Annotated in this window: 57 protein-coding genes and 1 riboswitch (2 of these 58 cut by a window edge); of the genes, 15 read left to right on the top strand and 42 right to left on the bottom strand. The window is 53.9% G+C overall.

All coding sequences use genetic code 11. The annotated features are described in order from the left end of the window. Positions 1 to 372, bottom strand: partial view of a MarR family winged helix-turn-helix transcriptional regulator gene (locus R70723_RS02380; RefSeq protein WP_039869463.1) — the 5' portion only. Its footprint begins 57 nt before the window's first position; only the first 372 of its 429 coding nucleotides appear in the window; it begins with the start codon at positions 370 to 372; its stop codon lies beyond the left edge, outside the window. 187 nt (positions 373 to 559) lie between these two features. Between R70723_RS02380 and R70723_RS02375 the strand changes: the two genes are divergently transcribed. Further along, the gene (locus tag R70723_RS02375) at positions 560 to 1339 is read left to right on the top strand and encodes a carbon-nitrogen family hydrolase (protein WP_039869461.1); all 780 of its coding nucleotides are present in this window, start codon (positions 560 to 562) and stop codon (positions 1337 to 1339) included. Positions 1340 to 1850: 511 nt separating this feature from the next. Here R70723_RS02375 and R70723_RS02370 read toward each other — a convergent pair. Further along, positions 1851 to 2768, bottom strand: a complete 918-nt coding sequence (locus tag R70723_RS02370) for a lipoate--protein ligase family protein (RefSeq protein ID WP_052421159.1) — start codon at positions 2766 to 2768, stop codon at positions 1851 to 1853. A gap of 226 nt (positions 2769 to 2994) precedes the next feature. On the opposite strand from R70723_RS02370, the gene R70723_RS02365 reads away from it, so the two are divergent. After that, the gene (locus R70723_RS02365) at positions 2995 to 3906 is read left to right on the top strand and encodes a CHAD domain-containing protein (protein WP_039869459.1); all 912 of its coding nucleotides are present in this window, start codon (positions 2995 to 2997) and stop codon (positions 3904 to 3906) included. 120 nt (positions 3907 to 4026) lie between these two features. Here the strand turns inward: R70723_RS02365 and R70723_RS02360 are convergent, their stop codons facing one another. After that, complete coding sequence (locus R70723_RS02360) at positions 4027 to 4668, bottom strand: ThuA domain-containing protein (RefSeq protein ID WP_039869457.1); 642 nt, start codon at positions 4666 to 4668, stop codon at positions 4027 to 4029. A 164-nt stretch (positions 4669 to 4832) separates the two neighbouring features. On the opposite strand from R70723_RS02360, the gene ytxJ reads away from it, so the two are divergent. Then, the gene (ytxJ, locus tag R70723_RS02355) at positions 4833 to 5159 is read left to right on the top strand and encodes a bacillithiol system redox-active protein YtxJ (protein ID WP_039869455.1); all 327 of its coding nucleotides are present in this window, start codon (positions 4833 to 4835) and stop codon (positions 5157 to 5159) included. Further along, the gene (locus R70723_RS02350; protein WP_039869454.1) at positions 5156 to 5395 is read left to right on the top strand and encodes a glutaredoxin family protein; all 240 of its coding nucleotides are present in this window, start codon (positions 5156 to 5158) and stop codon (positions 5393 to 5395) included. The genes ytxJ and R70723_RS02350 overlap by 4 nt, the downstream gene beginning before the upstream one ends. Positions 5396 to 5520: 125 nt before the next feature. Here the strand turns inward: R70723_RS02350 and R70723_RS02345 are convergent, their stop codons facing one another. From R70723_RS02345 to R70723_RS02305, 9 genes are all read right to left on the bottom strand, one after another. Further along, positions 5521 to 5940, bottom strand: a complete 420-nt coding sequence (locus R70723_RS02345; protein WP_231574813.1) for a hypothetical protein — start codon at positions 5938 to 5940, stop codon at positions 5521 to 5523. A gap of 107 nt (positions 5941 to 6047) precedes the next feature. Further along, positions 6048 to 6246: riboswitch (cyclic di-AMP (ydaO/yuaA leader) on the bottom strand. Between the two features lie 11 nt (positions 6247 to 6257). Next, complete coding sequence (locus R70723_RS02340) at positions 6258 to 6464, bottom strand: hypothetical protein (protein ID WP_039869451.1); 207 nt, start codon at positions 6462 to 6464, stop codon at positions 6258 to 6260. A gap of 132 nt (positions 6465 to 6596) precedes the next feature. After that, positions 6597 to 7832, bottom strand: a complete 1236-nt coding sequence (locus R70723_RS02335; protein ID WP_039869450.1) for a TraB/GumN family protein — start codon at positions 7830 to 7832, stop codon at positions 6597 to 6599. Positions 7833 to 7939: 107 nt separating this feature from the next. Next, entirely contained in the window at positions 7940 to 8134 is a 195-nt protein-coding gene (locus tag R70723_RS02330; protein WP_039869449.1) for a hypothetical protein, read from the bottom strand. Between the two features lie 31 nt (positions 8135 to 8165). Then, complete coding sequence (locus R70723_RS02325; protein WP_039869446.1) at positions 8166 to 9473, bottom strand: ABC transporter permease; 1308 nt, start codon at positions 9471 to 9473, stop codon at positions 8166 to 8168. Beyond that, complete coding sequence (locus R70723_RS02320) at positions 9466 to 10368, bottom strand: ABC transporter ATP-binding protein (protein ID WP_039869444.1); 903 nt, start codon at positions 10366 to 10368, stop codon at positions 9466 to 9468. Before R70723_RS02320 ends, R70723_RS02325 begins: the two co-directional genes overlap by 8 nt. A gap of 3 nt (positions 10369 to 10371) precedes the next feature. Further along, positions 10372 to 11301, bottom strand: a complete 930-nt coding sequence (locus R70723_RS02315; protein WP_039869442.1) for an ABC transporter ATP-binding protein — start codon at positions 11299 to 11301, stop codon at positions 10372 to 10374. Between the two features lie 16 nt (positions 11302 to 11317). Next, the gene (locus tag R70723_RS02310; protein ID WP_039869441.1) at positions 11318 to 11713 is read right to left on the bottom strand and encodes a GntR family transcriptional regulator; all 396 of its coding nucleotides are present in this window, start codon (positions 11711 to 11713) and stop codon (positions 11318 to 11320) included. A 16-nt stretch (positions 11714 to 11729) separates the two neighbouring features. Further along, positions 11730 to 12458: a hypothetical protein gene (locus R70723_RS02305; RefSeq protein ID WP_039869439.1), complete on the bottom strand. Its 729-nt coding sequence runs from the start codon at positions 12456 to 12458 to the stop codon at positions 11730 to 11732. Between the two features lie 214 nt (positions 12459 to 12672). Here R70723_RS02305 and R70723_RS02300 point away from each other — a divergent pair, with 214 nt between their 5' ends. Both R70723_RS02300 and R70723_RS33185 read left to right on the top strand, forming a co-directional pair. Next, positions 12673 to 13455 (top strand): MBL fold metallo-hydrolase, encoded by a 783-nt coding sequence (locus tag R70723_RS02300; protein WP_039869438.1) that lies wholly within the window; start codon positions 12673 to 12675, stop codon positions 13453 to 13455. Positions 13456 to 14040: 585 nt separating this feature from the next. After that, a complete protein-coding gene (locus tag R70723_RS33185) occupies positions 14041 to 14601 on the top strand; it encodes a hypothetical protein (RefSeq protein ID WP_144027056.1) in 561 nt (186 codons plus the stop codon). Between the two features lie 44 nt (positions 14602 to 14645). Here R70723_RS33185 and R70723_RS02295 read toward each other — a convergent pair whose 3' ends face one another. From R70723_RS02295 to R70723_RS02265, 7 genes are all read right to left on the bottom strand, one after another. Further along, complete coding sequence (locus R70723_RS02295; RefSeq protein ID WP_039869436.1) at positions 14646 to 15110, bottom strand: DUF420 domain-containing protein; 465 nt, start codon at positions 15108 to 15110, stop codon at positions 14646 to 14648. A 25-nt stretch (positions 15111 to 15135) separates the two neighbouring features. Further along, positions 15136 to 16056 (bottom strand): cytochrome c oxidase assembly factor CtaG, encoded by a 921-nt coding sequence (ctaG, locus tag R70723_RS02290; RefSeq protein WP_039869433.1) that lies wholly within the window; start codon positions 16054 to 16056, stop codon positions 15136 to 15138. Between the two features lie 157 nt (positions 16057 to 16213). Next, positions 16214 to 16540: a cytochrome C oxidase subunit IV family protein gene (locus tag R70723_RS02285; RefSeq protein ID WP_039869431.1), complete on the bottom strand. Its 327-nt coding sequence runs from the start codon at positions 16538 to 16540 to the stop codon at positions 16214 to 16216. A gap of 3 nt (positions 16541 to 16543) precedes the next feature. After that, positions 16544 to 17170, bottom strand: coding sequence for a cytochrome (ubi)quinol oxidase subunit III (locus R70723_RS02280; RefSeq protein ID WP_039869429.1), 627 nt, complete (start codon positions 17168 to 17170; stop codon positions 16544 to 16546). Between the two features lie 6 nt (positions 17171 to 17176). Continuing rightward, positions 17177 to 19015 carry a cytochrome c oxidase subunit I gene (ctaD, locus tag R70723_RS02275; RefSeq protein ID WP_047171307.1) on the bottom strand — a complete coding sequence of 613 codons (1839 nt, stop codon included), beginning with the start codon at positions 19013 to 19015 and terminating at the stop codon, positions 17177 to 17179. Positions 19016 to 19143: 128 nt separating this feature from the next. Continuing rightward, on the bottom strand, positions 19144 to 20190 hold the full coding sequence (gene coxB / locus R70723_RS02270; RefSeq protein ID WP_039869427.1) for a cytochrome c oxidase subunit II: 1047 nt from the start codon (positions 20188 to 20190) through the stop codon (positions 19144 to 19146). Positions 20191 to 20587: 397 nt separating this feature from the next. Beyond that, positions 20588 to 20776 (bottom strand): hypothetical protein, encoded by a 189-nt coding sequence (locus tag R70723_RS02265; protein WP_039869425.1) that lies wholly within the window; start codon positions 20774 to 20776, stop codon positions 20588 to 20590. Positions 20777 to 21256: 480 nt separating this feature from the next. Between R70723_RS02265 and R70723_RS02260 the strand changes: the two genes are divergently transcribed. The 3 genes from R70723_RS02260 to R70723_RS02250 all read left to right on the top strand — a co-directional run bounded on the left by R70723_RS02260 (position 21257) and on the right by R70723_RS02250 (position 23806). Next, positions 21257 to 22276 (top strand): serine hydrolase domain-containing protein, encoded by a 1020-nt coding sequence (locus R70723_RS02260; RefSeq protein ID WP_039869424.1) that lies wholly within the window; start codon positions 21257 to 21259, stop codon positions 22274 to 22276. A 131-nt stretch (positions 22277 to 22407) separates the two neighbouring features. Beyond that, positions 22408 to 22746, top strand: coding sequence for a DUF4870 domain-containing protein (locus tag R70723_RS02255; RefSeq protein WP_039869423.1), 339 nt, complete (start codon positions 22408 to 22410; stop codon positions 22744 to 22746). 106 nt (positions 22747 to 22852) lie between these two features. Beyond that, a complete protein-coding gene (locus R70723_RS02250) occupies positions 22853 to 23806 on the top strand; it encodes a diacylglycerol/lipid kinase family protein (RefSeq protein ID WP_039869420.1) in 954 nt (317 codons plus the stop codon). A 649-nt stretch (positions 23807 to 24455) separates the two neighbouring features. On the opposite strand, the gene R70723_RS02245 is transcribed toward R70723_RS02250, so the two are convergent. The 4 genes from R70723_RS02245 to R70723_RS02230 form a co-directional block, all read right to left on the bottom strand. Further along, entirely contained in the window at positions 24456 to 25058 is a 603-nt protein-coding gene (locus R70723_RS02245) for a xanthine phosphoribosyltransferase (RefSeq protein WP_039869419.1), read from the bottom strand. A gap of 57 nt (positions 25059 to 25115) precedes the next feature. After that, the gene (locus R70723_RS02240; protein WP_039869417.1) at positions 25116 to 25421 is read right to left on the bottom strand and encodes a hypothetical protein; all 306 of its coding nucleotides are present in this window, start codon (positions 25419 to 25421) and stop codon (positions 25116 to 25118) included. 18 nt (positions 25422 to 25439) lie between these two features. Further along, a complete protein-coding gene (locus tag R70723_RS02235) occupies positions 25440 to 26303 on the bottom strand; it encodes a TrmB family transcriptional regulator (RefSeq protein WP_039869416.1) in 864 nt (287 codons plus the stop codon). 84 nt (positions 26304 to 26387) lie between these two features. Further along, positions 26388 to 27176, bottom strand: a complete 789-nt coding sequence (locus R70723_RS02230) for a zinc ribbon domain-containing protein (protein ID WP_039869414.1) — start codon at positions 27174 to 27176, stop codon at positions 26388 to 26390. A gap of 424 nt (positions 27177 to 27600) precedes the next feature. On the opposite strand from R70723_RS02230, the gene R70723_RS02225 reads away from it, so the two are divergent. After that, positions 27601 to 28335, top strand: coding sequence for a GTP pyrophosphokinase (locus tag R70723_RS02225; RefSeq protein WP_372238234.1), 735 nt, complete (start codon positions 27601 to 27603; stop codon positions 28333 to 28335). A gap of 63 nt (positions 28336 to 28398) precedes the next feature. Here the strand turns inward: R70723_RS02225 and R70723_RS33180 are convergent, their stop codons facing one another. The 3 genes from R70723_RS33180 to R70723_RS02205 all read right to left on the bottom strand — a co-directional run bounded on the left by R70723_RS33180 (position 28399) and on the right by R70723_RS02205 (position 35351). Then, entirely contained in the window at positions 28399 to 29148 is a 750-nt protein-coding gene (locus tag R70723_RS33180) for a hypothetical protein (protein WP_052421158.1), read from the bottom strand. Positions 29149 to 29175: 27 nt separating this feature from the next. Then, the gene (locus R70723_RS02215) at positions 29176 to 32265 is read right to left on the bottom strand and encodes a DEAD/DEAH box helicase (RefSeq protein ID WP_039869413.1); all 3090 of its coding nucleotides are present in this window, start codon (positions 32263 to 32265) and stop codon (positions 29176 to 29178) included. A gap of 638 nt (positions 32266 to 32903) precedes the next feature. Then, complete coding sequence (locus R70723_RS02205; RefSeq protein WP_039869410.1) at positions 32904 to 35351, bottom strand: glycoside hydrolase family 31 protein; 2448 nt, start codon at positions 35349 to 35351, stop codon at positions 32904 to 32906. A gap of 198 nt (positions 35352 to 35549) precedes the next feature. On the opposite strand from R70723_RS02205, the gene R70723_RS02200 reads away from it, so the two are divergent. Continuing rightward, the gene (locus R70723_RS02200; RefSeq protein WP_039869408.1) at positions 35550 to 36308 is read left to right on the top strand and encodes a TspO-related membrane protein; all 759 of its coding nucleotides are present in this window, start codon (positions 35550 to 35552) and stop codon (positions 36306 to 36308) included. Between the two features lie 81 nt (positions 36309 to 36389). Here the strand turns inward: R70723_RS02200 and R70723_RS02195 are convergent, their stop codons facing one another. From R70723_RS02195 to R70723_RS02170, 6 genes are all read right to left on the bottom strand, one after another. Then, positions 36390 to 36770, bottom strand: coding sequence for a RidA family protein (locus R70723_RS02195; protein WP_039869407.1), 381 nt, complete (start codon positions 36768 to 36770; stop codon positions 36390 to 36392). Positions 36771 to 36854: 84 nt separating this feature from the next. Continuing rightward, entirely contained in the window at positions 36855 to 37517 is a 663-nt protein-coding gene (locus R70723_RS02190) for an oxidoreductase (protein WP_039869406.1), read from the bottom strand. Positions 37518 to 37538: 21 nt separating this feature from the next. Beyond that, complete coding sequence (locus tag R70723_RS02185) at positions 37539 to 38813, bottom strand: MFS transporter (RefSeq protein WP_039869405.1); 1275 nt, start codon at positions 38811 to 38813, stop codon at positions 37539 to 37541. Positions 38814 to 38925: 112 nt separating this feature from the next. Continuing rightward, positions 38926 to 40323 carry an ATP-binding protein gene (locus tag R70723_RS02180; protein WP_039869404.1) on the bottom strand — a complete coding sequence of 466 codons (1398 nt, stop codon included), beginning with the start codon at positions 40321 to 40323 and terminating at the stop codon, positions 38926 to 38928. A 141-nt stretch (positions 40324 to 40464) separates the two neighbouring features. Beyond that, on the bottom strand, positions 40465 to 40731 hold the full coding sequence (locus R70723_RS02175; RefSeq protein WP_039869403.1) for a hypothetical protein: 267 nt from the start codon (positions 40729 to 40731) through the stop codon (positions 40465 to 40467). Positions 40732 to 40787: 56 nt separating this feature from the next. Then, positions 40788 to 40991, bottom strand: a complete 204-nt coding sequence (locus R70723_RS02170; protein WP_039869402.1) for a CsbD family protein — start codon at positions 40989 to 40991, stop codon at positions 40788 to 40790. Positions 40992 to 41457: 466 nt separating this feature from the next. Between R70723_RS02170 and R70723_RS02165 the strand changes: the two genes are divergently transcribed. The 4 genes from R70723_RS02165 (at position 41458) to R70723_RS02150 (ending at position 45934) form a co-directional block, all read left to right on the top strand. Beyond that, a complete protein-coding gene (locus R70723_RS02165; protein WP_039869400.1) occupies positions 41458 to 42366 on the top strand; it encodes a hypothetical protein in 909 nt (302 codons plus the stop codon). Between the two features lie 50 nt (positions 42367 to 42416). Continuing rightward, positions 42417 to 44297 carry an FAD-dependent oxidoreductase gene (locus R70723_RS02160; RefSeq protein WP_039869399.1) on the top strand — a complete coding sequence of 627 codons (1881 nt, stop codon included), beginning with the start codon at positions 42417 to 42419 and terminating at the stop codon, positions 44295 to 44297. A 188-nt stretch (positions 44298 to 44485) separates the two neighbouring features. Next, positions 44486 to 44935, top strand: coding sequence for a hypothetical protein (locus tag R70723_RS02155; RefSeq protein ID WP_039869396.1), 450 nt, complete (start codon positions 44486 to 44488; stop codon positions 44933 to 44935). An 18-nt stretch (positions 44936 to 44953) separates the two neighbouring features. Beyond that, positions 44954 to 45934 carry a polyprenyl synthetase family protein gene (locus R70723_RS02150; RefSeq protein WP_039869394.1) on the top strand — a complete coding sequence of 327 codons (981 nt, stop codon included), beginning with the start codon at positions 44954 to 44956 and terminating at the stop codon, positions 45932 to 45934. Between the two features lie 647 nt (positions 45935 to 46581). Here the strand turns inward: R70723_RS02150 and R70723_RS02145 are convergent. The 10 genes from R70723_RS02145 to R70723_RS02100 all read right to left on the bottom strand — a co-directional run. After that, positions 46582 to 47466, bottom strand: coding sequence for a UbiA-like polyprenyltransferase (locus tag R70723_RS02145; RefSeq protein ID WP_144027058.1), 885 nt, complete (start codon positions 47464 to 47466; stop codon positions 46582 to 46584). Positions 47467 to 47508: 42 nt separating this feature from the next. After that, positions 47509 to 48819 carry an aspartate aminotransferase family protein gene (locus R70723_RS02140; RefSeq protein WP_039878149.1) on the bottom strand — a complete coding sequence of 437 codons (1311 nt, stop codon included), beginning with the start codon at positions 48817 to 48819 and terminating at the stop codon, positions 47509 to 47511. A 243-nt stretch (positions 48820 to 49062) separates the two neighbouring features. Then, on the bottom strand, positions 49063 to 50988 hold the full coding sequence (locus tag R70723_RS02135) for a peptidase U32 family protein (RefSeq protein ID WP_039869392.1): 1926 nt from the start codon (positions 50986 to 50988) through the stop codon (positions 49063 to 49065). Positions 50989 to 51007: 19 nt separating this feature from the next. Then, positions 51008 to 51799: an energy-coupling factor transporter transmembrane component T family protein gene (locus R70723_RS02130; RefSeq protein ID WP_039869389.1), complete on the bottom strand. Its 792-nt coding sequence runs from the start codon at positions 51797 to 51799 to the stop codon at positions 51008 to 51010. Next, positions 51792 to 52670, bottom strand: coding sequence for an energy-coupling factor transporter ATPase (locus tag R70723_RS02125; RefSeq protein ID WP_039869387.1), 879 nt, complete (start codon positions 52668 to 52670; stop codon positions 51792 to 51794). Before R70723_RS02125 ends, R70723_RS02130 begins: the two co-directional genes overlap by 8 nt. Further along, entirely contained in the window at positions 52646 to 53509 is an 864-nt protein-coding gene (locus R70723_RS02120; protein ID WP_039869384.1) for an ATP-binding cassette domain-containing protein, read from the bottom strand. The genes R70723_RS02125 and R70723_RS02120 overlap by 25 nt, the downstream gene beginning before the upstream one ends. Before the next feature lie 18 nt (positions 53510 to 53527). Further along, the gene (locus R70723_RS02115; RefSeq protein WP_039869381.1) at positions 53528 to 54091 is read right to left on the bottom strand and encodes a Gx transporter family protein; all 564 of its coding nucleotides are present in this window, start codon (positions 54089 to 54091) and stop codon (positions 53528 to 53530) included. Further along, positions 54075 to 54458 (bottom strand): NusG domain II-containing protein, encoded by a 384-nt coding sequence (locus R70723_RS02110; RefSeq protein WP_039869379.1) that lies wholly within the window; start codon positions 54456 to 54458, stop codon positions 54075 to 54077. Before R70723_RS02110 ends, R70723_RS02115 begins: the two co-directional genes overlap by 17 nt. Before the next feature lie 209 nt (positions 54459 to 54667). Then, complete coding sequence (locus R70723_RS02105) at positions 54668 to 56200, bottom strand: HD-GYP domain-containing protein (RefSeq protein WP_039869377.1); 1533 nt, start codon at positions 56198 to 56200, stop codon at positions 54668 to 54670. Between the two features lie 505 nt (positions 56201 to 56705). Continuing rightward, positions 56706 to 56946, bottom strand: partial view of an alpha/beta hydrolase gene (locus tag R70723_RS02100; protein WP_039869375.1) — the 3' portion only. It continues 701 nt past the right edge of the window; only the last 241 of its 942 coding nucleotides appear in the window; the start codon falls outside the window, past its right edge — the gene reads right to left on this strand; it ends in the stop codon at positions 56706 to 56708.

Below are 56946 nucleotides of genomic sequence, written 5' to 3'. Positions count from 1 at the left end.
TTCGGCTTCAGTGAAGCCGGCCAGCAGACTGCTGATAAAACGGTTCTTCTCTTCCTTGTAGCAGTGCATCCGCTCGCGCCCATACGGGGTCAGCGAGACAAGGGTAACCCTGTTGTCGGCAGGATTGTTGCGGCGGGTAATCGTACCGCTCTCCTCCATCCCCTTCAGATGCCGGGTAATGGCAGCCGGGTCTATATCAATATGCCGCTGCAGCGAAGTCTGGCTGATCTCTTCCACCTGATACAGCTCCAGAAGCAGGCGGAGCCGCGTGGGGCTGATACCTGCGCAACGTTCGAATTTCGGGCTGATGCCCTTGTTCAGTGCCTGCAGCAGTTCAAGAATCTGATCTTCCTCTGACTGATGTTCTGTCAATGGCAGCCTCCCCTAAAATAGATTGCGCAAAATCTTCTTGATGAAAATTAGTTTACACCTATTTAGTTGACCCGTCAACCATTAAGCTATAATTTGCTTTGAACTCCAGAAGGCTGGTTGATTTATTCGCCGGCCGGCTTTAATCTCTAACTATTATGCTCAACTTTTATAATCAGGAGGCTGACACATGAAAATTTCCCTCATCCAGCTTGATATAGCATTCGGCAATCCCCCAGCTAATTATGCAGCAGCAGAACGCCGCATCCGTGAAGCGGCAGCAGCCGGAACCGGCTGTGTGCTTCTGCCGGAGCTCTGGACCACCGGCTATGATCTTACCCGGCTTGAAGGTATCGCAGATCCTGAGGGGCAGGGGGTCAAAGCAATGATGTCAGGCCTGGCGCGGGAGCTCGGCATCCATATTGTCGCCGGCTCTGTTGCCAGCAGACAGCCGGCCGGGATTACCAACAGCATGTACATTTTTGACCGCAGCGGCGGGCTGGCCGGAGAATACAGCAAGCTCCATCTGTTCCGGCTGATGGATGAGCATCTCTATCTGCAGCCCGGGGAAGCAAAGGGTCTGTTCACCCTGGACAATACCCTGTGCGCCGGGCTGATCTGCTACGATATCCGCTTCCCGGAATGGGTACGCGCCCACACGGCCAGCGGAGCCGAAATCCTGTTCATCAGCGCCGAATGGCCCAAGCCGCGCCTTGCCCACTGGCGCGCCCTGCTGATCAGCCGGGCTATTGAGAACCAGTGCTATGTTGCCGCCTGCAACCGGGCCGGGGCTGATCCGGCGAACAGCTTTGCCGGACATTCAATGATTATTGATCCTTGGGGTGATGTAATAGGAGAAGCCGGAGAGGGAGAGGAGATTTTGACGGGGGAAATCGATTTGTTTAAGGTCCGCGAGGTACGTCAGCAGATTCCGATCTTCGCCGACCGCCGGCCGGAGCTGTATTCTTAGCACCAAGTATCTGCGGAGGCTGCATGATGCCGCGATATTGAATACCGGCTTTGCTGCATAATGCCGGGATATTAAACAGCGGCTTTGCTGCATCAAGCCGGGATATTAAATCCGGACCGCCGCCCGGCCGGCATTTAGTTGAATTTTCGCCACCTAATTTCAGTATTTCTCGAAGAATATGACTATTAGTTGTAAAAACGCCACCTATTTCGGCCCATTCCCGCTTTGGAGGCCATTTTGGCGAAATTAGGTGGCTTTTTTACAATTAACTTACCGGTTACCGGGCTCAGCAGTGAATTAGGTGTCGTTTTTTTAATTAACTCAATTAGCCGTGCAATCCCAGAGTCATCGCCGGACTATCTAGACCTTCCACTCCCCGGATTTCCCGGACTGTCCGGGCTTTCTGGGCCTCCCCGGCTTTTGAAGGTGCTTGCTTCAAATGGCGAAGCTTCCTCCGGAGCCGGACCGGCCGGCAACCGGCGAACGGTCAAGTACTGCAGAGCCCGCCTGCTCAGCGGGCATAGCGCTGCCGCAGCATCGCTGCTGTCTCCAGCACACGCGGATCGCTGTACTGGAGATCATAGCCGGTCTCCTGCCGCAGCCTGCCGGCAGGAGTCAGCTGCACACCCCTGCGGGCTGCAGCCTGCCGGATGCCTGCGGCGTACACCGCCGCCGCAGCCGGGCCGCCCAGCTCGCCGAGCGCGGCGATCGTCTCCGGGCGGACCCGCGGATAGTCCAGTGACTCGTCCCCTCCGGACGCAGTCTCGTAGAATCCGCGGATCAGCTCTCCGCGCTCCCGCCCGGAGCCGGAGACCACCACGAACGCGTGCACGAAGTACGCGCCGCTCTGCCTGCGCTGGGCGATGCCGCAGAACTTGCGGCCGCCGATGGCCAGGTCGAAATCACCGGGGCAGTACGACCCGGTGATTTCGCCTGCCCTGATCCGTGCAGCCGCCTGTGGATGGCTGGCAGCTGCGGCTTCGGCTATGAGCGAAGCCAGCAGCCGGAAATCATCGTGAAAGTCCAGCTTGCCCGGGGCTTTCGGAAGAATAAGCGACACATTGACTACGCCTGTGTCGAGCGGCACGGCCGCCCCGCCGGAATGGCGGACAGCCGCGCGGTAGCCGGCCCGCTCCAGCCCGGCCATCCCCTCGGCGGCATGGGGCAGCCTGCTGTCCCGCAGTCCCAGCGCCACGCCTCCGGGATGGCTCCAGAGGTGGAGGCACGGCGGGACCAGCCCGGCGCCGATGTCACGGCACAGCGCTTCCTCGAACGCGAACGGAAGCAGCATATCTTCCACCTCCGCAGCCGTCAGGTCTTCAGCCAAGTGCTCAAACAGCACCATTTTCGCAGGAAGCACACTTACCGATTTCTGCTCCTGCCCTTCAAACAGGTTGTCCAGCAACCCCGAATCTTTATAGTCAACCACTTATAATCCCCTTCTTCCCCGGATGTTATGTAATAAACGGCACGTACCGCGGCCTGCTGCCCTTTTTCGGTTATAACGGATTTCGTTCTATTGTAACCCATCCCCTCCTCCATGCCTAAAAAAGACAGGCAAAGTCATTTGAAATCAGCTCCGGCAACCGTTATCCTTAGATTAGGGAAGAATCGTTCATGCAACAGCAGTACACAACGTATAGGAGTGATGCCGCATGACCACAGAACAGCTGACAAAGGACAGGCAAATCAGCAAAACAAGGCAATGGGAACAGGCCATGATTAAGCTCTATGTCAATTTCCGCGATTACAGCAAGGATGCGCTGAAAGGCTTCGGTGAGGAGAATATTCATCAGTCGAGAGTGAACAGCCGTAAGCTGCTTACCCTGCTGTCCATACTGGATCCGGATCATTCTGCCGCCGGAGAGCTGTACACCCGGTTCAAAAAAGCCCAAAAGCGCCTCGGGAAGGTCCGGGATGCCGATGTACTGATTGAATCCTTCAAGGAACGGCGGCAAATAGCCAAAAAAGACGGCGACGACAAGACAGCCGCACTGCTGAAAGCCGTCATTAAGCATCAGAAGGACCAGCGCAAAAAATACCGCAAAAAGCTGGAGGCCGAGCTTCCGCAGCTTGCCGGGAAGGAGCTGGACCAGCTCTGGGAGGCTTTTCTTGCCGGACCGCTTGAGTCCCTTACCCTGAAAAAGGATGCTAATGTGGTGATGCGCGAGCTGGAGGTTGCCTTCGATCAGCAGAAAAAAACCTGCAAGGCGCTGTTTAAGGGGCCAGAGGCGGAATCTGCCGAGGCTTTTGAAGCGCTGCACGACCTGAGAATTGCCGCCAAGGAGCTGCGTTATACGGCAAATGCCGCTGGTTTTGCACTTAATCAGAAATTTCATACCCATGAGGAATATTACAAGAGCATCCAGGAGCAGCTTGGCATCATTAACGATAAGCGGGTCTGGCTGGACACTTTACAGTCTATAGGGCGTGATGAGCTGGGCGTCGGCAAAAAGACCTGGAGCGCCTTCACAGACAGTCTTAAGAATGAGGTGCTGGAAGCGCTATATCATAACGAGGTTGTACCGGTAGCCGGGAAGCCCCGTGCCGTGCCGGGTGAACAGTAAGCTTGCTCTATCAAAATATAACGAAGGCGGGAAGCGCATGCCGGCATGCGACTTCCCGCCTTTTTGTTCTGCCCCCCTAAGAAGCGCTCTGCTTCAGCAGCGCCTCCTCCGGTCTTAGGGTCAGATCAGCCTGCCCGCCCACATCGCGCTTCTTGAGATCAGCTTGCGGAACGGCTGAACCGAGAAGGACGGCAGATGATGACCCGGCATCAGATAGACCGCCCGGCCAAGTCCGAACTCATGGCACCAGGCCGCCTGCCGCATCGCTCCGCCGTGCAGATATTCTGCGAGCACCGTTGTCTCAAAATAAGGGTGCATATCGAAATAATAAGGCTCGTCCTCAATCACAAAATCATCAATTCCCTGCACAATCGGATGCTCCCGCACGGCTGCCGGTATATTGAGCCCGAGGGCTGTATAGTCCGGATGATGGGTAAAATGCCCGCCCAGCATTGCACCGAGCTCCGGATTGCGCTGCATGGATATCCCGTTATGAACCACCAGCAGGCCGCCGCCTCCGGCAACATAAGCCAGCAGTGCCCCGCTGTGGGCAGGCGCGATTTTATGATCGGAGAACTCCGTATAAGAGACCACCAGGGAATAATCTTTAAGACTCTGCGGGTTCAGCAGCCCGAAATCCTCAGATGCATCGACTGTAAATTCCGGCGACAGGATCTGCTGAAGCTCCTGATCGACTCCGGCAAACGGGTGGTACTTTACCGCTGTATAGCTGCCGATTGCAAGGGCTTTCAATTCAGACATGAATAATGACACCTCTCCATCCATTAAACTGTTTCATTTCATGTTACGTCCCATTCACCTTAGCACTTCCTCCATGTTTTTACAAACGGCTTTTGCTTTAATTTTGAACTATGTTACAATCATCCTTACAGGTTTCATTTCTTATTACAGGAGGGTGATATACAATGTCTATTCAACAGCTGCATACTTCTGATGAACTGCATAATTATGTCGGCCAGCCCGGCAAAAAGCTGCTTTTCAAGCACAGCACTACCTGCCCGATCAGCGCTAAGGCGCATGAGGAATTCCAGGCTTATGTACAAAGCTCGGATACACCGGCGGCCATTGTCCATGTCATTGAAGACCGTCCGGTCTCCAATCAGATTGCCGAGGAGTTCGGCATCAAGCATGAATCCCCGCAGATTTTTCTGCTGGAAGGCAGCGATGTGAGCTGGAACACCTCCCACTGGAAAATCACCCGCTCTGCCATCAAGGAGGCCGTTGATAAATGAGCCAGCCTGTAATCGTCTACTCCACTGCAGGCTGCAGTGACTGCAATCAGGTTAAGCAGCTGCTGACCAATCAGGGAATTCCTTTTGAAGTACGCGATATTATGGCAAGCGCCGTCTATCAGGAGGAAGTTGAAAAGCTTGGTTTTATGGGCATTCCTGTAACGGTATCCGGTGACCGGGCCGTCAAGGGCTTCAACCTTCCTGAGCTTGAGGAACTGATCGCCGCTGCCAGATAACAGCCTTTAGTACCCAGTGTCATAAAAAAAGTATTCCCTGGTCCGAAGCCCGGGGAATACTTTTTTTATGGTTAAACCATATAGCAGAATCTGCACACGGTTGGCCCGCTACATCCAGTGCCCCCTTATTCACACTCTGCCGCCAGATGGCTGACATGCCCGCTGTGGCTATAGATGACATTGTCGGCTCCAAGCCCTTTATAGACCAGCCTTGGCCGCATGGAGGTCGTAATCACGGAAATCGGCCCGGTCGTCCAGGTCCGGCACATCTGCACATAACGGCAGCATAATGCGACACTGCTCTCAAACAGATAGATCCGGCCTACCGGAAACGGCGGTCTGAGCCAGGTATGCAGATGCCGGGTGTCCACCTCAAAAATCACCTCTACCCCCAGCTCCGCCAGCCGCTGCTTCTCAGCCGGATTGTTGGCAAGCCCCGCAAACCTTGCCCCCTTCGCAATCAGCAGCTTAATAAAATGCTCTCCCGCCTTCGTAGGCGCACAAATGAGGATATAATCTTCCTGAGCGTCCATTGCCATCTCCATTTTCGTCTCCCCTTCCCTCTTACTTCTTTATCTAAATTTTTCTATAAGAAAACAGCAAAAAACCGCAAAGGATTCCCTTTGCGGTCCGGTTAACGGTCACAATATACTGATCCTCTCTGCAATACGCTTACGAGGTTAGCTGCCGGATTCGGGCGTTGAGAGTCGCCCTACCTGTCCTCTGCAGGAAGCTTCAGCGCTTCTCACAGACTCAAGGATTCACCCCATAACCGGCCCCGCCTGCTTGCCCGCAGCCTCCGGTTGTTGGTTCCCCCGCTTTCCGTTACGGAAATTAAGCGGATTTCATATGTAGTTATCTTTTATCTCTTTTTCCCTTTACCGCTGCTCTTCTTGCTGCTCTTTACGAACCGCAGGACAGCCATCAGGCAGCCCAGGATTCCCAGACCCAGCAGCAGGGTCTGTAACGCACCCAGCAGGGTGCTGCCATCCGGCTGAAGCAGACTGCTGGCTACGATCAGCAGGGCGGAACCGGTAACTAATACCGGGGTTTTTACATTCAGGTTCAAGACTACCACTCCTTAGTACTAAGGGTACACTATCGGCGGCCGGATCACCAGCCCCTCGCAAGTCCTGCTGCCGCTAATCAAGAAAAAGATGCCGATCCTCTCCGGATGGGCACCTTTTTTCCTGCTGATATGTTATTTCCGGACCACAGTATAACCCTTATCCTGGAGCAGCTTGATAATGCCATGCTCACCCAGGTAATGCGCCGCACCGACTACAATGAAATACTCTTCATTCTTGCCGTTCTTAAGGTAATCGTCAATTTTGTCAGCCATACCGATGTTGCGGTCAACCAGCATCGCCTTGTAGTATTCCGCGTCTCCGGCAAAGCTGTTGGTCAGCTGCAGCAGCTGCTCATCATTGCCTGATTTCCAGATCTCGGCCATCATATCTACACTCTGATCAATCACATCATAATTCTCTATTGCTGCGAGAAGATTAGCCTCCTGCAGCTCTTTGGAGAAGTTGTTGAACATACCCAGCTGGGATTCATAGGATTCCAGCTCCACAACCGGAATTTTCCGCTCAATCGCCTTCTGAATGAAGTACAAGTCAATTCCGGCTGAAGCCTCGTAGCCGGCCGTCGCTGCTTTCAGGCTGCTGAGTGTCGTTTCTGCCACCCAAGGCTTGAACTGGTCCAGCGCATTGGCCTGAACACCTGCTTCCTTAAGCACCTCACCCAGCTTGGCATATGTCTCGCCGGAGATATGATCCTTCAGCGTCGTGCCGTCCTGATACGTCCCCATTTCCAGAACCAGCTTCTGCGATGCCTCATCAGCCGCCTTGCTGATATCAATTTCTACACCAAGATAATCAGACTCGGCAAAAGCCTCTTCAAATTCCTTGCTCAGCGGATAGAAGCTGTCATCGGCAATATGCATGGAGCCGACCAGATACACCGTGTTGCCGTTGCTTTCGACTTCCCACATGAAGCCGCGTCCGCCTTGCGTACTTACAGCACTCTGGCTTCCGCTGCCTGTAGTCTTGGTCTTCAGAACAACCGTACGGGTCTGCGTATCCCAGCTGACCTCGTAACCCGCGGCATCACCTAGAACCCGGATAGGTGCGTAGGTCACGCCGTTAATTACGGTAAGCTTACTTTTCAGAGTAACGGACTTACCGTCAACAATGGCATAGATTGTGTCGCCCGCCGCATTCTGCAGCTGGGCATCCATCGCTTCAAGCGTAGCTCTAAGCGGAACAAGCGTAGTGCCCTGATTGTTGACCGGTGCGCCTGCCTTGTATTCCACGACCTGATTGTTCACTTTTATTGCCGGCTGCTGCGGGGCGGCCATGGCCGGAGCTGCTGTTGCGGTAAGCAATCCTGCCGATAGGGTAAGAGATAATAGCATTTGTTTCCAGTTTCTCATGTACCTTGTCTCCTTTAGCTTCATATAGTCAACATAATATAATTAAGCAAATATAGGATAGTAGACACAGGGATGACAAAGTTTGTTATTCAAATACAAGGGATGCGTTACGCTCTGCTTCTGCGCTCTTTGGCCATTCCCCACAGCATTGCAAACACTGCTGCAGCACTTAATCCTACGGTTAGTCCTTGTATGAAGTCACGTACTGGGGAACCGTTCGTATCTATTACCAGACCGAACATAATCATGTTCAACGCGCATACTGCAAGAAACAGGAAGTTTTGATTTTTTTTACTCATCATTGTAATTGCTCCTCTTATTTTTATTTTTGTATTAGATTTTGTAGGCCTTCATTGCTTTTCTGATCTCTTTAATGCTTGGGCGCTTGCCGTACATCAGTACGCCTGTGCGGTAGATCTTCGCTGCCAGCCAGCCGAATGCAAAGGTTGTTACCAGCAGAATGACCAGCGAGACGATAATCTCCCAGAAGGCGACCTGGCCGACTCCGATACGCAGCAGCATACTCAGCGGTGAGGTGAACGGAATGTAGCTCGCTACCTTGACCAGCGTGGTATTCGGAGCCCAAATGCTGAACAGCGGAACATAGAAGTTCACGAAGCCGATCATCATAATCGGTGTGATAGCCTGGCCGAGATCCTCTGTACGGCTGACAATGGAACCGACCGCCGCGTAGATAAGTGCATACAGGAAGTAGCCCAGGATATACAGGATTAATCCGTAGACCAGAAGCGAGATGCTAAGCTGGCTCATATCCAGCTCGAAGTCAGCCAGAATACCCGAGTTATGCGGCAACATCAGATTCGCGGTTACACTTACTGCAATGATTGCGATTTGCATCAGTCCGACCAGGAAAATACCGATGACCTTGCCGAACATCTGGGTTAACGGCGATGCGCTCGTAATCAGAATCTCCATGATGCGCGAGCTTTTCTCTGAGGTAACCTCTGCCGAAATCATGTTACCAGTCATCATAATGGACATGAAGAACAGGATCAGAAGGACATAGACAACTACGTAGTTGATCGTTGCCGCAGTCTGTTCAGCCTCTTCCCCGGCCTGGGTACCATCGGTGCTGAGCTCCTGTGTAGCAATTGTTACCGGGGCATACATAGCAGCAACCTGGCTGTCTGTCAGCTTGTCACCAACGATCAGCTGTGTATTGACCGCCTGCAGGGCGCTCTGCAGATACGTCTGCACTTCTCCGCCAAGCTCACCGTCCTCGTTGTGGTAGGTTACAGGCGGAAGCCCTTCGCCAGCTGCCTCTCCAAAGGTGAGATAGCCTTCAATGTCACCTTTATCCAGACCTTCCTTCAATGCGGCATCATCCGCCGAAGAAAATGATGTGAACGTTACTGCAAACGTATCATCGTTGGGATTAGCGGGAGCCGAAGATGACAGAAGCAGCTCGGCTGCCGGATTCCCGGACTCCGCAATAACTGCAATCTGGCTGCGGTTGCCGCCGCCTTCCGCAGTGTCCTCTCCCTTAAAAACTTTGATAAAGTAGGGAATATTCATACCGATACTCAGCAGAACCACCAGAATCAGCGTTGTTATAAGAAAAGCCTTGGTCTTTACCTTATTCTTAAAAGTAAATCCGATAATCGTCCCCATCTTATTCATTTGATTCACCCACCGCTCTGATAAAGATTTGGTTTAGCGTCGGTTCCTTGATCTCGAAATGCTCGACCTCTCCGGCAAGAATAGCCTGCTGCAGAATGCGCTGTGCTGCGCCAATCTCACTGATTGATAATACATAGCCGCGTTCCTGCCGTTTCACTGCAGTAACCCCGGCAATCCCCTCCAGTCCGGCAACCTCGCCGGCTGTGCGCAGAATAACCTCTTCACGCGGGTAACTCTTTTTGATATCACGGATATCGCCCTGCACTACTGTATTAGAGCGGTCAAGAATCGTAATGTGCCTGCACAGCTCCTCTACATGCTCCATCCGGTGGGTGGAGAACAGAATGCTTGTGCCCTGGTCACGCAGCTCTTTGACCGTATCCTTGAGCAGCTCCACATTGACCGGGTCCAGTCCGCTGAATGCTTCATCAAGCACGAGGATCTGCGGCTTGTGGACGACGGCGGCAATGAAGCCCATTTTTTGCTGATTGCCCTTCGACAGCTCTTCAATTTTTTTGTTGTAGTACTCAGGAACCTCAAAGCGGTCCAGCCAGTAACGCAGGCTCTTGTCCGCGTCGCTGGCAGCCATGCCGCGCAGCCGGGCAAGATAGACAATCTGGTCGCTTACCTTCACCTTTGGATACAGGCCGCGCTCCTCGGGCAGATACCCCATCAGATGCTGAAGCTCGTTGCTGAACTCCTTGCCGTTGTAAAGGATTTTACCCTCATCCGGATAAATCAGGCCAAGCACCATACGCATTGTAGTCGTTTTACCTGCCCCGTTTGCTCCGAGCAGCCCGTAAATCTCCCCTTGCTCCACCTTCAGATTGATACCGTTAACCGCCGTCTTATCACCGTACTGCTTCACTACCTGTTCCAGCTTCAAAGCTTCCATTGGTTAATCCCCTCTCTTCTGGTCTAACAGGACCGGACGATGTCCTTGTGTCCATAGGCTAAGTATTTCATCCAGCTCCAGTGCCCGGCTCTTCAGTACCTTTACGCCCAGATCCAGGATGCGTTTCTCATTCCGGGAAAATTCCCGGGTTATAAAAGAGGCTACTCCCGGCTGCTCCCAGCCGAAATGCAAGGCTTCCGGAAGCTCTGCCGCCAGCTCCTGCAGCTCCGCCTCATCCGCTGCATTCACCCATACCTCATTCCATAAGCCGAACAGGCTGTCTTTCTCGGCCATGCCGAGCAGCTGCCCCTGGTGCATGAGCACAATGTAGTCGGCGAGCCGCCTCACTTCTTCTACAATATGGGTACAGATCAGCACAGTGGCGTCCGTATCATCCATAAACTTGCGCAGCGTTTCAATCATGATCTTCCAGGCGAACGGGTCCAGTCCGGAAGAAGGCTCATCCAGCAGCAGCAGGCGGGGCCGGGTGGCCAGGGCCGCGGCTATTTCGAATTTGCGCCGTTCCCCCTTGGACATTTTGCCCAGCCGGGCATCCTGCGGAATCTCAAATTTCCGGGTCAGCTCCTCAAAATACTCCTGGTCCCAGGAAGGATACCACTGCCTGCGGAAGTCCGCTGCCTCTGCTGCCGTCCAGAAATTCTCCTCAGCCTGTGAGGTTTCCGGCACATAGGCCATACGCTGGCGGATCTCCAGCGGCAGCCCCCCGGGATGCTTCTGTTCGAACCAGCGGATCTCGCCTTCCTCCGGGAAGCTCAGCTGCAGCAGCATATGCAGCAGCGTGCTTTTGCCGGAGCCGTTCTGACCCACCAGTGCGGTAATGTAGCCTTGCGGAAGGCTAAGATTAAGCGGCCCGATCGTCCGCTTGTGCCGCTTCTTGCTTACATCCCGCAGCTCTATGGCCTGCTGTACCATGAAACGCCCCCACCCTTCATGACTTTGTGTTATATTTGCTCGTTACAATGTCTGTAAACATCCGGGTCAGCTCCTCTGCGCTGCACTGTACGGACAATCCAACATCGACTGCACCCTCCAGCGCTTTGCGGATCGCATCCCGTTTGTACTCCTCCATCGCTCCTGCTCCGACATGGGAGACAAATGTACCTGTTCCCTGTCTGGTCCGCAGCAGCCCTTCATTCTCCAGATCCTGATAGACCCGGCGGACTGTGATAACACTGCATTTCAGCTCTCCGGCAAATTCGCGGATTGAGGGAAGCAGTGTCCCTTCTGTAATATTTCCGCTGATAATCAGTGAGCGCAGCTGCGTCTCAATCTGATGGTACAGCGGCTCGGCACTGTTTTCGTTGATCTGAATAGGTATCCACATCCTTACCCCCGCCCTCTCATACGAGATCGCGGCTCTTAAGCCGGTGTATCGTCCATGCGGAGAATAGCTGGACCGATAAGGTACCAAGCACCAGCGTTCCCCACATCAGCGGGGAGAGCAGCCCCCACTCCTTGGAATAGCTGACTGTGTACAAAATAAGATTTCCGCCTGCCAGCCAGGTCAGCACCGCCGCTCCGATGTAAATGAAGGTAAAGAGCATCACGTAGATAAAATAAGCTTTTCCGCTTGCCAGCAGCTCGATAAAAATGTACAGCCCTGCAACAATCAGCCCCAGCCCGATCCAGGTTAGCGTAAAAGCCAGGTAATTTATAAACGGAAGCTCCTGACGCATATTACTGCTGATGGCATAGATGAGGCCGAAAAATACCAATCCGTTCAGCCCGATAGAGCTGACTGCGTGCAGCTTTCTTTTGCAGAGAATCACAGCAGTTGGAATAGGCAAGGTGCGCATGTAGGCCAGCATCCGGGTGTAAGAATCTTCCGTCAGATACTTCATCGTCCGCTTGGAAAAGGTGAACCCCAGCATCGGAATGACTGTCATGAACATGATGTCGGCAAGAATCTTCCCGTCACCGTTATCCAGCGTATCCTGGATGATCATACTGGATAGCCCGCCCATGTAACCCATGAACAGCAGCGCCCACAGCAGCATCCATAATAACTTCAGCCTGTCGCCGTTGAAGTCACTTCTTACAATGATCAACGCCTGTTTTAAATTTGTCATTTTCCTTTAACCTCGCTTTAATTCAGCAGATATAGAAGCTCGGTGTGATTACTGTGATCACTGTGTGCTTACTGTATATATCTATATACACAGTATATGTCCTGTTATTTCCATCGTCAATAGTTTTCTGAGAAAAAATTGGGATTATTTTCTGATTGGATTATGCTAATGTGAAGATGCGGCTTGGAACAAGCTTATTTTAAGGGGGACCTATATGCTTAATCATCCATGGTTTACGGTGACGCCCATCGATGCACGGACCTTTGCCATCAGCGAATACGGACACTGGGAGAAGGTCCATTCCTTCCTGCTGCTCGGGCAGCAAAAGGCTGCCCTGATCGACACGGGACTCGGCATCAGCAATATCCGGGAGCTAACCCGCCGGCTGACCACACTTCCGGTCTCTGTCCTCACCACCCACGTCCACACCGATCATATCGGGGGCCATGGGCTGTTCAGTGAAATATATGTACATGAGGAGGACTGCAGCTGGCTGGAGCATGGCATACAGGGCTTATCTATCGAACAGATTAGAGCAGATCTCGTACGGGATTTGAGCCTGCCGCTGCCTGCGGGCTTTGATGCTGCGGCCTATACCCCTTATCGCGGTAAGCCGGCCGGGCTGCTGAGTGATGGCCAGATCATTGATCTGGGCGGGAGAAGTGTGGAGGTTATACATACGCCGGGGCATTCACCGGGACATTTATGCTTTTTTGAGGCGACTTCCGGCTATTTGTTTACAGGGGACCTGCTGTACGATGAAACGCCAGTATATGCATTCTATCCATCGACAAGCCCTTCGGAGCTGGTACGTTCGTGGGAACGGATTGCAGGGATACCCGGTGTAAGCAGAATCTACGGATCACATAACACACTGGGCCTGGACCCCGGCATTATGGCTGACGTGGAGCGGGCGGTTATGACGCTACGGGAGAACAACCTGGTATCGTTTGGCACAGGTACACACTATTTTAACGGGTTTAGTGTGCGGTTCTAGGCGGAATGGCAGGAGGGCTGCGAGGAGGATGGCGGGCGGTAGAGCATGGGGGCGGGGGTGGCTGGCAGAGGCGAGGTGGCGGGCGGAGACTAGAAGGGCTTAACTGCGATTAGCGGGATTAGCGGGTGCTGGTTGGTCGGACTGAGGATTGGCGGATGCGCTGCTTAAAGACAGGTTACACGGGGACAGGCAACTGGGATTCTGTGTTGGCGGACGTGGTGGATAAAGGCAGGGGGAGTTGGTGAAGGGGCTGGTCGCTCGGACCAAAGGGTAGCGGATACGCTACTTAAAGACAAAGTTAGATGGATGGCGGCGATTCGCAGGCTGTGTTGGCGGACGCGGCTAATAGAGGCGTAGGGTTGGCGGACTTAATCGATAGTGTCTGGGGTTAGCGAATGCTGGTTGATCGGACTGAGGATTGGAGCATGCCCTACTTAAAGTCAGGTTACAAGGGAACGGGCGGTTCGAATGCTAGGTTGGCGAACTTCATCGATAGTGTCTGGGGTTAGCGAATGCTGGTTGGTCGGACTGAGAATTGGAGCATGCCCTACTTAAAGTCAGGTTACAAGGGAACGGGCGGTTTGAATGCTTGGTTGGCAGACGTGGCTGTTAAAGCTGAATTTAGAGAGGACCACTAAAAGGATTTCTCCCTCTATTTTGGCCAATCCACCCTCCTGCGGGCACCATCAAAGGGATTTTTCCCTCTATTTCGCCCAAGCCACCCTCTTGCGGGCACCATCAAAGGGATTTTTCCCTCTATTTACCCCAACTCACCTTCCTGCGGGCACCATCAAAGGGATTTTTCCCTCTATTTCGCCCAATCTACCCTCCTGCGAGAGCCATCAAAGGGATTTTTCCCTCTATTTCGCCCAATCCACCCTCCTGCGGGCACCATCAAAGGGATTTTTCCCTCTATTTCGCCCCATTCACCCTCCTGCGGGCACCATCAAAGGGATTTTTCCCTCTATTTCGCCCAAGCCACCCTCTTGCGAGCACCATCAGGGGGATTTTTCCCTCTATTTCAGCCAATCCACCCTCCTGCGGGCACCATCAAAGGGATTTTTCCCTCTAATTTGTTCAAGCCCATCCCCCGCGTTCTCCAGCCGCCTTGCACAAAAAGAGCCCGCACAGCAGCCAGCTCCCTAAGGAAGTAACTGTGTGCAGGCCGATTCGCCGCCGCAAATATACAATTAGAAGCCCCAGATGGCATCCCAGACCGGCTTGGTATGGCCGCCCGGATAAAATATGTACAGCAGCACATATACCGCAACTCCTGTGATAGCTGTAACGAACCAGGTGACTGCCGTGATTCTGCCCAGCTTGCGGTGCTTCGCGTATTTAGCCTGATAGCCCCACACCAGTGTGGTAATTCCGAACACCGCGGCTACCGTAGCAAGCACGATATGGAAGATCAGAAAGACGTGATACAGCGTCGACAGGTGATCCGGCCCGCCCCAGGATGTATTACCTACAAATATTGTTCTAGACATGTACACAATGAAAAACAGGGTAGCCGCTACAGCGGCGGCGAACATTGTTTTCTTATGCGCTTCGCGTTTGCCCACGATGATCTGTCTCCAGCCGATCGCCACCAGCACCGCACTGATTACGATGAACGATGTGCTGATCGTTGGAAACACTGTAAAGATATCCATGATTGTCCTCCTCGGCGCTTACCAGCTATACCCGGGTTAACGCACCATCCCCCAGCTCGCCGGATGGTCCGGAAAGTTCCGGATCGTCTTGCCCGTTCTCTTTTTTATACCAATGATAGAACACATAAGCAAGCATCGAGGCAAAAATAAATTCCTGGATAAACTTCATGACGATCCCGCCGACCTGCTGATCCGCCTTGGGCGACAGCCCTCCAAAGAAAGCCGGGCCGCCAAAAGCCTGCAGCAGTGCAGCCGGATCACCGGATACACAATAGCCCATCGCCCGGGCCCATACAGCCGGATCACTGTAAGTCGCATAAAGCGGCTCAGCCGCAAAAATAATCAGCCCGCAGGCTGGTGTCAGCAGCACCATATTGAGAAAAATGAAGCCGATTTTGACGGGTCCTCCGGCCCGCCGGCTCTCCGGCAGCGGATTAATCAGCGTCCACCACATCAGCGCAGCCGTCACAAAGAGCGCGGCATAATACAACCGGTGCACTGTAAAATGCAGCATCACATAATCATGAATCACCGGGAGGTGATATAGCGAGAACAGCCCGTTGAACAGCAGTGCAGCTACTACCGGATGGGCCAGAAAGGATAACCTCCGCAGCGGATTGACCCTCACCAGGGCGCGCCAGCACCACTCCGGAATGCCCAGCATCATCAGCGGCACCGCGATCAGATAGGAGAGGGCCATACTGACCATGTGAAAAGAGAACAGGATATGCCCCAGCAGGCTGACCGGGCCGCCCTGGGCCAGATAGAGCACCAGCAATCCGCTAAGAAACAGCACTCTCTGTCTGAGCGGGACCTCCGCCGAGCCGGGAAACCGCTGCGTCAGCGGACCGGCCAGCACCAGATAACCTGCAGCCAGCAGCAGAACAGCCGCTAGCAGCAGAGGGCTCCACAGGTCGGCGAAGCTGAAATATTGCAAGCCAAGCATAAGTCACTCCCCCTCCGGCAGGACTAGAACTAGAATTTGAAATAGAGCCTCGTAGTGACGGCTAGGTTAAAAATGGCAGGCAGTGAGTAACTGAATACGGTATGATTTACCACAGCAAAAAGAGGCAGCAGCTTCCGCCCGCCTCCGCTCCTTCACATCATTCCCACCACACCCAGTAAAGCGCCATAACAATGCAGGTGCCGGCGATAAAAAAACCGCCCAGCATGAACACAACCGGCAGCAGATGCCCTTTGTCCTTCAGATGCATCCAGAAGCCCATCTGCAGCACCACCTGCAGCACAGCCATTACCAGCAGCAGAATAACAGCAAAGGTGGCGTTAACTCCTCCGGCAGCCACAGCCGCGAAGGCAATCAGCGTCAGCGCCACCGAGAAGATAAACACCACAATATGCCGCTGCGGCCCCTCAGGCCGGTGACGGCGCTTCACGCTGCCGCTCTCCTGCGGATGCTGTTCCGTCGCCATGGCTCAGCCCACCTTTCCAAGCAGGTATACAACAGTGAAAATGAACACCCACACGACATCGATGAAATGCCAGTACATGGCCGATACGTAAATTTTGGGTGCTGTGACTACAGTCAGACCCTTGCGGGCGAGCTGCCCGATCAGTATGGCAATCCACACAATTCCGAACGCAACGTGTGCCCCGTGGAAGCCGACCAATGTGTAAAAAGCCGAGCTGAAGGCGCTCGTAGTCATCCCGAACTCCTCATGCCTTACATAAACACTGAACTCGTAGATCTCCAGTCCAAGGAAAGCTGCACCAAGCACCACGGTAATAATCAGCCAGTTACGCAGCTCTGCCGGCTTGTTCCGGTGCATCGCCTGGATGGCGAACACGCTGGTCAGACTGCTGGCCAGCAGCAGAAACGTCGCTGCCGCCACCAGCGGCAGGTGGAACAGCTCAGCCGCAGACGGGCCGTCGTTCGTCGAGTTGCGCAGCGCCAGAAAGGTGGCGAACAGTGTTCCGAAGAGCACAGCCTCACCGCCGAGGAACAGCCAGAAGGCCAGCACCTTGTTCCTCCCCTCCAGCGTCGCTTTTTCCGGCTCGTGCGGGAGGGCGCTTTTTCCGGCTTCAGCATGTACGGTCGTCATCCCTGCTCACCTTCCTTCCAGCTCTTCAGGCTCAATATGCCAGCCGTGGTCGTCAAACAGCGATCGCAGCAGCATCGATCCGAAGGTAATAACCAGCCCGAGCCCGGTCACGATATAGTTGTTGAACAGGAAGCCCAGCACGTCACTTCCGAACGTATCGCGGCTGAACATGAAGCCAAGCCCGGCGATAAAAATACCCACCGACATCAGGAACGGCAGAAGGGTCGCAGAAGGCATATGGATGGAGCCGACCGGCTCGGACGGGGTCATGGCTTGGTGTCCGGCAAGCTTTTCCTTCCAGAAGGCATCTATTCCGCGTACCAGCGGCGTCTGCTTGAAGTTGTATTCCGGCGGCGGCGAAGAAATGGTCCACTCCAGCGTCCGCCCGTCCTCCCAAGGATCATCTGCGGCATCAGCAGGCTTACGGGAGGTGATGTAAATATTCCACAGGAAAATCAGCATCCCCACCCCCATCAGCCCGGCCCCGACCGTACTGACCAGGTTCAGCGTATCAAACTGCTGGTTCGGCAGGTACGTAAACACACGGCGCTGCATCCCCATTAACCCAAGGAAATGCTGGACGAAAAAGGTCAGATGGAAGCCGATAATAAAGGTCCAGAAGGTCCATTTGCCCAGTGTTTCACTTAGCATCCGCCCGAACATTTTGGGCCACCAGTAATGCAGGCCGGCAAACAATCCCAGCACCAGACCGCCAACGATAACATAATGGAAATGGGCTACGACAAAATAGGTGTCATGAAACTGGAAGTCTGCCGGAGCCGAAGCGAGCATAACCCCGGTCACCCCGCCCATCGTGAAGGTTGGAATAAAGCCCACAGCGAAAAGGTTAGGCGTAGTAAAGCGCACTTGTCCGCCCCACATCGTAAACAGCCAGTTGAAGATTTTGATCCCGGTCGGAACGGCAATCAGCATCGTGGACACAGAGAACAGCGCATTCGCTACCGGACCGAGGCCCGTTGTGAACATGTGATGCGCCCAGACCATGAAGCCGAGAAAGGCAATGAGCAGCGTGGCGAACACCATCGAGCTGTAGCCGAATAATCTTTTGCGTGAAAAGGTTGGAATGACCTCGGAAATGATGCCGAAGGCCGGCAGAATGAGAATATACACCTCGGGATGGCCGAAAATCCAGAAAATATGCTGCCAGAGCACCGGATTGCCGCCCGTCTCAGGATTGAAGAAGTTTGCTCCGAGAATCCGGTCAAAGGTGAGAAGAACAAGCCCTACAGTAATAGCGGGAAAAGCGAACAGAATAATTGCGGAGGTGATAAAGGTGGCCCAGGCGAACATCGGCATGCGCATGTAAGACATCCCGGGTGCACGCATCGTAATGATCGTCGCCAGAAAATTGATTCCCCCGATCAGCGTGCCGAGTCCGGCAATCTGCAGGCCTATGGTATAGAAGTCTACTCCGTGGGTAGCGCTGTAGGTTGTACTGGATAGCGGTGTGTAGGCTGTCCAGCCGGCATCGGGTGCACCGCCCATAACCCAGCTGAGGTTGAGCAGGAGGCCGCCGAACAGAAAGGTCCAGAAGCCGAGCGCATTGAGAAAAGGAAACGCCACGTCGCGCGCGCCGATCTGCAGCGGAATGATGGCATTCATCAGTGCAAAAATAACCGGCATGACTCCGAGAAAAATCATGGTGGTCCCATGCATCGTAATCAGTTCATTAAACGTCTGGGCGTCCAGAAACGTGTTCATCGGCTTGATCAGCTGAATGCGGATCAGAATGGCCTCAAGCCCGCCGATGCCGAAAAAGAAGCCTCCGGCCCACAGGTAGAGGATGGCTATTTTTTTGTGATCGACGGTGGTAATCCAGTCCATCAGCCCGGTATGGCGTCTGACACTGTGACCAGCCTGCGGCGGCCGGGCGGGATTCAGGGATTGCGCGGTTTGAGCCAAGGTTCGTACCCCCTTTTCAATGTGCTGCTTCCTCTATTCACTTTCCCGCTCTATTCCAGTGTTAAGCCGGACAGATATTCAGCGATGCCGTCGATCTCTTCATCCGTTAAGCCCAGGTCCGCCTTGGGATCAGGCATGGTATTGCCCGGCTTGACGCTTTCCGGGTCATGCAGCCAGGTCTGCAGATTCTCGAGAATAGGAGCCCCGTCTGCACCTGTATCATCGTTCAGCAGAATGCCTGCGACCGATTCCCGGGAGCCGAATCCCGTCAGATCGGGTCCGACCGCGAGCCCCTGGTCGCCGACGGCATGGCAGCGCAGGCAGGCCGACCGGAAGGTCTCGGCAAGCTGCGGATCCTCCGGCAGCACAGCAGGAGCCTTCATCGAAGCAAGCCACTGCTCAAATTCCGCCTCACTAACCGATTTCACCTTGAATTCCATGAAGCCGTGGGAAGGCCCGCACAGCTCGGCACATTTGCCCCGGTAAACGCCTTCATTTGGCGCACTGAAGCTGAAGCGGTTCACTGTACCGTCAGGGTTGGTGTCTATTTTGCCGGATAAGGAAGGAACCCAGAAGGAATGCAGCACATCCGCTGTCCTCAGTTCAAAGGCAATGTCCTTGCCCGCGGGGATTACCAGATCCTGCGCCGTCTTCACGCCGTAATCGGTATACTCGAATTCCCACCAGTACTGGTGGCCGGTAACCTTTACTTTGACGGCATCCGGATCGTCCGCATGATCATTGCCAGCGGCAAACACCGCCTTGACGGTAGGCACAGCAAGAATGACCACCAGAATCAGGGGGATGACCGTCCAGATGACCTCGAGCTTGAAGTTACCCTCCACCTGCTCAGGCACTTCACGCTGCCCGGGCTTCCGGCGGAAACGGATAAGCACATAGGCGGCAATCGTAAAAACGACCAGCAGTACGGCAACCATAATCGTAATCGCCAGCTTCATCAGATCAAATGAGCTTTCGGCTGCAGGTCCCTGCGGTCTGAGCACCGACAGGTCCTCCCGTCCGCAGCCGGCCAGAATGAGTCCAAGCGCTGCAGTCATAGGAAGAAGCCGCTTTCCGGCCTGCCACGTTTTCATCATTGATCAACCCCGCTTCTCCTGTTTTCGTAGATCAGAGGATTTTCCTGTCAATTATAACAATCACTATTAATATAAGTTTGAGGGGGTGTTTTGTCAATCGTTCACAGCAAGTTCACAAATACTTTTTTTATAGCAAAAAAGCTTGTCATTATCAGCTTTAATAGCGCTTACAAATTTTGCAGAAATAGAGTATACTACTTGGTAAGCGCATACATATTGCGACAGGCTAAACTACGCCACTTGACTATCCGGCAAGATTATGTACAATATTTCCGGCAAAAGTAAGCAAAAAAAACCGTATCCAGCAGCATCGTTCAGCCGGGCACGGTTTATGAGAATCCTCATGGATGTGGTTGCAGATTACATGTCATCAATTAAGAACACTATCCTGTGCAGATCAGGAGACAGATGAGTTAATCCTGCCCATCTCATGTTCCACGACCATAGTCAGCTCTTCTTCATAGCCTCCTGTGATCCGATATTTCCGGACGTACTCCTTTACAAATTTCTTGGGATCTTTGGGCCGGAAAATGCGTGTCATTTCCCTAAGACTTTCCTTGACTTCGTTATGACCTTTACTTGCCATGATCAGTTCCCTCCCAAAACATTGAAAATGAATGCTCCGTTGAGAATGCATGATGAAAAGTCCGCCGTAACCTCGAAATGCAAGATAAGAACCGTAACACATACGTAGCTTGCATTTATCCGCCTAGACTGCCGTACCAGAGTTCTGGAGGTCCGCCTTGCCGGTGAAGCAGGTTCGTCGTGAATTGGGCTGAGAGTAAGACGCCTTAAGGTATAGACATCTTGACACTTTACTTACCCGAAGAGCCACTTGCTGAATCACTCCTTTCGGGCCTTATCGTCTTATTGTATCATATTCAAGGCCAAGTTCCACCTTTCCTTGTAAAATATGCGTATGGAATTTTGTGAAAATTTATGTCTCCCACAGCAGGTGAGATTGCGGGTATTTGGTTAAAATACACTATCCGCACCCAAGCTGAACGGCTGCATCCTCCTGACCCGGAGTGCATCCGTGCCTGCAGCTATACCGAAGGGAGACACTATGGACAACCGGATTTCTTTGCTAAGCTCGCCTTATAATACAGCGCCTGCGATGGCGCAGGCCAGACCGGAGGAGACAGGAACGGGCAGCAGCCAGCTGGAGCAGGCTCATGAAACGATACTCAAAGAGTACCCTAAAATGCATAGTATGCTTGTCGTGCGCAGCGGGAAACTGGTATATGAACAGTATTACGCGGATTATCATGCCGGCAGCCTGAATGATCTGCGGTCTGCTACCAAAAGCGTTGTGTCGCTGCTTACAGGCATCGCCATCGGCAGAGGCGAGCTGTCCGGAACGCATCTCACCGTACCGGATGCGCTCCGCAGCTATCTTCCCGCACCATCTGATCCGCTGCTAATGCAGCTTACACTCCGCCATCTGCTGTCTATGACCTCGGGGTTCCGCTGGATCACCGGCAGCAAACTTGGCGAGCCGCTTGTCCGCAATCTGCAGCGCAGCCGCCGGTGGGTGCAGTTCATTCTTAATTTACCGCTGGATGCAGAAAATATAGGCTGCTTCCAGTACCGCAGCAGCGATTCGCATCTGCTCTCTGTCATTCTGAGCGAAGGCACAGGACAGGATGCATTCAGCTATGCCCGGCAGCATCTGTTCGGCCCCCTTGGCATCAAACACACCGCCTGGCTGCCCAGCCCGGAGGGACACAGTATGGGGCACATCGGGCTCTCCCTGACCTCGAGGGATATAGCCAAGCTCGGCATCTGCCTGCTCGGAGGAGGCCTTTATGAGGGACGGCAGGTGATTCCGCAAAGCTGGCTGGAAGAGGCCTTCAGCAAGCAGACAGACGGCTATCCTGCCTACGGGGATTACGGCTACCAGTTCTGGAACGGCCGCATAAGCGGGCAGCCTTACGTACTCGCCCACGGCCACGGGGGCCAGCAGCTCTGGCTGCTGCCTGAGCTGGATTCTGCAGTTGTTTTTACCGCCGAAAGCGCAGTAAGCCGCTGGAGGAATCCGCGCAGGCTGCTTGAACAGCATATTATTCCGGCAATGAATCCCTGAAGCCTGCTTCACATACTTTGTATCTGCAAATCATAGGCTCCTAGTAAGGAAGGAGCAGGGAACGTGGCCCCGCCTGTGTGCCGGGCGCCAGATTCCCGCCTTCTTCTCCAAGTACAAGGAGAGTGAGCACTATGTCCCCGTTCAAATCGTCCACCGGACTGCCCGAGAATATCGCTGCCGCTGTCTGTTACTTCCTTCCTTTTGTCGGACCTGTCGTGTTCCTGGCGCTGGAGAAGCGCAGCCGCTTCGTGCTTTTCCATGCCCTGCAGTCCCTGATTGCCTTCGGCGTGCTGATGGTTGCCCATGTCATCAGCGGCTTCATTCCGCTGATCGGCGGTTTTGTCGGTGCTATTCTCTCGCTGCTCGCCTTCTCCGTCTGGCTGCTGATGCTCTTTCATTCCCTGGGCGGCAGGTGGTATAAGCTGCCCTTGGCAGGCGATCTCGCGGAAAGTCAGCTCCGCCAGCTGTAAATGGGTGTGCACCGCCGCTGCCATGTAATTGTGATTCCCTTTTGCCTGTCTACTCCTTACAATGAAATCAGTACACTCAAGGACTTTACAGGCTGGAGGAGCATCCATGTATTTACTGATTATAAATCCGCGTTCCGGCGGCGGTGCCGGGCAGCGCACCTGGCAGAGCGTCGAAGGCATGCTGAAGGCGCGCGGTATCGCATATGAACCGCTGTTTACCCAAAGCGCCGCAGAAGCAGAGGAGCAGGTGCTGCATGCCCTCGCCCGCCGCGAGGACTGGCGCGCCGCCATCCTTATCGGCGGCGACGGCACGATCCACAGCGTGCTTGGCGCGCTGCGGCGGCGGGGCGTTCCGCTGGCCGTGATTCCCGCCGGTTCAGGCAATGATACGGCGCGCGGGTTCGGCATCCCGCTGGCAACGGAGGCAGCACTGGATGCTGCGCTGCAGGACCGCTGCCTGGAGGCGGATCTGCTCGCCGGCACCGGCGGCCTGACGCTGACGGCCGTCGCCAGCGGCTTCGATGCCCAGGTGGCCGTGAACGTGAACAACAGCCGGTACAAGCGGCTGTGCAATGCCGTCGGCGCCGGTCAGCTGGCTTATATCATCGGCATTCTGCATACGCTGATTACCTTTAAGCCCTGCCGCGTGAGCGTGACCCTCGACGGCAAGGAGCAGGCCTTTGACCAGGCCTGGCTCGTCTCGGTCTGCAACCTGCCAAGCTATGGCGGCGGGCTGCTGATCTGCCCGCAGGCAGAGACGGGCGACGGCCGGCTCGACGTCTGCGTCGTGCACGGGTGCAGCCGCGCGCAGGTGCTGCGGCTGTTCCCGACGCTGCTGAAGGGCACGCATGTGGCGCTGCCCTTCGTGACAATGCTGCGCGGACGCAGCGTAGCGGTCCGCTTCGCGCAGCCGCGGCACGCCATCGGCGACGGCGAGCCGCTGGGCACAGCGCCGCTGGCGGTGCGCTGCGAGCCGGGCGCGCTGCGCGTGCTGACGCCGCTGGCCGCTGCGGCGCACGGCGGGTCCGGCGCCGCCGGCTCCTGCCAGGCGAGCGGCTGACCCGTGCGGCGGGCGAGCACGTGCCCCGGCGAACGGCTGATCCGTGCGGCAGACGGCTGACGTGGGCGGCGGGCACACAGCTACGGGACAGGCACGGGCTGCCACAGCAGGCTGCCTGCATTGTTGCAGCCAGCTTGCTGGTTTGATCGTTATGCCAGTACAGTCCATAGCGCCTCGCCTCTCCACCAGCGATAGACAGCTCGCCAGCGGCAACCAGTATAGACTTCGCCCCTACAGCGGCGATAGACGGCTCGCCAACGGCCAGTACAACCGGGCATGCTAGCCCGTCCACCCGGAATTTAGTTGGATTTTCGACACCTATTTCAGTCTCTAAGGCTCAATTTCAGCATTTAGTTGGAAAAAGGTCACCTATATCAAGCCGATCGGCCCTTTTTGGAGATAGCAGCTTAAATTAAGTGACCTTTTCACCACTAATCTCCCTGAATCCAACGCCGGTGAACAATTAGTTGTAAAAAATCCACCTAAATGGTCGCCCCACGGCGCACGGCCACCTCTCCCATATGACGAAGCACCGGCCCACCCGGCTACCGGCAGGTATATAGCGAAAAGCCCAAAGCAGGGACCCCGGCATCCAGCCGGAGTCCCTGCTTTGGGCTTTAAAGACTAAGTATGTGTTCTACAATGCAGCTTATGTGATCTGACCCGGCTGTCCGTCCTCTTCCTGGACAAACGTGATATGCCCATCGTCCAGCGAAGCAATGCGCACCAGTGATTCTACGCGGTAGCCCGCTTCCTTCAGCAGACGGTTACCCGGCTGGAAGGCTTTTTCGATCAGGATGCCGATCCCGGCGACAGTGCCGCCAGCCTGCTCGACAATCCGGGCCAGCCCGAAGGCCGCCTCACCGTTGGCCAAAAAATCGTCAACGATCAGCACACGCTCACCCGGAGCGATGAATTTTTTGGACACGGTAATGTCATTGCTTTCTTTTTTGGTAAAGGAATAGACGGTCTCCACATAAATGTCCTCCGTCAGGGTCAGCGATTTCTGCTTGCGGGCAAAAATCAGCGGTACCTCAAGCGTCAGCGCGGTCATGATACCCGGAGCAATCCCCGAGGATTCGATCGTCAGCACCTTGGTGATCTCCTCCCCGGCAAACCGGCGGGTAAACTCGCGGCCAACCTCCCGCATCAGAAAAGGGTCCATCTGGTGATTCAGAAAAGAATCCACCTTGAGCACGCCCTGACCGAGAACGATTCCTTCATCCAAAACCTTGCGTCTCAATAACTCCATCTGTGCTCCCTCTTTTCTCCTCAGATTCCCTTGGACCCTGCCTTCCCGTTCTTCACACTACAGACCTGACGGCTTCTGCGGCAGCAAATTGCCGACAATCGATTTCAGGTCATGATCCTCCTTGCTGGCCGACTTGCCTCCGTCATAGCTGGTAATCCGGATCTCCGAATATTTCTCACCGGCGTTCACCGGCTTGAAAATCAGCTTCTCCCGGTCAGCCAGCCGCACATTAAACTTCATGTCCCTGAACATCTCCACCAGCTCATTTTCCCCCGGCACCTTGCCCTCATCCAGGAACAGCAGCCCCCGTAGCGGCTTGGGTCCTTCAGGATGCTGCACATCAAAATGAACGATACATTCCATTCTTTTCACCTCCCCGGCTTAGTCTAGCTCCGCCTGAACCCGCTGCTCCTCCCGGACCTCGCCGGGTTCTTCGGGTTCTTCCGCGTCCGCCTCCTTATCATGCATCACATATTTGCTGTAAATACGGCTGTACCGCTCACCGTAGCGTCTGTTCAATTCAGCCCCCATATCCTCCTCGAGCTCGAAGAGCACCATCTCCTGCGAAAAATGATTCAGCAGCAGGCCGACCAGCACCTCATGCTCCGTAACCACCGCCTGGGCGGTGCCGTCCTCATACCGCATGCCCAGCATGCACCAGCTGCGGTCGATGACAAAGGAAAATTTCCTGCCGCCGCTGCGGCGCGGCTTACCGCCCAGCGGCGGCCACACCGGGTAAGGTGCAGCCGTCTCATTGCCGCCGTCAAAGGCCCACAGCAGCTTCACCCCTCGCAGCTCCGCCTGCTCCAGCTCATTGCGCAGCAGTGAGGCCTCCTCCCGCCATACGTCGACCACGATTTCCCTCTCGGCCAGATTCAGCTGGCGGATCAGCGCCCCCAGCATATTCCGGTCCCCTTCAATATTGTAAAATGACGGGCTGACCGGGCCGCCGCGCGGCATTTCACTTTCCACAAAGGCCAGTGAGTTCTGAATCCGCCCGGAAATAATCGTCGCCAGCTCCTCGGGATCAAGCACGCTGTAGCGGGCAGGCTCCCCTTCCCCGCATCGTACATATCCACTCTGTGTCAGGCGCTGAAGCGCCGCATACACATTTGATCTGGATACCCCCAGCTGCTTTGCCACTTCGTAGCCCGAAGCCTCGCCTTTGGTAGCCAGCTCGACCATAATTTTGGATTCCATCTCAGTGAACCCCAAATTGCGCAGATGCAGCAGCAACTGTTCCATCTATGTTGTCCTCCTAGTATGCCAATAAACTTATTCTGTGAATCTGCGGTTCGGCGTTGCACGTTAGTCCGCCGCCAGGCTGGATCAGATCTGTTCTGAGCCGCAGCGCGGACACCACATTGAGCCCTTCGGCAGATCAGCCCGGCAAATCTGGCATTTGATCATATCCCGCACGCCTTCTTCGCTGTAAGCTGCCGCTTCCTCCTCTGCAGGTTCGGCCGATTTCCAGTCGCGGATACGGCGGTCCAGCTCAAGCTGCCGTTCACGCTCCCGCTCCAGCTCATCGGCTTCGCGGCGTTCACGCCCGTTGACATGAATATGGCCTGCATACTCCTGCTGCTCAGGCTCCTGGGGCCCGGATTCTTTGGAATCATAGAGCACTTCAGTGTATACCGTACGCGGCTCTGAGCGGAGCGCCAGCTCCTTCTCCTCCTCGGTCAATTCCTCTTCGCCGTAGAACTCATCCTCCTCTTCCTCGTGAATGGTACGGATGGTTACAGACGGGGCCTCTTTCTTGGGCTGCTCCTCCAGCTTATGTCCGCATTTCGGACAGAAATTGGCATCCAGCGCAACCACATTGCCGCATACGCAGAGCCGTTCATTTTTGAGCTCGGCAATTCTGTGGCGCAGCTCATCAATCTGCTCCTGATGCTTCAGGCAGCCCTTGGCGAGCTCCACCATTTTGCCCTCTGCCACGGACATATCCCGCGAACGGTAGCCCTCATAGAACAGCTGGCCCATTTTCATAAATTCGAGTTCCATCTCGCGTTCAATATCGGAAATATGCCCGTTTAGCTTGCTGACCTCCACCGAGCTTTGCGCTTTTTCACTCACCCGGCTGGCACTGTCTTTGATACGCTGCAGAAAATTCATCGTTAGTTCCTCCTTCTCCAGATGAGAATAGGGCTGATTAATAGCCGTAATGTAATGGTTCACATATACATTCATATTAAGCCTGTGTTAAGCGTTATAACCTTAAAACGTGCTTCTATCATACCAAATGTCTCGAATAGATTCATTATTTGTCGAGGAAGGGAATGAACTTGCCGGACGAACCCCGGAAAAGTTAATTCACATCTGTCATTTATTGCCTGAATAAGCAGCAGCCGCCTGCATACTTGTTATGTGCTAATACGCTGCTAAAGCGAAAATGTTCCTTTTTTCACACGCGGGGCCTTGCAGCCTGCGCCTCATTCCTGATAGCGTCCGGACGGGGAACAGGCTTTATTTTTGCTTCCGCGGCATAAAATCGGTTAAAATAAAACAGTCACAAATAATGAAACCCGGGAGAGTCTCAGTGAAAGAAGATGACAGTACGCAAGTAACACTGAATCAGCTGCAGGTGCATGTGAAGGATATGCAGCAGTGGCAGAACAGTGAGGATTTCGCCAAAAGGCTGGAAGATTTCAAGACACTGCCTGCGCTTTACCGCCATGCCTTGAACGAGCTTGAGAATAAAATTGATGTAGTGAAGACCGAATGGCAGGCGCGCGACGGCTACAGCCCGATTGAGCATGTTAAATCACGGATAAAGGAACCTAAGAGTATCCTGCGCAAGATGGAACGCAAAGGGCATAACTTCTCTCTGGAAAATATGGAGCAGCACATTCATGATATCGCAGGCATGCGGATCGTCTGTGCCTTTGTGAAGGACATCTACCGGCTGGTCGATCACCTGTGTGTCCGCGAGGATCTCAGGGTGCTGGAGATTAAGGATTATATTGCCCAGCCGAAGCCGAACGGATATCAGAGCCTGCATGTGATTGTCGCTATCCCGCTCGTCCTGCTGGAAGGGACCCGCTGGGTCAAGGCAGAGATTCAGCTGCGGACACTGGCGATGGATTTCTGGGCCAGCATGGAGCATATTCTCTATTATAAATTCGACAAGCAGCTGCCGCCGCATGTGGCCGAGGAGCTGAAGGAGGCCGCGCGCGCCGCCGATGAGCTGGATCAAAGGATGCTCCGGCTGCGCCGCGAAATTCTTGAGCTGTCCGAGGGAGGCCGTGCTGCAGATAAGCAGGCTGAAGAATAACAAAAGCAGAGCAGCGCCCCCTGTTACAGGGATAAGCGCTGCTCTGCTTTTGTTTATACTGCGCTACAGCCTGCCAAGCTCCGATGCGCGGCGGAGAGCCGATTCGGCTGCCTTGCGCATTATGAGAGCCAGGCCTTCGCTTGACCTGGGCGTGTTCGGCAGCAGCTCCCGCCAGTTTTCTGCAGGCGGAGCTACTGCCGGAAAAGCCGGAAACGGCCTTGCGGCCAGCTCATGGAATAAGGGTCCCGGCTGGTGCAGCGAGCCCTCGGCTGCCGCCTCTGCCAGCCATTCGCCGGTCGTTACCGCCGGCCCCTTGCGTTCCAGCTTGGCCAGCTCCGCCGCCAGCATGCCGGCAGGCGCTGCACCGCCCTCCTCCTGCGGCGGATATTCCTCCCCGGCCCATAGGGCGAACACTCCGCCCAGCAGCTCCTCCTTGCTCATTCCGCGCAGCCTGAAGGCCAGCAGCGGCTCCTCCTGCAGCTGCTGTTTGATCCATTCCGGCAGCCCGGCTCCTGTGCCGGAGCCGGAAGCAGCCTGCTCCAGCTGCGGAGGAATAAGCTGAAGCTCCGCCATGCTGCCGGTTCTTTTTCCCTGCAGCAAGCTGTACAGCTCTCCAGGCTGCCCGGCAAGCTGCCGCAGCACGTTTTCCTTCTGTGCCGCCGACCATGTCGGAACCGCCCAGGAGAGGGCAGCCTCTGTCACAACACCGCTTCTGCTTGTGCCGGCACTGTCCTCCTGCCCCGGTTCCTGCCCGGGCACCGCTTTTAGCATTCCCGGTTCAATTATCAGCCTTAGTTCCGGCAGCTTGCCCATTGTTAAATCCCCTTTCCTTACCGTTCACTACATCCAGTCCTGATTCTGCAGCTCAATCAGCTCCTGCAGCTCACGGTTGGACATTTCTGTAAGCCAATTCTCCCCGGAACCTACCACTTGCTCGGAGAGATTTTTTTTACGCTCAATAAGCTCATCAATCCGTTCCTCCAGCGTGCCCTGGCAGATCAGCTTATGCACCTGTACATTTTTGTGCTGGCCGATCCGGAAGGCCCGGTCCGTTGCCTGATTCTCTACAGCCGGATTCCACCAGCGGTCATAATGCACGACATGATTGGCCCTTGTGAGGTTGAGTCCAACCCCGCCTGCTTTGAGCGAGAGCACGAAGAAAGCCGGGCCTTCGCCCTCCTGAAACGCATGCACCATTTCATCACGCTCCCGCTTGGGAACTCCTCCGTGCAGGAACAGCGGCGTCTCACCGTATCGTTTGGCCAGCCGGCTGACGAGCAGCTCTCCCATTGCCACATACTGGGTAAAGATCAGCGCGGATTCACCAAGCTCGGCAATGCTGTCCAGCACCTCGAACATGACTTCCATCTTGCCTGACTGCTCGCTGCGTCCGCTGCGCCCCTCTTCCTTGCGGAACAGCTGCGGATGATCGCAGATCTGCTTCAGCTTGGTCAGCGAGGAGAGGACCAGCCCGCGGCGGGCCATACCGGAGCGCTCGCCGATAACGCCGAGCATCTCGTCCACTACCCCCTGATACAGCGCCGCCTGTGTCTCCGTCAGCGGACAATAGGATTTCAGCTCCAGCTTCTCCGGCAGATCCTTGGAAATATCCGGGTCACTCTTGAGCCTGCGCAAGAGAAACGGCGAGACGAGCCGGTGCAGCTCCTGCAGCCGCTCCCCGCCTTCCCCTGATACATAACGCTGGCGGAAGGAGTGGTACGACCCGAGGTACCCCGGATTCAAAAAGTGAAAAATCGACCAGAGCTCACCGAGCCGGTTCTCGACCGGTGTGCCCGTCATGGCAATCCGGTGCGGGGCCGACAGCTTCATTACGCTCTGGGCCTGCTTCGTCCGGTGGTTCTTGATATATTGCGCTTCGTCCAGCACAACAGTAGACCATTGCACTGCTGCCAGATCCTCGCTGTCCCGGCCGGCCAGATGATAGGTGGTTAATACAATTTCATGGCTGGCTGCCAGCTCGGCGAACCCAGCTCCGCGTATCCGTCTGCCCCCGTGGTGAATATGCACGCTCAGCGACGGGGCAAAGCGCTGCAGCTCACGCTGCCAGTTGCCCAGCAGGGAGGTCGGGCAGAGAATCAGCGCCGGCTGATGCTTCGCTCCAGCCGGTACCGTCAATGCCCGTTCCATCAGGCAGGCAATGACCTGGATGGTCTTGCCCAGCCCCATATCATCTGCCAGGCAGACCCCAAAGCCCAGGCCGCTGAGCGCCGCCAGCCATTGATAGCCGCGTTCCTGATAGGGCCGCAGTGTTCCATGCAGGCCCTCCGGTACGGTTCGTGCCGGAAGATTCCGCAGAAGGTCACCGTGCATGAGCGAGGCCAGCAGCCCGGAGGTTTCCATGCCTGTAACCGACATCCCCTTCCAGAGGCGCTCCTCCCCGTCCTCGGCCTCCAGCCGCATCCAGTCTGCCGCTGACATTTCCCCGCCCTCATGGCGCTTCATATATCGCAGCACCTGACGGATTTCCTTGGGATCAACCTCAATCCATTCGCCCCGGAAGCGTACAAAGGGCACTCCTGCCTCCACCAGGGCATTCAGCTCCTCTTCACTGATCGGATTATCGCTAAGCGAAGCCTCGATCCGGAAGGAGATCAGCTCCTCCATCCCCAGTGAGGGCTGTACAGGTCCGTCGATCCCGCCCTGCGGCGGCTGCATCTTCATTCGCATTCCGATCCGGCGCCGTCCTTCACGGCTCCAGCGCGACGGCATCTGCACTGTAATTCCCCGTTCACGCAGCTGCTGCACGCTCTCCTTCAAGAAGAAGTAGAGCCGCTCCGGCTCCAGCTCAGCCCCCGTCGGTGCAGGAACGTCCAGCGCCCTCCGGATGTCTGGAGATATTCCCGCCGCCCGGCCCAGTGCATTCAGCAGCTGCTGCTGGATATTGCGGTACCGCTTGCCCCAGAGGGTGAACTCGCGCTCCGTGCTGCTCCAGATGGCTGCAGCCGGCAGCCAGAATTCCCCCTCCTCCCTACTCTCCGCCCAGAAGGTCAGCTGCCACAGCTCACTCTCGTCTGCCGGCGGCTCCAGCCGCAGGCCCAGACTCAGCTGGCCTGTCTGCTCTTCCTCTGCGGCGGCCCGCGGCATTCCGCCTGCCGCTGCAGCATTCACCTCAGCCAGCAGCTCTGACACTTCGGCAGGCGTCCCCTGAACCGGAAGCTCCCGGCTGCCGGTGAGCAGGCTGTTCCACCATAGCTCTGTAATCGGGGAATAGCCGCGGCGGTAGTTCGCCTTATACGGGCTAAGCTCACTTTCCGCACCGGCTATTATTTTTTTGATCTCTGCCGTCATCACTGCCTGCAGGAAGGAGTACAGCACATACCCGCCCGCGTCCTCGCGTGACGACAGTTCACTCTCCCCGGCAACATGGGCCCCGAGTGCCAGCACCGGCATTGACGCTGCCAGCTGCAGGAAGAATTCCGTATCCGCCTCCTGGCGGAAAGCCGGAGACCAGCAGGCGGAAGCCGCCTGCTCCCCGCCGCGGCGGCGTGAGCCGATCGGCCGCGGCGGCATTGCCCCCGGCACAATCCCTCCTGTCGCCATCAGCTCCAGTGCGAACCGTGCGGCAGCCGCCCAGTAGCGCATTTCGCCGCCGGCTTCGACCCCCTGGGCCCGGCACAGCTCGTCGTCCCAGGCAAGCAGCAGGTCGAAGGCCTCCTTCGGCCCCAGCGCCAGCCCTTCGAGCGTACGCCCCGGCAGCCCGCGCCGCCCTGTTCTCCCTTCCGCCGCAGCCGTCACCGGATATTTTACTTCTGCCAGCCGCAGTGCAGCACCCGCAAAAGGACGCCCCCCGCCCCGGAATTCCAGCTTCTTGACCACGCGCGTCCACGCGTCGACCTTGGGCTCCGAGGTTTCACCGGAGAAGCAAAATAAAACGTCCCCTAGCCATATTGCATACAGATGCTTAATCATTGGTGATCTCCTGTCTACTTTTTCTTCATCCCTTCATCTTATACGAAAAGGGCAATATTTAAAAACGTTTCTGCATATTTTCTGCAATTTTATATAGAAATTGAAACATAGCGTGTCTAATCGGGACCCGGCCAAGTCATGATTGGAGGATTTGGAATTAAAAGGAGTCCATTGACTCTGGGTGGACTCCCGTGAACAGCTCCAGATTCAGCTTCAGGCTCAAGCCAAGAGCAAGAATGCCGGTTAACCGACTCCAGCGGCGTTATTCCCGGTACATCCGGCTTTTGTGCATGCTAACGGACTCCAACGATCTTATATGCAGCTATTCGCCAAAAATCTGTATATTTGGGAGTAAGTAAGAGCACTAGGGTCCGTTAGACTGGCGAAATGCCCTTTGCAGGAGGAATAAGGACTCTCAGGTCCGTTAGCGTAGAAGCCAGCTTTAGTGTCTGTGTCTGTGTCTGTGTCTGTGTCTGTGTCTGTGTCTTTGCCTTTGCCTTTGCCTTTGCCTGTGTCTGTACCGCCGCTCCAATTCCAGCGCTAGCCCGCACCAGTGCTTGCACCTGCACCACTTCCCGCTGATGCGCAGAAAGGACTGCCTTTAAAAGGCAGCCCTGGTCTTCATCCGTTCAACCAGCTTATTTACCGGCGCTAATCCGCAGCTCCCCGCCGCTCCGCTCATCCGGAACCTGAATGATAATGGCGCCGCTTTTTCCGTTACGGGCCCAGCCCCGGCGCCCTTCCTTCAGCTCCTCCAGACTGATCTCCGGCAGCCCGTCCACATCATCTGCGGCAAAAAACGGATAGCAGAGCGCGAAGCGCAGCATCTCCCGCGGGGACCGGTAGGCATCAGCTTTATAGGACCAGGTCAGCAGCAGCCCGTCCCCGGTGCCTTTAGCCTCCACAGCAATCTGTGAGTAAGCCCCCTTCCGGTAAGCAAAGCTATGCCCGTCATCCTCATACAGTGTAAACGAAGCGGTGAAATCCTCCTCCGCCTTAGCGCCGTACAAGTGGAAAATTACCGTCTCCGGAACCTCCTCCTGGGCATATTGCTTAAGCGGCCCCTCTGCCGTAAAGGTCCCTGCCTTCACATACATCGGCATAATATGCAGCGGTGCAGCCGCAAGGATATGCTTTCCGCCCTCGTGCACCTCACCGTCCCAGTAATCCATCCAGCAGCCCTCCGGCAGATATACTGAACGGTGATCCGTATCCGGCCGGTAGACCGGGGCGATCAGCACATTCTCACCCAGCAGGAACTGGTCGCACAGATTGGTCACATGCGGATCACGAGGATATTCCAGGATCAGCGGACGGATGACCGGCAGCCCGCAATCCTCCGCTTCATGAAACAGGTTATAAATATGCGGCATCCAGCGGTAGCGCAGGCCGATGAATTCACGCAGAATGCCCTCGACCTCCTCACCGAACGACCAGGGCTCCTGGCGCAGCGTTCCGATAGAGGAGTGGTTGCGGCAGTAAGGGAAGAACACACCCATTTGTGTCCAGCGTACAAGCAGCTGCGCTGAGGTGTGATGGGCAAAGCCGCCGATATCCGGACCGGCAAAGGCAAGCCCCGACAGCCCCATGTTAAGCACCATCGGAATCGCCATCGCCATATGCTCCCAGAAGCTGCGGTTGTCCCCGGTCCACACAGCAGCATACCGCTGGATGCCTGCATACCCGGCTCTGGTCAGCACAAAAGGCCGCTCACCCGCCATATGCTCCGCCAGCCCCTCATAGGTCGCTTTTGACATCATCATCCCGTACAGGTTGTGGTATTCCTCATGGGTAACCGGACGCCCGTCATTGAAATGCATGACATCGAGGTCCATCGTTTTGGATTCGTTAAAAACCGCCGGCTCGTTCATATCATTCCAGATGCCCTGGATGCCGAGGTCCGTGTAATATTTGTGCAGGTCGCCCCACCACTCGGATGTCCGGCTGTCACTGAAATCAGGAAAGGCACTGATACCCGGCCACACCTCGCCGAAGAAAATATCCCCTTCCAGCCTGCGGCAGAAATGCTTGTTCAGCACCCCTTCCTTATACACCTCATATTTCGGGTCTTTTTTGACGCCCGGATCAACAATCGGCACAATACGCACACCCAGCTCACCCAGCTCGGCGATCATCTTCTGCGGCTCGGGAAAATTAACCGGATCGAACGTAAACACCCGGTACTCGTCCATATAATGAATATCCAGATAAATTACGTCGCAGGGGATGTTTTTATCGCGGAAGGTCCGGGCCAGCTGCAGCACCTCCTGCTGATTCATATAGCTGTAGCGTGACTGGTGGTAGCCGATCGACCATTTGGGCGGAAGCGGAATCCGTCCGGTGAGTGCTGTGTATTTTTTGACGACATCCTTCATTTCGGGCCCGTTAATAAAATAAATATCGAATTCGCCAGTCGAGCAGCCGATCGTGAACGCCACTCCGTGCGAGCGCATATCAAAGTCACTCCGGCCCGTATTGTCGAGGAACAAGCCATAGGTCAGTTCGCCGTGCATATGGATCAGCAGGGGGATTGACTCATACAGCGCCTCAATCTCCGGGAGATGGGGAGCGAATACATCGGTATTCCAGTTCGTGTAGCGCTCGCCGCGCTTATCCAGGAAGCTCGACTTCTCACCCAGTCCGTAAAAATGCGAATCCGGCTGCATATCATACTCGGCATGGCTTGCCCCGCGCGGATTCCAGCTCGCCAGGTTCTGCTGCATTATAACTTGGCCTGCCCTATTCTCCACCCGGATCAGAAAGGAGGCCTTTTCTATAATCAGACGTATGCTGCTAGTCGTAAAAACCAGCTGCTCCTCCGTCTCCTCCACCGGGAATAGATGCGGTATGCAGCTCTCTGCCAGCACAGCCGGCGATGTAGTCAGATCAGGAGCCTTGCCGCGGAACAGCTTCATCCGGAAGATCTCGTCGTTTAAAAAGACAAACGCGATGCCCGCCCGCTCGCCCCGGACAATATAAATGCTCTCTGAGCGTTCCCAGGACTCCACACTCCCCGGGGTATTCCAGGTTTCGGTCATGACGATCGGGCCCATTTTTTCAGGACGTATTGCCTCACTGCTCTCCATCTTCGCTTTCCCCCTCCTTGCGTGCACCTTTGTAATAAATACATATTACCCCGACTTGGCTGCGTGCTATCCGCCAATTTTATGACCTGTTGGTCATTATTTTGCTGAAGCTAGTCTGAATTGCAGACAAAGCGGGTATATTCTATGTAGGCCAAGACCTAACAGTCTAAAATACAAAGCTTAGGGAGTGAATTCATTATGACGCGTAACAATCCGTACAAGTGGTGGAACCTGCTGTTCTACCTCGGGGTTATCCTGGTTAACACCCTGTCTGTAGCGCTGCCGCTGGGCGGCAACAGCACCGGTGAAATTTCCGACAAGTATCATACCTACCTTACTCCGGCCGGCTACGCTTTTTCCATCTGGTCACTCATTTATGTGCTGCTGGCCGGGTTTGTCATTTACCAGTTCCGCTCCGGCACGGGCTCCAGAGATTCGGTTCAGTCCATCGGCATCTGGTTCATCCTCACCTGTATCTTTAATATGAGCTGGCTGATTCTGTGGCATTATTTATACATCGAGCTGTCACTTGCCGCCATGATCCTGCTGCTGGTCTCCCTGATCGTCATTTACCGCAAAACCAGAATGATCGACCGTCCGACTTCTGGCGAACGCTGGCTGATCCGGCTGCCGTTCAGCATTTATCTCGGCTGGATTTGTGTCGCCACCATTGTTAATGTTTCTATCGTGCTAACAAAGAATGACTGGGGCGGCTTCGGCCTGGACGGCACGGTGTGGGCGGTTATCATGCTTATTGTTGCCACTCTGCTTGCTGTACTGGTCAGCTACCCGTACCGTGACAGCATCTTCCCGCTGGTGTTTGTATGGGCCTTCATTGCCATCGCCTTGGAGCAGCGGGATACAGAGAATGTCTTCCTCACCGCTTCGATTGCTGCCGGCCTCCTCCTGCTGTACAGCCTGTGGCTTGCGCTTACGCCGCGGCGCAAAAGAGCTTAAGACATCGGTCTGAAAGATAGCTAATCAGCACAAAAAGCCCGCTGGCCTGGTTTCACAGGCTCAGCGGGCTTGTCTGTATTCCTATTTCTTGCGTGCTACCGCTTCAATCTCAACCAGACCGTCCTTAGGCAGACGTGCCACTTCAACCGCGCTGCGGGCCGGATAAGGCTCGGTAAAGAAGGAGCTGTACACCTCATTAACAGCTGCAAAATCGTTCATGTCCTTCAGATAAACGGTCGTCTTCACAATATGCTCCATCGAAGCGCCGGCTTCCTCAAGAATCGCCTTCACATTATTAAGCGACTGGCGGGCCTGCTCCTGTACACCCTCAGCAAGCTCCCCCGTCTCCGGGTTCAGGCCAAGCTGTCCGGACGTATACACCCAATTGCCCGCGGCAATTGCCTGGCTGTACGGTCCGATTGCACCGGGTGCCGCTGTTGTCGCGATCTGTTTTTTACTCATCCTGTATTCCTCCTGTCATTATGTACAAATGATTATGTCCCATTGTACGTCCTCAGCTCGGCTTATTGCAAACTTTCGCAGCTTTTAGCGGCCGCCGATTACATGAATAACCTCGTTGGTGTAAATATGCGTTCCTCCTGTATCGGCAAGCGCAATATTTACCATGGCCTTGGCGACCTTTGCTCCGGGGATAGCCCGGTAGCGGGCCAGCTTGCCGGTCATCGCAAAATCAAAAACCTTCATAAGCACAGCCGCCGCGCGTTCGCCCAGCCTGAATTCGGCCCGTTCCCCCAGCAGCAGTGAAGGCCGGAAAATATGCAGGCCGCGGAAGCCTGCAGCAGCCAGTCCGTCTTCAGCCCGGCCTTTGGTCCGGATATAGAAATTGCCCGATTTGGCGTTTGCCCCCATGGAGGACACCACCAGAAACTGCTTCACTCCGCTTGATTTGGCGAGCGCGGCAGCCTCCAGCGGATATTGCAGGTCCACCCGTTCGAACTTCTCCCTGGAGCCCGCCTTCTTAATGGTCGTGCCAAGGCAGCAGAAGACCGCATATACTCTGGCGAATTGCTCCTTATGCTGCCCAAGCTGCTCCCAGTCCACTACAATCTGCTTCAGCCTGGAATCCTTCAGCGCCAGCGGGCGGCGTACCAGTACACGCACCTCATCCCAATCACCGGCAAGCAGCTCACGCGTTACTGCCTCGCCGACCAGACCTGTAGCTCCCAGTACTAGCGCTATCCTTGTCATTCAGATCCCTCACCTTCCCGGTTATTCGTCCCGGAGTATCCGCCGGCCAAGCAGCAGAGCAAGGGTCAGCATCAGCACCCCGGCAATAATCTGCATTCCGTAGATCTGCGTCCACTCCGGCCAGTTAACAATCCATTCGTATATCCGGCCCCCGAGCAGCGGTCCAAAAAAAGCCGCCAGCCCGGTAAGTGCAGCATACATCGCCATGTACATCGGCCGTTCCTTCTTCGGGGTATCTCCGATAATAAAGTTAAAGGCCAGCTGGTTAAAGCCCCCGACGCCCATACCAAAAATAATATGTGCCGCAAACAGAACCGGCAGCATCGGCAGCACGGACAGCATTCCCCACATCAGGGAGGACAACGCAATGATCGGCAATGTCCAGAGCAGCAGCCGCTTGTTGCTGTATTTGGCATTCAGATTGCCCCAGACATAGAAGCTGGCCATCATGAACACAGTCTGCGACACATTGAGCAGCGAAAGCGTCTCGTAGTTTATATTTAGCAGCTGCAGCATAACGTATGAATAGAGCGGCACCGTCAGGTTCTGCAGCAGCAGCCAGGCGGCAAGAAAAAGCGTCGATTTCATAAACAGCTTATCGTGAAGCGGTTTGCGGAACATCGGCAGAAAGGACTTTTCTTCTGATTTCTCGAACGGAACATCCGGATAAAAGCAGAAGACGATAATGTTGGCGATGGCACAGACCCACACCACAATATAAATAATGAGGAAGCCCTGGCTTCCGGGATAACGGTCCAGCATAACGCCTCCGCCGTACATCACCAGGCTGCCCAGCGCATTTAAAAAGGTATTGCGGATCCCGAAATAACGTCCTCTCACCCGTGCAGGAACAAGGTCGCTGATTACAGAGTTCCACAGCATTCCGCCTGCTGTACTGGAAATAAAAGCGGTTGTATATAAAATAATAAAGGCAGTAACCCAGTGCTCCTTCGGAAACAGGAAGGGCACAAGTCCGGTCGCCCCCCACAGCAGCCTGTGCAGGCCTGTAAAAATCACCATGGCCCACTTGCGGCTTGGCAGCTTCTGAATCAGGAAAGCAACACCAAGCTGTGCGACATTGACCAGAGTGGTAAGCGCTAGCACAAATCCGATCTGACTTGAGCTCGCTCCTAAGTACAGCAGAAACCCCGTCAGAAACTGCCCTTGCAGCAGTACCTGGAAGATCGTCGAGGGAATTCCTTCAATTGTAGCAATTTTCAGATTGTTGCGGTGAACGGAAGCTTTGCGGATGCGTTTGGGACGGGTACCGGGCAGCCTGTTTCTCATGATGTTCATGGGGTGGTAACACTCCTTCGATGCGGCATTTGCTTCATTCTACTCGGCATCAATTCCAAGTCAATACAGCAAAGTCACAAAGAAAGTTGGAGGCTGGCGCTCCAGCCCCCGGTTACAAGGGTAAATAAAGAGAAAAGCGACTGCCCTGCTGCTCTTCACTGTGCAGTGTGATGAATCCGCCCAGAAGTCTTGCCAGGTCATTGCTGATGGACAGGCCAAGCCCGGTCCCTCCGTATTTGCGGCCGATCGTTGCGTCCGCCTGCTGAAAAGCCTCAAAGATGACGTCATGCTTCTCAGCGGCAATTCCGATGCCGGTATCCTGCACATCAAATACGATCCAGCGCCGCAGCAATGCACCCTCCTTCTGCTCCGCTGTGCGGATATGAAGGGTGATGCCCCCTTCCGCTGTGAACTTGACTGCATTGGCGAGCAGATTACGGAGAATCTGCTGCACCCGCTGGGGATCCGAGTGAATGATTTCCGGAACCTCCGCATCCTGCCGGACCTTGAAGTCCAGCCCCTTCAGCTTGGCAGCCACACTGAACTGCAAGGCCAGCAGCTCCGGAATCTCGCTGACACTCAAATCCTCTTTGCTGATATCCAGCTTGCCGGCTTCAACCTTGGACAAATCGAGAATATCATTAATAAGCATAAGCAGATCCGCACCCGACCGTTGGATGATCCCGGCATATTCTCGGGTCTCCTCGGCGCTCAGGGAGTCACTGCTTTCTTCTATTAATTGTGACAGGTTGATAATGCTGTTCAGCGGTGTGCGCAGCTCATGCGACATCGTTGCCAGAAACTCAGACTTGTACTGGGAAGCCAGCATCAGCTGCTTGGCCCGCTCCTCCAGGGCAATCTTGTTCTTGTGCAGCTCCTCGGTCTGGGCGGACAGAAGCTCATTCGCCCGGATAATCTGGCCGTTGCGCAGCAGCTCCAGCTGAAAGTCACGGATAATCAGGGCAAACAGCAGGCTGAGGACCAGTCCTCCAGTCAAGGTTACCGGCATAATCTCGGTGAGATAGATCTTATCGGGTATAACACCGAATATAAGGATATTAACCGTATTGACCAGATTGACGATGAGGATCACCGCCAGCCTTTTGAAGCGCAGTGTAGCCGTAGAACGGCTCACCCACAGGCTGAGGCCTGCGCAGACAAAGCCCAGAATGGACAGATTGATCACACCGGCCATCGCCGCTTCATTAATGCCGAAGGTCAGCCGGGTAATTGCGGTGCCTACACCGATTATTATAAGGATGAACGGGTGAGGGTAAGCCAGCGTTGAGATAATCAGCGGTACAATGCGCAAATCAAAGATGACATTCTCATCCAGCCTGTACCCGAAAAAGGAGCTGATCCAGCCGGCAAAAATAGCTACCAGCACCCAGCATATCTTTTTTACCCGCTCAGGAGCATATGTAATGGTATGCTTATATATCAAATTGCCCAGATAAGCCAATGTTATCAGCAGCGCTGTATTAACAAAAAAGATTTTAATATATTCCATAGCCACACTCCCGCACTTCAAGTAAAGAAACCCTGCTATCCATACTATCATACTAGTCTTGAATTCATAAAACCACAGTTCTACCCCGCTGTACATATGTATAGTAATAATAAGTGCACAAACAAAGAAGAAGAGCACAAATCATATACGATTTGCGCTCTTCTTCTGAGGCGAAAATAAAGGCAGCACCCTGTTCCAGCGCCTGCCCGGCATCAGCTGCCGGCTGCTTCTGTCACGTTCAGGTTCCTGCACTTTATCCGGCTCACATTCAGCCTGTGTCCATAGCTCTGCATCAGGAAGCTTATAATACCGGGGATTATAGGTACACAACATCTCTCCTTGCTGCGTAAGCACCTTATCAGCCTGTACTTCGATAATCCTGCCGGCAACGACGGTCGATTTGTACATAGGACACCGCCTCTTCTTGCGAATGTGACTAGCGTATTCTCCCGGGCATTAACCCGTTAATTGCGGACGGACTGCCCCCAGTTGCGGTATTCTTCCTCGGCCTGATCTTTGGTATGGCCATAGCGCTCCTGCAGCTTGCCGATCAATTTATCTTTTTCACCATCAATAACGTCAAGGTCATCATCGGTAAGCTGGCCCCATTGCTTCTTGGCCTCACCTTTGATCTGAAGCCATTTCCCTTTAAATACATTGCTGTCCATACATGTTCATCTCCTTAGTTCCCTGTAGTTGGTTAGGTATTTTCAGAGTTTCACGTGCTAGCAATATATTACCCGGCACGGCATCAGGTGAATCTGAAACGGAGCATTACAACGTCGGATTTTGTCACATAATAGTCTATTAATTAAGGTATTCAAATCTTTTAAAATTTGATATAATCCGAATATAGATAAATTAGATGCAGATAAATTAATTTAGGTTTAAGTGATTATTTTCACATGTATAGCCGTTTTATTATGCTAAAATGCCTTCGGAGCAGAAAGAAGATGTTTTAAATTTTACACATTGTTTACTGATAAGTGTCAAAGTACTGCAACAAAACCGATCTAATACCGATAATAAGAGTGACATTTGTCATTTATAACGTGATAAATATCACTTCCAAGTCTATTAAAATGTTTTACATTTTAATATATATATTTTAAACTAATTTGGAGGTCATCACAAATGAAAAAAGCTTCTGTAATTTTGTCAAGCGCCCTGGTTCTTGGCACCCTGCTTGCAGGCTGCGGAAACGACAACAACGCCGCTAACACTGCTGCTACCAACGCTCCTGCAGAAACAGCTGCACCAGCAGCAACTGATGCAGCAACCAACGCACCCGCTGAAGCAGGACAATATCAGGACGGCACTTACTTCGGTACAATCGAAGCCGATGCAGAAACCGGCTGGCAGACTTATGCGCTTTTGACAGTTGAAGGCGGAAAAATCACTAAGGCTGACTGGAACGCATTCAACGTTAAAAATGCCGGCGACCTGAAGAAGAAAGTATCCGAAGACGGTAACTACGGTCTGGTTGCTAAAGGCGGCGCCCAGGCAGAATGGCATGAACAAGCTGCTAAAGCTGAAGCATACCTGATCGAAAAACAAGATCCTGCTGCAATTACTACTGATGCTGAAGGACATACTGATGCTATTTCCGGCGTATCCGTACACGTTAACGACTTTACTGCTGCTGCACAGGCTGCTCTTGCTGCCGGTCCTGCAGAAGCTGGTCCTTACAAAGACGGCGGCTACACTGCTGAAGGCGAAATGGATGCTACTTCCGGCTGGAAATCCACTGTTGCCCTGACTGTTGCTAACGGTAATGTTGTAGCTGTTAAATTCAGCGGCCTGAATGCTGCTGGCGACGACAAGAAGCAATTTTCCGTTGACGGCAAATACGGCATGAAAGCCGGCGGTGCCCAATCCGAATGGCATGAGCAGATTGCACAGGCTGAAAAGTATTTCCTTGAGAACAAAGGTGCAGCCCCTACCCTGGATGCTGAAGGCAAAACCGACGCTATTTCCGGTGTATCCATCCACGTAGGCGAATACTTTACACTTGCAGAAAAAGCACTCGAAGGCGCGAAATAAGTAATTCGCTCTCCTCTTGCAGCTAATCAGACGAATGAGGTGAATTTCTCTTGAAGAAAATAGTCATTTTGGGCGGCGGCTACGGCGGCGTACTCACGGCTAAGAAACTGGCAAAGAAATTTAAGAACGACAAAGATGTAGAAATTAAACTTATCGACCGGAATCCCTATCACACTCTTTTGACTGAGCTGCATGAGGTTTCAGCGAACCGCGCGCCTGAGGATTCAATTAAGATCGATTTGAAGAAAATCTTTGCAGGTCTTAAAGTTGATGTTGTTCTTGATGAAATCAGCAACATTGATTTCAAGAACAAGAAGCTTAAATCAGATAAAGCTACTTATGCTTATGATTACCTGGTTATCGGCACAGGAAGCAAACCGACCTTCTTCGGAATTCCTGGAGCTGAAGAGAATACCTTCTCCTTCTGGTCCTATGACGACGCGGTAGCGCTGAAACGTCAAATCCGCGATATGTACACCAAAGCGGCCAAGGAAAAAAATCCGGCTGTACGCCGTGCAATGCTGACTTTCGTCATCATCGGTGCCGGCTTCACCGGCGTCGAGCTCGTTGGTGAAATGGCTGAGCAGCGCGATGAATTGTGCAGAGAGTTCTATATCGACCCTTCTGAAGTACGTCTGGTTGTTGCCGATATGGCTCCTAAGGTTCTGCCAATTCTGCCTGATAAGCTGATTCAAAAGGCTGAAGCGCGCCTGCGGAAGCTGAACGTAGAAATCGTAACCGGCGCTAAAATCACCGAAGTTGGCAAAGGCAGTGTTGCCCTCGGCGAAAAGAATGTTGTCGAATCTCAGACTATTGTCTGGACTGCCGGCGTTGAAGGCTCTGAAATTGTAGGCAATCTTGAAGTTAAGCAGGAAGGCCGCAAGCGTATCGTTACCAATGAGCACCTGGAAAGTGTAGACCACAAGAACGTGTATGTTGTCGGTGATAACATCTTCTTCATTCCTGAAGGTGAATCCCGTCCGGTACCGCAAATGGTTGAGAATGCTGAACAGGCAGCTCCGCTCGTAGCCACAAACATTACAGCTGATATCAAAGGCACCGCTAAAAAAGCCTACAAGCCGGCTTTCCACGGTACGATGGTATCCATCGGCAGCCGCTATGGTGTAGCGAACGTTGGTCTTCCAGGCAAGCTGTTCATGCTCACCGGCTTTATGGCTATGCTGTCCAAACACTTTATCAATATGTTCTACCTGTCCCAGGTTGTAGGCTTCAATAAGGTTTGGACCTACATGATGCACGAATTCTTCCATGTTGAAAACCGCAAGAGCTTTGTAGGCGGCCACTTCTCCAAGCGTTCGCCTAACTTCTGGCTCGTTCCGCTGCGCGTCCTCCTCGGAGGCATGTGGCTGTATGAAGGTATCGATAAGATCAAGAAGATCTGGGAAGATCCGGATAAGATATTCCTGATTCCGGCTGCACCTTTCGCTACTGACGCAGCATCATCAGCCAGTGTGGCTGTAGATGCGGTTAAAGAAACTGTAGACGCCCAATCAGCTGCTTCCGCAGTATCTACTGCAAAAGAAGCTGTGGAAGCTCTCTGGGTTCCAGACTTCGTACACAATACAACGAACTGGTTCATGGATCTGATGTTCTACAACAATGACGGCACTTACACGTTCCTGGCAAAATGGTTCCAAATCGGCATGGTTTGCGCCGAGATCGTCTTCGGTATTATGCTTATTGTTGGTCTGTTCACAGCTCTCGCTTCATTAGGAACGATAGCTATGGCAGCCATGATCTGGTCCAGCCAGATGGCATCGACGGAAATGCTCTGGTACATCGCAGCAGCAATCGCGACTATCGGCGGATCCGGCAGCGTCTTCGGTCTTGACTACTACGTTCTTCCTTGGCTCAAGAAGCAGTGGAAGAGAATTCCGCTCGTACGACGCTGGTATGTGTACACGGACTGATGTAAATTAATCTCTTCTTAACAATTTATAGCGCATTTGTGCTACAGTTTAATAAGATATTCCAAGGAGTAATGTGTCCCTGCGACACATTACTCTCCTTGTTTAACAAGGTTTTAAAGACTGGTTTTGTAGGGATATTCAGGGTAACGGATGCTTCCGTCAAAACCGGCATTAAGGAGAGAAGCTAAGTGAACAGACAACTCATTGAAGATACCTTCCGGCAATTGCAGACTGAAATGTCCCCGGTCGCCGGTATTCAATTGGATCTCTCTCCGGCGGAATGTGAGCGGATGCTCGCGGTACTGGAACGCCATGATCTGGAATATGACCGCAAAATCCGTTTGCTCGGTGTTTATATCATCCTCACCATGGCCGAACAGCGCCATATGGATTGTATCCCGAATCACCCCGGCCTTACCCGCAACATTTTGGACGGAGATTATTTATACAGCTTCTATCTGCAGTTCGCCGTGCATTGCCGTGAGCTGGACCTGGTAGCTTTTCTGGCTCCATCCATTAAGAAAATGCAGATCAGACGTTCAAATGGGGACTTCGCAGCGTATAATCCGGCGGCTGGAATTGATGAGTTCCTTCTCCAGGAGAGCAGGCAGCGAAGCCGCACAAGCAAAGCCATTTGACAGGTGGGAATCCGATAGATGAAGCTGCATGAAGCATTAAACATAGACCTGAACCAAATTAACCGTGAAATCGAAAACTTAGTGGCCCGTGATAAGGATGTACCCAAAAAGTCGCAGCTCGCCCAGAGTATCCTGGAGCTAGTCGGCTCCGGAGGTAAGCGTCTCCGCCCGCTGATGGTTATTGTCGGCGGCCGGTTCGGCCGTAAGCCTGACGGACGCAGAACACTGCAGCTTGCTGCCGCAGCTGAATTTATTCACGCCGCCTCTTTAATCCATGACGATATTATCGACGATGCCGAGCTGCGGCGCGGCGGAGCCGCCCTGCATGTAAAGACAGGCGTCCTGTCCGCTGTTCATATCGGCAATTACATGTCAGCCAGAGTTATCGAGCTGCTCAGCAAATATACCGGAGACAAAGACCGCTACGTCCATGACCTGTCATCCGTAGCTACCGCCCAGCTCTGCCTTGGGGAATACCAGCAGATGGAGCATGCCTTCGATTATGATCTGACGCTCGAGCAGTACCTGGAGAAATCACTTAACAAAACAGCGATGCTGATGGCTACCTGCCTGCGGGTCGGCGCACTCTCTACAGAGAGTCCTGACGAAGTCGCGCAGCTCCTGTACCGCTTCGGCGAGGCGCTGGGCATGTCGTTTCAGATCCAGGATGATCTGCTCGACTTCACCCAGTCTGCCGAGAAGCTGGGCAAGCCTGCCGGCAGTGACCTGCGGCATGGCCAGGTGACGCTTCCTGTGCTGTTCGCCCTTCAGGACCCTGCGCTCGCTCCCGCGATCCGCAGGATTGGCCCTGATTCCTCTGAAGAAGAGGTTGCTTATGTACTCAATCTCGTCACCGGCAGCGATGCCCTCGCCCGTACTGCGGAGGTTAGCCAGAGCTATCTGGACCAGGCTGCAGCGATTGTACAGGAGCTCTCCAGTTATCCGGCTCATGCGGATCTGCAGACCCTGCTGCAGTACTTTGCCGGCCGTGACTACTGAGATATCAAGGTATGTATAAACACATTAAGCCGTATCTTAAACGTGTTAAATTTTAACTATTTCTCAAAGAGCCTTCGGGCTCTTTTTTTGCGTTCTATTGCTTTAGGGGATTTGGGATTCTACAAACAATTTAAGTGGAAATTGGCTAACTAATTCACAGCAAACTGCCACATAGAGATGATTAGCGGGAAAAAGTTCACCTAATATCACCTTTCAGGCGCTTAACAGGCCCTTTTGGTTAAATTAGATGTCTTTTTTCCACCTAACAGTTACCATTATCGAGAAATGAGAGATTTAGGTGACCAAAATCAAACTAAATGTGGTTTTCACTAAACCAGCGAACGCAGCGAGGCGCTTGTGAGCGTTGTTTAGCAAGGGGGGGGTTGGGGGTGCTCTTGCCTTTAGCTTTGGATCTTAGTAGTTGTTACACAGCAAAAAGGCCGCGTAGCCAGCCTTTACGCGCCCTTGCTGCCCGCCCCTACTGGGCGGGCTTGTTGTCTTTTGTTGTTAGCCTAGTGAGGTTAGAGCGAGCGGAGAGGAATTTTGGAACTGTAGGAGCGGTAGCGTCCGCCTGAAAGCTTTCCAAAGGAAAGCTCGCATCGGAAGCATATGCTATGTTTGGATTTCTACCGAGCGACAGCGTGCCCCTAGCTAACATAAAAATAATCAATCAACGTGCACAGTACTATCACCATACTGATCACCTGATTCAAATTATAAGAAGCCACCTTCATCAGCTTCCGGTTCGACGGCTTGATGATCTGATGCTCCGTCATCAGAAGCAGGGTCGCTATGCCGATGCCGACCAGGTACATCCAGCCCAGATCGCGCCAGAGGTACAGGAAGAGCAGCAGCATAACCATGATGAAGTGCAGGCCCTTAGAAATAAGCAGCGCATTCTTCAGCCCGAAGAAGCTCGGAATTGACCAGAGGCCATGCCGCCGGTCAAACTCGATGTCCTGGGTGCCGTAGATGATATCAAACCCGGCTATCCAGAGCATTACAACCGTTCCGATTACAAAAGGTGTAAAGGCTATGTTCCCGGTAACGGCAAACCATGCGCCGATTGGGGCAGAAGCAATGACAAACCCCAGATACAGATGGCTTAAGAAGGTAAAGCGCTTAGTATAAGAGTAACTGGAGATCAGGACAATCGCCACAGGTGACAGAATCAGGCAGAGCAGGTTCAGCATGCCTGAAGCCACGATAAACAATGCATAGTTGATAATAATAAACAGGATAACTTCCTTCTCCGCCAGCAGCTGCTGCGGCAGATGCCGGTGCGCTGTACGCGGATTCTGCTTGTCAAAGGTACGGTCAACCAGCCGGTTGAAGGCATTGGCGCCGTTGCGCGCACCGATCAGGGCAATCAGCCCCCATAGCATCATATGCCCGGAAGGCCATCCTCCGGCGGCCCAGACCATCGAGATGACGGCAAACGGCAGTGAGAACAGGGTGTGCGAGAACATAACCAGCTCACTGAACATTTTCAGCTTAAGGGCAGCTGTTTTAAAAGCATTCATAATAACCATAGTCTTCGTCCCTTACCTTTCATTCCTGTGCCTGCTGTCCGCTTAAGCCTGCGTAGCGGCAGACAGGCGTTGCGAGGCCACCAGCAGTGCCTCACCCAGCACGTTAAGCAATCCGTCAATATTCTCCGCCGTAACAATAAGCGGCGGCTGGAAGGCCAGGACATTGCGGCCGATACCATTTTTGCCGATCAGGTAGCCGCGGTCCTTCAGCTCCTCCAGCACATCATCAGTCAGCTCGGCGGCGCTGACTGCAGCATTGCCCGCCAGCTCGGCACCAAGCATGAAGCCCGTGCCCCGCACGTCAGTGATCAGCGCAGGGAAGCTTTCACGCAGCTGCTCCAGCCCGGCCTTCAGACGGCCGCCAAGCTCTGCGGCACGTGCCGGAAGCTGCCCGGCCTCAATATAATCGAGCACGGCCAGCGCCGTAGCTGCCGACACAGGGTTCCCGCCGAACGTAGAGGCTGACGGACGGTTCAGCGAAGCAGCGATTTCGTCGGTTGTGGCAAAGGCTGCCACCGGTACGCCGTTGCCGAGCGCTTTTGCCATACTGATGATGTCAGGAACAACTCCGAAATGCTCGATTGCAAACATAGCACCGGTACGGCCGTAGCCGGTCTGAATTTCGTCGTCAATCAGCAGCACACCGTATTGCTCAAGCAGCGCCTTCACTTTGCGGAAATAGGAAGGCGCAGGCATAATCATGCCGCCGTTGCCCTGAATTGGCTCCACAATCATTGCGGCTATTGTATCACCCTTTGCTTCCAGCACACGCTTAAGGCTCTCAACCGACCGTTCAGCAGCCTTTTCCAGAGTCAGCTCAGGATGATACGGCCGCTCAATAAAGGTGACATCCTCGTCCAGATAGTTATCCGTCCGCCACATCTGCAGCCCGGTTACACTCATCGTCAGATTGGTGCGTCCGTGCAGGCCGCTCTCCAGCGCAATAAAGCCTTTGCGTCCGGTATGCATTCTGGCCAGCAGTAGCGCACCCTCATTCGCCTCCGAGCCGCTGTTCACGAAAAAGCTGCGCCGCAGGTTCCCCGGAAGCACCGCCGCAAGCCGCTCAGCGAGATCAACGTTCGGCTGGGTCAAATATACCGTCGATGTATGCTGGAGCTGCTGAAGCTGGGCAATTGTGCGGTCTGTAATTGCCGGATTGCAGTGGCCGCAGGCCACCACAGAGACACCGGCGAAGAAATCCGTGTATTCCTTGCCGTTCTCATCATAAACATACTGCATGCTCCCGCGTACGATTTGCGGGGCATTCCGGTAAAAATGCGCGGTACAAGGATAGAAATACTGCTTACGCTTGGCGGCGACAGCCTCTCTGCCGATAAATGATGTTGATTCCATGAAGATGCCCTCGCTTTCGCTTGATGAATTCATACAGAACCGGCAACCGTCCAGTTCAGGACGGCGCAGCCGGTTATACTTGCTCTACTAACTATTATATCGTCTGCCGCCAGACTTATGGGATAAAAGATGGCTAATCTTCCAATTCACTTTCCTATTAATCTAACTTGTGAAAAATGTCACTTGAGAGTCTATACTCTGGCAAAATAAACAGGATGTACCTATGATTTTAAATTTGAAATATTAATTAAACTGCAGCGAGCCCAGAGTATATCCGGCATACACCGGCTTAAGTCCGCCCAGTATATCCGCCTTATCACCCTTACCGCCGATAGCAGCCTGATAAGCTGTAATAATAGTACGCAATTCAGTAATACTATAAGTAGCGCCTTCAATCCGGAAGGTCGAGATCCCCAGCCCGTTCATCTCATCCAGCATCGGCAGGTAGCACAGCTCTTTAGCGAACAGCAGGTGGCAGCGGCCGTATTGGTCGCGGTAGACCGGATTTTCACCCTTATCCGTCTTGAGCACCAACACATTATTGCCGACAAACTGATTATCCTCTTCGCCGATCGGTTCCATAACCTCTGTATTTTCGAACAGGTCATGCTCCATATACATCAGTGCCGGTGTACCGTGCACAACAACCTCAAGCGGCAGATCACTCCGGGAGGTGAAGGCGGCAAAATGCTCTAACGTCATCTCCGGTGAAACCGTCAGCCTTTGCAGTCCAAGTCCGGTATACAGCTCTGCGGCCAGATGATTGTATACGTTCAGGTTCACATCCCCGACCATCGGATAGCCCATATCCTTGAAGCGGCGGATTGCCCCCAGGTTTGTAACCAGCAAGCCGTCCACCGGCAGCCGTTCGCCGCTCAGAAGCTGGCTCAACTGGTCAAAATGCAGCTCTGTCATCATCCGCGGCATACCCAGGTATAGCTTGGTCTGACCTTTTAGCGCACCCAATTCCTTGATATCCTGCTTGGTTAGCGGCAGATCCGGCTCAAACACATCGCCCGGCAGATACAGATGCTCTACGCCCAGCTCCAGCGCCAGTCTGGCCTGTTCCATATTATTAACGCGCACTGCCAGCTCAGGCTTGGACGCCTGCTCTTTTTTGCTTTCCGCCAGCCGCTCACGCAGCTGAACCACCCGGCTCTCAGACAATTCCCGCTCAGCAGTAGGCGTACTGAACACCTTGCCTGTACTGTAGAATTTGCCTGTCCCCTCATAACGGCGGTTAATATTAGATAATCCCGGCTTACCAAAAGCATATGCGGTTGAAAAATCACGCTTGCGGTTGTTATACAGCATTTTGGAATCTACCGTCCGGTCAAAACCCAGCGGATCATCGATATAGCGGTCAAGCGCCTCGCCATAGCTGTTCGCCAGCATCACCATGAATTCTTTATCCCGCATCCGGCCTTCAATTTTGAAGGAGGTAATACCCGATTCAATCAGCTCCGGAAGATGCTCATACATGAACATATCCTTGACCGCCAGCGGATATTCAGCCGGGAACACATAGCCGTCCTTCTTGATCCGGTAATCCCAGCGGCATGGCTTCATGCATTTGCCCCGGTTGCTGCTCATCCCGAACACCTGGGAGCTGAAATAGCAGTTGGCCCCGTGCACCGAGCACATATCACCATGTATAAAATACTCCAGCTCCATTCCGCTTCTCTGCCCTAGCAGCTTCGCTGTCTGGAGGTCCATCTCACGGGAAGTGACCACCCGGCTTACTCCGAGATCACGCAGCGCGTAGATCATCTCCAGATTGTGAACATTCATCATAACGGAAGCATGGACCGGAACGGTCAGCCCCATCTCGCGGATCAGCTCCAGCACGGCCATATCCTGCACAATCAGCGCATCCGGCTGAACCTCATCCAGGAACCGCAGATACTCTCTGGCTTCCTCCACATCTTCTTCGCTGAACAGATTATTAACGGTAACATAGACCTTCTTATCAAGATTGTGGGCCATTACCAGCGCCTGGGCAATCTCCTCATGCGACAGGTTGTAGCCCTTGCGCATCATCCGCATATTAAGGACCGGTCCGCCAAAATAAACCGCGTCACAGGCTGACTGAACAACCTCCTTAAAGATTTCAAACGTTCCTGCCGGTGCCAGCAGTTCAATTTCCCTGCCATTAAAAAAACGTGCCATGCTTGTTTCCCCCTAAATATTACAGTACTGCTACTGCAACTCCCATGATGATGAACATAATAATGAATAAAGTATCCGCTGCGCCCCACCTCAGGCGGTGATACCGGGTACGCGGGGCATCCATGCGGAAGCCTCTCGCTTCCATGGAATAGACCAGATCCTGCGCCCGCCGGAAGGCGCTTGTGATTACAGGTACAAGCAGTGCTACCAGCATCCGTCCCTTTTCCTTCAGCGGAAGCTCCTTCAGATCCGCCCCGCGGGAGGCCTGTGCCTTCAGGATAATCTGCGATTCATCAAGGATCGTGGGAATAAAGCGCAGCGCAAGTCCGATCATCATCGTGAGCCGGTCCGGCTTCAGCCCCAGCTTCTTGAACGGGGACAGAATGCCCTCAAGCCCCTGGTTCAGCTTACCTGGAGTCGTCGTAAACGTAAGCAGCGAGGTGAAGGTAACCAGGAACAGCATCCGGATGACGGAAAAGGCACCCAGCCGCAGACCGCCCTCATGCAGCGAAAAGGAACCTAAAGTCAGCCAGGCTTCGCCTTCTTTTACCGAAAACACCTGTACAATAAAAATAAACAGCATCAAAAAGCGTAACGGCTTCGCCGATTTAATGAAATATTTAAGCGGGATGCGCGTTGACAGCATCACTGCTACCGAGAATACTGCCAGCAGCCCCATTGCCGCCCAGGAATGAGAGAGCAGAATAATAGCGAGATACAGCAGCATTCCGGTTATTTTGGAGCGGGCATCCAGCTTATGTACCCAGGAGCCGGTCTCAATGCTGCGTCCGAGCAGCAGTCGTTCATTCATGGCTATCCCTCATTCCTTCAGCCTGCAGTAAAGCAATCCGTGCAGCCAGGCTTTCTGCAGTCAGGCAGGGCTTCTCGCCCTCCAGGCCGAACCGCCTGGCAACCGCCTGCCAATACCGGAGCGAATGCGGAACACTCAGACCGCAGCTCTCCAATATGTCCGGGTCTGCCGCCAGCTCCTGCCCGCTTCCCTGAAAGACCAGGCTGCCTTCTTTCAGCAGCGCCCAGTGATCGGCGTAGGGCAGCAGCTCGTCCATCCGGTGGGTTACGATAATAATGGTCCGTCCCTGCTCGCGGCAAAGCCGGTCCAGCAGTCCGATCAGCTCAGCCCGGCTAAGCGGGTCAAGCGTTGCTGTCGGTTCATCCAGTACAATAATCTCCGGATCCATCGCCAGCACTGAAGCGATTGCTGCTTTGCGCATCTGTCCCCCGCTTAGACGGAACGGATTGCGCTCCAGCAGCTCAAGCTCCAGCCCCATATCGGTCATAGCCTGACGCGCGCGCGCTTTAGCCTCCTCCGGACTCATTCCGAAATTAAGCGGCCCAAAGATCAGGTCCTTCTCGACCGTTTCTTCGAACATCTGCTGCTCCGGAAACTGAAAGACCAAACCTACCCTGCGGCGCAGCGGCAGCAGCCGGGGGGCCTTCTCCCCAGCCTGAATGGTAACATCCAGCACCCTGACTGTTCCCTGGGATGGCTTCAGAATTCCATTGAACAGCTGCAGCAGGGTAGACTTGCCGGACCCGGTTGCTCCGGCGATACCCAGCATCGTGCCTTTAGGAACACTAAGATTAATATCATGCAGCGCCGTCTGCCTCCACAGGCTCCGGTCAGCGTAGGTATAGCTTACTTGCTGTAGTTGTATGGCCATAATGTATCTATAAGCTCCTTTTCACTGGCGGGAACATCCGTTTTGATGCCCAAGCGCTGCAATGCACGGGCAAGCTGCCAGGGATAAGGCTCGCGCAGATGACATACGGCAAGCAGCTCCTCATTCCGGAACAGCTCCTCCGGCGTCAGGTCCGCCGCCACACTGCCCCCGTGTAGGGCCAGCACCCGGTCAGACGCCAGAATCTCGTCGGCATCATGTGTGATCATCAGGATCGTGAAGCCTTCCTTGCGCATCCCCTGCAGAACATTCAGCAGCTCATTGCGGCTGCCCTCATCCAACATGGAAGAAGCCTCGTCAAAGATGACGATGCCGGGCTTCATGGCAAGAATGGAGGCGATTGCTACCCGCTGCTTCTGTCCGCCGGACAGTTCACCCGGATGCTTGGACAGCAGGTGGCTGATCCCCAGCTTCTCTGTATACATTTTCAGCCGTTCATCCATCTCTTCATAGGATAAGCACAGCCCTTCCAGGCCGAACAGAATATCCTCTTCGACTGTAGCCCCGATGAACTGGTTATCGGGATTCTGAAAGACCATGCCGATGCTGTTGCGGATAGAACCGATTGTTTCCTCTTCCAGGCGATGACCGCTGACAACAATCTCCCCGGCGCTCTTGGGAAGCAGGGCGTTTAGCAGCTTAACGAGCGTTGATTTGCCGCAGCCGTTCGGGCCGACGATGCTTACCCACTGCCCCCGGGGTACTGACAGCGTAATATCATGCAGAATAGGGTGCTCCGGATCATATCCGAACGCAACCCCTTCCAAAGAGATGACCGCTGCCTGATCAACAAATTTATTGTTAGTGTATGTTTCTCTCATATTGTCATCCTTCCGCTGCTAATAGCTCCGTCCGTCCAAAAACTCTTCAAACAGCGAAATCCTGGACAGCGAAGCCATCAGATAACGCACTGCAAAGCCTACAAGAATCCCGGTCACAATCCCCGTAATCAGCAGGATCGGCAAGTAATAAAGGATCGTCGTAGAATTGAACACCATGGATGCAGCAACCAGCTGTCCGGTATTATGGGCAAGCCCTCCGGCGATGCTGACTCCGATTACACTCAACCGTTTGCCGGTGAAGCGGATCAGCAGGAACATCACCACAAAGCTGAGCAGCGAGCCAAACAGGCTGAAGAGCAGACTTGAGAACGTACCGAGCAGAAACGAGGTAAGCAGCGTCTTCAGAATGACGAGCATAAAGGCATCACGGCCGCGTAAAAAGTAGATACAAGTCAGGATCATAATGTTGGCAAAGCCCAGCTTGGCGCCGGGCATCATTCCCATTGCGGCCAGCGGAATCTGGGCCTCAACTATACTGAGCACTACAGCAACAGCCGCAAAGATGGCAATGATTACTGTTCTTTTCAGGGCTGTCGCCGATTCCCTACTGGACATAGCCATCGATTTCATCTCCTCCCGAGGTCCCTGCAATCTCTACCAGCACCCGGTGCGGCAGACAGACTATGGTCTGTTTGGGCTGGGTGATCCGGCCGAAGCCGAGACACACCTGATCGGGGCAATCCGCTTCATACATTTCAATACCGTAATCATGCACCTTGAGCAGGTTATACCCCCGCTCGGTACGGATCTCAATACTCTGTTCTTCCTCCGTAAGCTGCACGCTTTTAAACAGCTTGCCGTCCACTGTTATATTGGCCACGAGATTCTTGCCCGGCCCGCCCTTATCGCCGCCTACCCATCTTGGCACGAGAAAAGCAAGCGCAGCAATCAGCACGATTGAAATAAGCAGCACATCTGCGCGTTTCATAGAATTCTCCTTATTTTTTAATTAAAAACCAGACTTAATAATTATAACGGTCTCCCTTAAAACCTTCAATGAATGTAGTCGTTAATTGTCGGTTTTAAGCTTACGTTCACAAAATAGGCACGCAAAGCAGAAGCGGATACCCCCATAATCTGGATAGTATCCGCTTACGCTCCGAAGGCACGGCAGAGGCTGCTGCTGCCGCCCTTCTGCTATCCGGTCCGGCCCGGATACTCCCTCTTGTCTACATTTACATTTTTCCCGAAGTATGCCAGAAATAACCCGGCGAACTGCGGATCCCACTGGCTGCCCCGGCCCTTCTCCAGGATAGCCAGCGCCTGCTCATGATCCATCCCCTTGCGGTACGGCCGATCCGAGGTCATCGCATCGTAGGCGTCAGCTACCGCAATGATCCGCCCGTGCAGCGGTATGGCGGTTCCCGCCAGGCCGTCGGGATAGCCTTGGCCGTCATAGCGTTCATGGTGGGAGCGCACTCCTTCCAGGTAAGGGGCCATCTTCTCCACCGGCTCAATCTGGCGCAGGATATTTTCGCCGAGCACCGGATGGCTTTTGATCCGGTCAAACTCCTCATCCGTCAGGTTACCCTCTTTGAACAGGACATTGTCCGGCACGCCGATTTTGCCGATATCATGCAGCAGCGCTGATTTGCGGAGATCGTCCAAGCTTTGCCCGGTCAGGCCGGCCAGTTGTCCGATAATAACGGAGTATTCAGCCACCCTCAGCGAATGTCCGGCCGTATAGGAATCCCGGGCATCCAGCGCGACGGCAAGAGTTGTAAAATAACTGTCCAGCAGCTGCCTGCTCTGCTGCTCACGGTCCTGAAGCCCGCGCACCATCATATTGAAGCCGGCAACGAGCTTAGAAAACTCATCGGAATATTCATCCTGTACCTGCAGAAGCCGTCCCTCTTTGATATTATTCATAGCCTTATACAGCTCGTTAATCGGATGCTGTACGCTGTTGGTAAGAAGCAGGGCTGCAACCGAGGAGAAGAAGGTACCGATCAGCAGCACCATTCCTGCCCAGGTCCAGTAGTTCTGGAAACCGACAAGCATGCCTGTTCCCGTATTGTTCATGCGGATATGGGTAGCCATTATAAACAAGAACAGCGGAAATGTACCGATCAGCATACAGCTGATCAGAAATTTCGGGCGGATTGGCACAAAGACATGCCCCTCCAGCGAAAAATCAATATTGTGCAGCTCCATTGCCCGGTTTCTGAATTCCTTAATTAAAGGAATGATAGCTGAGCAGGTAAGGTAAAATTCAATCAGCGCATGCATGCTCGCAACCAGAATGGCTCCGACCACTGCCATCACCAGATAAAAATAAGGAATGGTAAGCAGACCGGCATGAATCATCCAGATCGTCATCAGGGACGCAGGCAGAGAAAGCCCCATAAGATGCGGCCCGAGAATCCGCATAACGGCATGCCTGGGCAGCTGATGCGTCTGCAGATAAGCCTTCTCCAGCACTGCCAGCTCAGGCTGCGGCTCCAGCAGAGCCGCACGGATCGGCCTGATATGCCTGACAAACACACTGATCTCCGTAATAGCCATAATTGTGAATGAGAGCAGCAATACAATTAACAGCCGGCCGTACTCCTCCATGCTGATCTCCAGAGAAGAGAGCAGTATCAGGCTTCCTACCGCCAAGACCGCAACAACGGAGCCAAATAAGTAATTGCCAATCTGCTTTCTTAAAAATGCCCCGTATATATTCATTAGCACTCCCATCCCCGGTCTTACCCAGCCCCTATTTTACATTTGCTTTTTTTTATATATCGCGCTATAATATAGGAATATTTGTTTAGGTGTATATGTATCCCCATCAAGAAGATGTCAGGCCGATAGCTTTACTTCTTTCTTTTATCGGCAATTTGGACACAAAATCTTACGTTTTCTTGCATGACTCTTCCTTTTTATGAGATTAAATTCGAATATAGCATTCCGACTCACACTGGCGCGGCCTCGGAGCCGCAAGGACAAGAGAGAGGTAGGGCTCTTGTCGTTTTGGAAGGATTATCTCGCCATACGGCTGCTGGAAATAACAAGGAATTACGACACCCGTCACACTCACGGACGGCGGGGGATGAAATATACCTATAAGACATGGACTTGCTGCTTATCCGTTGCAGATAAGCACAGCCGTGTGTGGAACATATTAGTGCCCGGTAACCGCAGCTTGCGGGTGCCGGGCACGTCTACTTTTCCGGGACTTATTCCGGTGTCACTGTACATACCGCCCGACAAAACTGCTTACCTTGGCAATATACCCCGTCTTATCTGTGTCATAGGCCAGACCATGTCCTGCCCCGTGCACGACCAGCTTCTCTTTTGGTGCACTGCAGGCCTGATACAGCTCCTCCATCATGAAGAAGGGCACGAACTTGTCAGCATCCCCGTGAATGAACAGAATCGGGACCCTGGCTTTTCTGACCTGCTTGAGCGCCGAGGCTTCTCCGAAGGAG

It is taken from the genome of Paenibacillus sp. FSL R7-0273 (assembly GCF_000758625.1).
In the GTDB taxonomy this organism is placed as follows: Bacteria; Bacillota; Bacilli; order Paenibacillales; family Paenibacillaceae; genus Paenibacillus_AQ.
Note: the sequence above shows the minus strand (reverse complement) of the source record. Positions and strands in the feature narration are given on the sequence as shown.

Excerpts from the sequence above, each read along its gene's own strand:
- R70723_RS02375 (WP_039869461.1), top strand. The coding sequence starts at position 560 with ATGAAAATTTCCCTCATCCAGCTTGATATAGCATTCGGCAATCCCCCA.
- R70723_RS02365 (WP_039869459.1), top strand. The coding sequence starts at position 2,995 with ATGACCACAGAACAGCTGACAAAGGACAGGCAAATCAGCAAAACAAGG.
- R70723_RS02360 (WP_039869457.1), bottom strand. The coding sequence starts at position 4,668 with ATGTCTGAATTGAAAGCCCTTGCAATCGGCAGCTATACAGCGGTAAAG.
- ytxJ (WP_039869455.1), top strand. The coding sequence starts at position 4,833 with ATGTCTATTCAACAGCTGCATACTTCTGATGAACTGCATAATTATGTC.
- R70723_RS02350 (WP_039869454.1), top strand. The coding sequence starts at position 5,156 with ATGAGCCAGCCTGTAATCGTCTACTCCACTGCAGGCTGCAGTGACTGC.
- R70723_RS02345 (WP_231574813.1), bottom strand. The coding sequence starts at position 5,940 with ATGGAGATGGCAATGGACGCTCAGGAAGATTATATCCTCATTTGTGCG.
- R70723_RS02335 (WP_039869450.1), bottom strand. The coding sequence starts at position 7,832 with ATGAGAAACTGGAAACAAATGCTATTATCTCTTACCCTATCGGCAGGA.
- R70723_RS02330 (WP_039869449.1), bottom strand. The coding sequence starts at position 8,134 with ATGATGAGTAAAAAAAATCAAAACTTCCTGTTTCTTGCAGTATGCGCG.
- R70723_RS02325 (WP_039869446.1), bottom strand. The coding sequence starts at position 9,473 with ATGAATAAGATGGGGACGATTATCGGATTTACTTTTAAGAATAAGGTA.
- R70723_RS02320 (WP_039869444.1), bottom strand. The coding sequence starts at position 10,368 with ATGGAAGCTTTGAAGCTGGAACAGGTAGTGAAGCAGTACGGTGATAAG.
- R70723_RS02315 (WP_039869442.1), bottom strand. The coding sequence starts at position 11,301 with ATGGTACAGCAGGCCATAGAGCTGCGGGATGTAAGCAAGAAGCGGCAC.
- R70723_RS02310 (WP_039869441.1), bottom strand. The coding sequence starts at position 11,713 with ATGTGGATACCTATTCAGATCAACGAAAACAGTGCCGAGCCGCTGTAC.
- R70723_RS02305 (WP_039869439.1), bottom strand. The coding sequence starts at position 12,458 with ATGACAAATTTAAAACAGGCGTTGATCATTGTAAGAAGTGACTTCAAC.
- R70723_RS02300 (WP_039869438.1), top strand. The coding sequence starts at position 12,673 with ATGCTTAATCATCCATGGTTTACGGTGACGCCCATCGATGCACGGACC.
- R70723_RS33185 (WP_144027056.1), top strand. The coding sequence starts at position 14,041 with ATGCTTGGTTGGCAGACGTGGCTGTTAAAGCTGAATTTAGAGAGGACC.
- R70723_RS02295 (WP_039869436.1), bottom strand. The coding sequence starts at position 15,110 with ATGGATATCTTTACAGTGTTTCCAACGATCAGCACATCGTTCATCGTA.
- ctaG (WP_039869433.1), bottom strand. The coding sequence starts at position 16,056 with ATGCTTGGCTTGCAATATTTCAGCTTCGCCGACCTGTGGAGCCCTCTG.
- R70723_RS02285 (WP_039869431.1), bottom strand. The coding sequence starts at position 16,540 with ATGGCGACGGAACAGCATCCGCAGGAGAGCGGCAGCGTGAAGCGCCGT.
- R70723_RS02280 (WP_039869429.1), bottom strand. The coding sequence starts at position 17,170 with ATGACGACCGTACATGCTGAAGCCGGAAAAAGCGCCCTCCCGCACGAG.
- ctaD (WP_047171307.1), bottom strand. The coding sequence starts at position 19,015 with ATGGACTGGATTACCACCGTCGATCACAAAAAAATAGCCATCCTCTAC.
- coxB (WP_039869427.1), bottom strand. The coding sequence starts at position 20,190 with ATGATGAAAACGTGGCAGGCCGGAAAGCGGCTTCTTCCTATGACTGCA.
- R70723_RS02265 (WP_039869425.1), bottom strand. The coding sequence starts at position 20,776 with ATGGCAAGTAAAGGTCATAACGAAGTCAAGGAAAGTCTTAGGGAAATG.
- R70723_RS02260 (WP_039869424.1), top strand. The coding sequence starts at position 21,257 with ATGGACAACCGGATTTCTTTGCTAAGCTCGCCTTATAATACAGCGCCT.
- R70723_RS02255 (WP_039869423.1), top strand. The coding sequence starts at position 22,408 with ATGTCCCCGTTCAAATCGTCCACCGGACTGCCCGAGAATATCGCTGCC.
- R70723_RS02250 (WP_039869420.1), top strand. The coding sequence starts at position 22,853 with ATGTATTTACTGATTATAAATCCGCGTTCCGGCGGCGGTGCCGGGCAG.
- R70723_RS02245 (WP_039869419.1), bottom strand. The coding sequence starts at position 25,058 with ATGGAGTTATTGAGACGCAAGGTTTTGGATGAAGGAATCGTTCTCGGT.
- R70723_RS02240 (WP_039869417.1), bottom strand. The coding sequence starts at position 25,421 with ATGGAATGTATCGTTCATTTTGATGTGCAGCATCCTGAAGGACCCAAG.
- R70723_RS02235 (WP_039869416.1), bottom strand. The coding sequence starts at position 26,303 with ATGGAACAGTTGCTGCTGCATCTGCGCAATTTGGGGTTCACTGAGATG.
- R70723_RS02230 (WP_039869414.1), bottom strand. The coding sequence starts at position 27,176 with ATGAATTTTCTGCAGCGTATCAAAGACAGTGCCAGCCGGGTGAGTGAA.
- R70723_RS33180 (WP_052421158.1), bottom strand. The coding sequence starts at position 29,148 with ATGGGCAAGCTGCCGGAACTAAGGCTGATAATTGAACCGGGAATGCTA.
- R70723_RS02215 (WP_039869413.1), bottom strand. The coding sequence starts at position 32,265 with ATGATTAAGCATCTGTATGCAATATGGCTAGGGGACGTTTTATTTTGC.
- R70723_RS02205 (WP_039869410.1), bottom strand. The coding sequence starts at position 35,351 with ATGGAGAGCAGTGAGGCAATACGTCCTGAAAAAATGGGCCCGATCGTC.
- R70723_RS02200 (WP_039869408.1), top strand. The coding sequence starts at position 35,550 with ATGACGCGTAACAATCCGTACAAGTGGTGGAACCTGCTGTTCTACCTC.
- R70723_RS02195 (WP_039869407.1), bottom strand. The coding sequence starts at position 36,770 with ATGAGTAAAAAACAGATCGCGACAACAGCGGCACCCGGTGCAATCGGA.
- R70723_RS02190 (WP_039869406.1), bottom strand. The coding sequence starts at position 37,517 with ATGACAAGGATAGCGCTAGTACTGGGAGCTACAGGTCTGGTCGGCGAG.
- R70723_RS02185 (WP_039869405.1), bottom strand. The coding sequence starts at position 38,813 with ATGAACATCATGAGAAACAGGCTGCCCGGTACCCGTCCCAAACGCATC.
- R70723_RS02180 (WP_039869404.1), bottom strand. The coding sequence starts at position 40,323 with ATGGAATATATTAAAATCTTTTTTGTTAATACAGCGCTGCTGATAACA.
- R70723_RS02175 (WP_039869403.1), bottom strand. The coding sequence starts at position 40,731 with ATGTACAAATCGACCGTCGTTGCCGGCAGGATTATCGAAGTACAGGCT.
- R70723_RS02170 (WP_039869402.1), bottom strand. The coding sequence starts at position 40,991 with ATGGACAGCAATGTATTTAAAGGGAAATGGCTTCAGATCAAAGGTGAG.
- R70723_RS02165 (WP_039869400.1), top strand. The coding sequence starts at position 41,458 with ATGAAAAAAGCTTCTGTAATTTTGTCAAGCGCCCTGGTTCTTGGCACC.
- R70723_RS02150 (WP_039869394.1), top strand. The coding sequence starts at position 44,954 with ATGAAGCTGCATGAAGCATTAAACATAGACCTGAACCAAATTAACCGT.
- R70723_RS02145 (WP_144027058.1), bottom strand. The coding sequence starts at position 47,466 with ATGGTTATTATGAATGCTTTTAAAACAGCTGCCCTTAAGCTGAAAATG.
- R70723_RS02140 (WP_039878149.1), bottom strand. The coding sequence starts at position 48,819 with ATGGAATCAACATCATTTATCGGCAGAGAGGCTGTCGCCGCCAAGCGT.
- R70723_RS02135 (WP_039869392.1), bottom strand. The coding sequence starts at position 50,988 with ATGGCACGTTTTTTTAATGGCAGGGAAATTGAACTGCTGGCACCGGCA.
- R70723_RS02130 (WP_039869389.1), bottom strand. The coding sequence starts at position 51,799 with ATGAATGAACGACTGCTGCTCGGACGCAGCATTGAGACCGGCTCCTGG.
- R70723_RS02125 (WP_039869387.1), bottom strand. The coding sequence starts at position 52,670 with ATGGCCATACAACTACAGCAAGTAAGCTATACCTACGCTGACCGGAGC.
- R70723_RS02120 (WP_039869384.1), bottom strand. The coding sequence starts at position 53,509 with ATGAGAGAAACATACACTAACAATAAATTTGTTGATCAGGCAGCGGTC.
- R70723_RS02115 (WP_039869381.1), bottom strand. The coding sequence starts at position 54,091 with ATGGCTATGTCCAGTAGGGAATCGGCGACAGCCCTGAAAAGAACAGTA.
- R70723_RS02110 (WP_039869379.1), bottom strand. The coding sequence starts at position 54,458 with ATGAAACGCGCAGATGTGCTGCTTATTTCAATCGTGCTGATTGCTGCG.
- R70723_RS02105 (WP_039869377.1), bottom strand. The coding sequence starts at position 56,200 with ATGAATATATACGGGGCATTTTTAAGAAAGCAGATTGGCAATTACTTA.